Source organism: Pandoraea anhela, from assembly GCF_902459655.1.
Taxonomy (GTDB): Bacteria; Pseudomonadota; Gammaproteobacteria; order Burkholderiales; family Burkholderiaceae; genus Pandoraea; species Pandoraea anhela.
In genome coordinates this window covers 1-41,181 of sequence record NZ_CABPSB010000032.1, presented here as the reverse complement: position 1 = coordinate 41,181, position 41,181 = coordinate 1, and the positions used below count along the sequence as shown (strand labels likewise).

General features: G+C 61.8%; 33 protein-coding genes and 2 tRNA genes. 28 read left to right on the top strand and 7 right to left on the bottom strand.

Annotation, left to right across the window (positions count from 1 at the left end; all coding sequences use genetic code 11):
* The first annotated feature begins 129 nt into the window (after positions 1-129).
* A tRNA-Lys gene (locus PAN31108_RS25250) sits at positions 130-205 on the top strand.
* A gap of 286 nt (positions 206-491) precedes the next feature.
* Positions 492-680 (top strand): glycine zipper 2TM domain-containing protein, encoded by a 189-nt coding sequence (locus PAN31108_RS25245; RefSeq protein ID WP_150671502.1) that lies wholly within the window; start codon positions 492-494, stop codon positions 678-680.
* Positions 681-893: 213 nt separating this feature from the next.
* On the opposite strand, the gene PAN31108_RS25240 is transcribed toward PAN31108_RS25245, so the two are convergent.
* Positions 894-1,256 (bottom strand): hypothetical protein, encoded by a 363-nt coding sequence (locus PAN31108_RS25240; RefSeq protein WP_150671501.1) that lies wholly within the window; start codon positions 1,254-1,256, stop codon positions 894-896.
* 382 nt (positions 1,257-1,638) lie between these two features.
* On the opposite strand from PAN31108_RS25240, the gene PAN31108_RS25235 reads away from it, so the two are divergent.
* From PAN31108_RS25235 to pdxY, 5 genes are all read left to right on the top strand, one after another.
* Positions 1,639-1,908 (top strand): MoaD/ThiS family protein, encoded by a 270-nt coding sequence (locus tag PAN31108_RS25235; protein ID WP_150671500.1) that lies wholly within the window; start codon positions 1,639-1,641, stop codon positions 1,906-1,908.
* A 182-nt stretch (positions 1,909-2,090) separates the two neighbouring features.
* A complete protein-coding gene (locus PAN31108_RS25230) occupies positions 2,091-3,248 on the top strand; it encodes a VPS10 domain-containing protein (RefSeq protein ID WP_150671505.1) in 1,158 nt (385 codons plus the stop codon).
* 484 nt (positions 3,249-3,732) lie between these two features.
* A complete protein-coding gene (locus PAN31108_RS25225) occupies positions 3,733-5,376 on the top strand; it encodes a methyl-accepting chemotaxis protein (RefSeq protein ID WP_150671499.1) in 1,644 nt (547 codons plus the stop codon).
* A 247-nt stretch (positions 5,377-5,623) separates the two neighbouring features.
* Positions 5,624-7,720 carry an elongation factor G gene (gene fusA / locus PAN31108_RS25220; protein ID WP_150671498.1) on the top strand — a complete coding sequence of 699 codons (2,097 nt, stop codon included), beginning with the start codon at positions 5,624-5,626 and terminating at the stop codon, positions 7,718-7,720.
* 224 nt (positions 7,721-7,944) lie between these two features.
* Positions 7,945-8,802: a pyridoxal kinase PdxY gene (gene pdxY / locus PAN31108_RS25215; RefSeq protein ID WP_150671504.1), complete on the top strand. Its 858-nt coding sequence runs from the start codon at positions 7,945-7,947 to the stop codon at positions 8,800-8,802.
* A gap of 57 nt (positions 8,803-8,859) precedes the next feature.
* Here pdxY and fghA read toward each other — a convergent pair whose 3' ends face one another.
* Positions 8,860-9,714, bottom strand: coding sequence for an S-formylglutathione hydrolase (gene fghA / locus PAN31108_RS25210; protein WP_150671497.1), 855 nt, complete (start codon positions 9,712-9,714; stop codon positions 8,860-8,862).
* A gap of 321 nt (positions 9,715-10,035) precedes the next feature.
* Between fghA and PAN31108_RS25205 the strand changes: the two genes are divergently transcribed.
* The 8 genes from PAN31108_RS25205 (at position 10,036) to PAN31108_RS25170 (ending at position 16,722) form a co-directional block, all read left to right on the top strand.
* A complete protein-coding gene (locus PAN31108_RS25205; RefSeq protein ID WP_150671496.1) occupies positions 10,036-10,992 on the top strand; it encodes a winged helix-turn-helix domain-containing protein in 957 nt (318 codons plus the stop codon).
* Positions 10,993-11,079: 87 nt separating this feature from the next.
* Positions 11,080-12,744: a glycoside hydrolase family 18 protein gene (locus PAN31108_RS25200; RefSeq protein ID WP_246184146.1), complete on the top strand. Its 1,665-nt coding sequence runs from the start codon at positions 11,080-11,082 to the stop codon at positions 12,742-12,744.
* A 2-nt stretch (positions 12,745-12,746) separates the two neighbouring features.
* Entirely contained in the window at positions 12,747-12,947 is a 201-nt protein-coding gene (locus PAN31108_RS25195) for a hypothetical protein (RefSeq protein WP_150671495.1), read from the top strand.
* Between the two features lie 486 nt (positions 12,948-13,433).
* The gene (locus PAN31108_RS25190) at positions 13,434-13,640 is read left to right on the top strand and encodes a hypothetical protein (RefSeq protein WP_150671494.1); all 207 of its coding nucleotides are present in this window, start codon (positions 13,434-13,436) and stop codon (positions 13,638-13,640) included.
* 183 nt (positions 13,641-13,823) lie between these two features.
* Positions 13,824-14,012 carry a hypothetical protein gene (locus tag PAN31108_RS25185; RefSeq protein ID WP_150671493.1) on the top strand — a complete coding sequence of 63 codons (189 nt, stop codon included), beginning with the start codon at positions 13,824-13,826 and terminating at the stop codon, positions 14,010-14,012.
* A 432-nt stretch (positions 14,013-14,444) separates the two neighbouring features.
* Positions 14,445-14,765, top strand: a complete 321-nt coding sequence (locus tag PAN31108_RS25180) for a hypothetical protein (protein WP_150671492.1) — start codon at positions 14,445-14,447, stop codon at positions 14,763-14,765.
* A 161-nt stretch (positions 14,766-14,926) separates the two neighbouring features.
* Positions 14,927-15,652 (top strand): GntR family transcriptional regulator, encoded by a 726-nt coding sequence (locus PAN31108_RS25175; RefSeq protein ID WP_150671491.1) that lies wholly within the window; start codon positions 14,927-14,929, stop codon positions 15,650-15,652.
* Between the two features lie 122 nt (positions 15,653-15,774).
* Positions 15,775-16,722 (top strand): AEC family transporter, encoded by a 948-nt coding sequence (locus tag PAN31108_RS25170; protein ID WP_150671490.1) that lies wholly within the window; start codon positions 15,775-15,777, stop codon positions 16,720-16,722.
* Between the two features lie 119 nt (positions 16,723-16,841).
* On the opposite strand, the gene PAN31108_RS25165 is transcribed toward PAN31108_RS25170, so the two are convergent.
* Positions 16,842-17,924, bottom strand: coding sequence for a DUF484 family protein (locus PAN31108_RS25165; RefSeq protein WP_246184145.1), 1,083 nt, complete (start codon positions 17,922-17,924; stop codon positions 16,842-16,844).
* 1,578 nt (positions 17,925-19,502) lie between these two features.
* Between PAN31108_RS25165 and PAN31108_RS25160 the strand changes: the two genes are divergently transcribed.
* Positions 19,503-19,706 carry a cold-shock protein gene (locus tag PAN31108_RS25160; RefSeq protein WP_150671489.1) on the top strand — a complete coding sequence of 68 codons (204 nt, stop codon included), beginning with the start codon at positions 19,503-19,505 and terminating at the stop codon, positions 19,704-19,706.
* Between the two features lie 147 nt (positions 19,707-19,853).
* Here PAN31108_RS25160 and purT read toward each other — a convergent pair whose 3' ends face one another.
* Together purT and PAN31108_RS25150 are read right to left on the bottom strand one after the other, a co-directional pair.
* Positions 19,854-21,056 carry a formate-dependent phosphoribosylglycinamide formyltransferase gene (gene purT / locus PAN31108_RS25155; protein ID WP_150671488.1) on the bottom strand — a complete coding sequence of 401 codons (1,203 nt, stop codon included), beginning with the start codon at positions 21,054-21,056 and terminating at the stop codon, positions 19,854-19,856.
* Positions 21,057-21,209: 153 nt separating this feature from the next.
* A complete protein-coding gene (locus PAN31108_RS25150) occupies positions 21,210-21,899 on the bottom strand; it encodes a TetR/AcrR family transcriptional regulator (protein WP_150671487.1) in 690 nt (229 codons plus the stop codon).
* Between the two features lie 126 nt (positions 21,900-22,025).
* Between PAN31108_RS25150 and PAN31108_RS25145 the strand changes: the two genes are divergently transcribed.
* The 4 genes from PAN31108_RS25145 (at position 22,026) to PAN31108_RS25130 (ending at position 27,522) form a co-directional block, all read left to right on the top strand.
* Entirely contained in the window at positions 22,026-22,928 is a 903-nt protein-coding gene (locus PAN31108_RS25145) for an SDR family NAD(P)-dependent oxidoreductase (RefSeq protein WP_150671486.1), read from the top strand.
* 97 nt (positions 22,929-23,025) lie between these two features.
* Positions 23,026-24,603 carry a flavin-containing monooxygenase gene (locus PAN31108_RS25140; protein WP_150671485.1) on the top strand — a complete coding sequence of 526 codons (1,578 nt, stop codon included), beginning with the start codon at positions 23,026-23,028 and terminating at the stop codon, positions 24,601-24,603.
* Between the two features lie 35 nt (positions 24,604-24,638).
* Positions 24,639-25,658: an alpha/beta fold hydrolase gene (locus PAN31108_RS25135; protein WP_150671484.1), complete on the top strand. Its 1,020-nt coding sequence runs from the start codon at positions 24,639-24,641 to the stop codon at positions 25,656-25,658.
* Positions 25,659-25,872: 214 nt separating this feature from the next.
* Positions 25,873-27,522, top strand: a complete 1,650-nt coding sequence (locus tag PAN31108_RS25130) for an MBL fold metallo-hydrolase (RefSeq protein ID WP_246184144.1) — start codon at positions 25,873-25,875, stop codon at positions 27,520-27,522.
* A gap of 160 nt (positions 27,523-27,682) precedes the next feature.
* Here the strand turns inward: PAN31108_RS25130 and PAN31108_RS25125 are convergent, their stop codons facing one another.
* Positions 27,683-27,937, bottom strand: a complete 255-nt coding sequence (locus PAN31108_RS25125) for a DUF1488 family protein (protein ID WP_150671482.1) — start codon at positions 27,935-27,937, stop codon at positions 27,683-27,685.
* A gap of 730 nt (positions 27,938-28,667) precedes the next feature.
* Here PAN31108_RS25125 and PAN31108_RS25120 point away from each other — a divergent pair.
* A complete protein-coding gene (locus PAN31108_RS25120) occupies positions 28,668-30,458 on the top strand; it encodes a right-handed parallel beta-helix repeat-containing protein (protein ID WP_174995139.1) in 1,791 nt (596 codons plus the stop codon).
* Positions 30,459-30,661: 203 nt separating this feature from the next.
* A tRNA-His gene (locus PAN31108_RS25115) sits at positions 30,662-30,737 on the top strand.
* Positions 30,738-31,041: 304 nt separating this feature from the next.
* Here the strand turns inward: PAN31108_RS25115 and dusA are convergent.
* Positions 31,042-32,052, bottom strand: a complete 1,011-nt coding sequence (dusA, locus tag PAN31108_RS25110; protein ID WP_150671480.1) for a tRNA dihydrouridine(20/20a) synthase DusA — start codon at positions 32,050-32,052, stop codon at positions 31,042-31,044.
* A 142-nt stretch (positions 32,053-32,194) separates the two neighbouring features.
* Here dusA and PAN31108_RS25105 point away from each other — a divergent pair, with 142 nt between their 5' ends.
* The 6 genes from PAN31108_RS25105 (at position 32,195) to PAN31108_RS25080 (ending at position 40,986) form a co-directional block, all read left to right on the top strand.
* The gene (locus PAN31108_RS25105) at positions 32,195-33,295 is read left to right on the top strand and encodes a site-specific integrase (protein WP_150671479.1); all 1,101 of its coding nucleotides are present in this window, start codon (positions 32,195-32,197) and stop codon (positions 33,293-33,295) included.
* A 499-nt stretch (positions 33,296-33,794) separates the two neighbouring features.
* On the top strand, positions 33,795-36,587 hold the full coding sequence (locus PAN31108_RS25100; protein WP_150671478.1) for an NB-ARC domain-containing protein: 2,793 nt from the start codon (positions 33,795-33,797) through the stop codon (positions 36,585-36,587).
* 638 nt (positions 36,588-37,225) lie between these two features.
* Positions 37,226-37,465, top strand: a complete 240-nt coding sequence (locus tag PAN31108_RS25095) for a hypothetical protein (protein WP_150671477.1) — start codon at positions 37,226-37,228, stop codon at positions 37,463-37,465.
* 1,692 nt (positions 37,466-39,157) lie between these two features.
* Positions 39,158-39,379, top strand: a complete 222-nt coding sequence (locus PAN31108_RS25090; protein WP_150575723.1) for a hypothetical protein — start codon at positions 39,158-39,160, stop codon at positions 39,377-39,379.
* Positions 39,380-40,306: 927 nt separating this feature from the next.
* Complete coding sequence (locus tag PAN31108_RS25085) at positions 40,307-40,714, top strand: hypothetical protein (RefSeq protein ID WP_150671476.1); 408 nt, start codon at positions 40,307-40,309, stop codon at positions 40,712-40,714.
* An 11-nt stretch (positions 40,715-40,725) separates the two neighbouring features.
* The gene (locus tag PAN31108_RS25080) at positions 40,726-40,986 is read left to right on the top strand and encodes a pyocin activator PrtN family protein (RefSeq protein ID WP_150576891.1); all 261 of its coding nucleotides are present in this window, start codon (positions 40,726-40,728) and stop codon (positions 40,984-40,986) included.
* The last annotated feature ends 195 nt before the right edge of the window (positions 40,987-41,181 follow it).

Genomic DNA, 41,181 nt, shown 5'->3' with positions numbered 1-41,181 from the left:
GGGCGTTAGCTCAGTTGGTAGAGCAGCGGACTCTTAATCCGTAGGTCGAGTGTTCGAGTCACTCACGCCCCACCAAAGCATCACGAAAAGGCTGCGACGCTTGCAGCCTTTTTTGTTCCCGGTAGCACCGGGGCGTTAGCTCAGTTGGTAGAGCAGCGGACTCTTAATCCGTAGGTCGAGTGTTCGAGTCACTCACGCCCCACCAGATGCCTCGCAAGGGCCGCACAATGTGCGGCCCTTGTCGTTTCTGCGACCTCGTCGTGGCCATGCCACGTCACGCATCGGCACCGTGATGGGTGCATCACCGCGTCTATCCCAAGGCTTCAGGCCGCCCGTTGCCACGATCCGACAGCGCTGCGCCGCCACACTGTCGTCCGATTCCTACAGGCCTTTCAGCCGCAACCGATAGAGCGCCAGACAGCGGCGCGCTAAGCTGAAGTCATGCCGCTGCGCGGGCCGCAGCCGGCACTTGCTACAACAGGAGACGCATCATGAAAATGGCGAAGTCGATACTCGTTGTCATCACGGCACTTGCGATGGGTTCCTCCCTCCTCGGGTGCACGCTGGGTGGCGCAGCAGCGGGCGGCGTCATCGGTCACGAAGCCACCGGCGGCAGCACCGCCGGGACGATCGGCGGGGCCGTCGTCGGCGGTGTCATCGGTCACGAACTCGGCAAGTAAGCGCAGCGCATTTGGCGCGCATTCACGCGCGCTTCATCAGCTTCATCAGCTTCATCAGCTTTATCAGCTTTATCAGCTTTATCAGCATTTCGCACGCACTCCGCACCACTCCGGACGCAATGCCGACTCGCTGACTTGCCGATACTGCCCGGCGCTTCAAACCGAAGCACCGGGCAGCGACGCAGTACATTCCGCGCTCGCCACCACTCTCGGTCAACGCCCCACCACATATAGCGGACTGTTCGGCGCATAGCCGTACATGATCAACACGTCGCCGACCAATGCGTCGCCCGCCGCTCTCGCTGCCGCCACGCTATCGTAGCGCTTCGCCTGCGCAGTGCAGGTCGCATACTGACGACCGCCCCCTTTGGCCGGATCGTCGTGACGACCGATGAACGCCGCCTGCCGCACACTCCATACGAAATGCCCTTCACACTTCGCCAGTTCCGGCGGACGCTTTACCGCAGGATCGACCGTCTGCGACGCTTCCCCCGCCCGGTGCAACCGCCACTGACGCCTGATCGCGGCATCCGACCAACGCCCCATCCCGATATCCTTTCCCTTCAGTCTTGCCATCACTCCCTCCCGGAATTTCGCCTGCGGCACCTCGCGCGCGGGCACTCTGATAATGGTGACTAATAACGGGGTGAATGGGGTTGGGGAGTGTCCGATATGCGATGCCACACCCTACGATCACGCTTCACGCGCATCGAGACTCGTCGCGCGTCATGCAAAGGACACCAAACAGCGCCCTGCACGCAGCGCACGCACGCAACTTGCGTCTACCAAGCATGGTCGCTGCGTTATTTCCCGACATACATAGCGCGGCGCACGCACAACAGACCGACCACAATCTTGGGACATCTGCCGTGCAGATGATCCTCATTGTCTACACTGGAAGTCCGATCGACGCCGACCGACCGTCCGTACACCGAGACGGCGTTCGCCCCATGACGCTATGGCGACTGTCACCTTCGCACCCGCAATCCAACGTCACGTAAGCGTCGACGCGCAGCAGGTCGACGGCGTTAGCGTGCATGAAGCGCTGACGCAATGCGTATCGCGCATCCCCGAGCTTCGCGGTTATCTATTTAACGACCAAGGGCGTCTGCGCCCGCACGTCGCCGTCTTCGTGGACGGCCGATTGATTCGCGATCGCCTGGCGCTGGGCGACGGGCTGACGAGCGCGAGCAGCGTCTATGTCGCGCAAGCGCTCTCGGGGGGATGACGCAGGAAACCGGAACTGCCGCACCCGCCGGCCAACGACATCGGATGGCGTCGTCGCGATGCCGACGGGCACCGTGCGGCACGCACCTTCGCGGGCCATCGCGAATCACCGAGCAAGCTACGCGGGCAACGACAAGACGACACGCCCGGCGCCAGCCAAGGAGGCACAGCATGGAACACGTCATGGGTGCGACGCTACTGGTCGCAACGCGCAAGGGATTGTTCACTTGGCAACGGGACGGCAACACCTGGCGATTGACGTCGAGCACGCCCGATTTTCCGGGCGAGCCGGTCAGCATGGTGCTGCACGATGCCCGCGACGGCACGGACTACGCGGCGCTCAATCTCGGTCACTTCGGCGTCAAGCTGTGGTGCCGTGCGCGCGAAGCGAAAGACTGGACGGCTCTCCCGCCGCCGGCGTTTGCGCCGCAAGGCGAGACCTCACCATCGTCCGAATCGTCGGATACACCGAATGCACCTGATACGACAGATACGACTGATACGTCCGGCGATGCTGAACAAGCGCCGTCGGTCGATCTCCTCTGGTCGCTCGAAGCCGCGGGACCGGACGCGCCCGGCGTCCTCTGGGCGGGCACGATCCCGGGCGGCCTGTTCCGCTCTGACGATCACGGCCGCCGCTGGGAACTGGTGCAGAGTCTGTGGGATCGTCCGGAGCGCGCCGAATGGATGGGTGGCGGCTACGACCACGCCGGCATTCACTCGATATGCATCGACCCGCACGACAGCCGTCAGGTGATGGTCGCGGTATCGACGGGAGGCGTATGGCGAACGAGGGACGCGGGCGCCACGTGGGCGCTGGCGGCATCGGGTATGGAAGCCGATTACATGCCGCCCGAGCGCCGGTTCGATCCGAACGCGCAAGACGTGCACCGGCTCGTACAGTGCCGCGACGCCCCCAATGTGCTGTGGGCACAGCATCACAACGGCATCTTCCGCACACTCGACTACGGCGCGTCGTGGCGACGCATTCAGGCGGCGCCCTCGAGTTTCGGCTTCGCGGTCGCGGTTGACCCGCACGATCCCGACATCGCCTGGTTCGTGCCCGCGCAGCGCGACGCGTGCCGCATTCCCGTCGACGCGCGGCTGGTCGTCACGCGAACCCGCGACGGCGGTGAGTCCTTCACTGCGCTCTCGCAGGGGTTGCCGGAGACCCCCTCCTACGACCTCATCTACCGGCACGGCCTGGATATCGACGCCAGCGGCCGCACCCTCGCAATGGGCTCCACCACAGGCGCGCTCTGGCTGAGCGACAACGCCGGCGAACAATGGCAAAGCCTCTCGGCCCATTTGCCACCCGTCTATGCCGTGCGTTTTGTCTGATTCCTCTAAATCGAGACGCGAGCCGCCCACGGCGGCCCGCGTTCCCGAACCCATCGGCGTTCATCGCCTCACTCACCCTCCCTCATCCCCCCCCTCACCCCCCCCTCATCACCCCTTCATCACCCCTTCATCACCCCCTCATCACCCCCTCATCACCCCTTCATCACCCACTCATCGCCTTCACCTCCCCCGCCTCTCGTTGCTCATCTGCCTGTCGTTTACCCCGTTTCGTCACAGGAGACCTTCAGTTCTCGTATTTCTTGTCGTATACGAAGTGAGACGGACTGGCTTCATCGAATCCCCCCGTCACGCGTCGCCGGACATGTCACACGTGTCGAGACCGGCGCGTGAGCCAACGCCGCGTCGCGCCCCACCCCTGGTATCGACGCGCACTACGGCAGACCGGCGACCACTCCTCGAAACGCCCTCGGCCACACGCCATGCGTGTCGCCCGGCACCAAATCTCTAAAAGGAGTCATTCTCTATGCGCATCGCCGACCTCAAGATCCGAACCCGTTTGGCCATCGGTTTCGGCACGTTGCTCGTTCTGCTTCTCAGCATGCTGGTCATCGCGCTGGTGCGCTTCGTTGCCATCGAACGCGCCAACGAGGAACTGCTCACCAGCGCCTGGGCGAAGGCCGACGCCGCCCACACCATCGACGCGATGGTGCGCGGCAACGGACGGCGCTTGCTGGAATTCTTCACTACGACGAACCCGGCGCAACGCACCACCTACAACGAGCGCATCGACGTGAACCTCGCGCGCATGGGCGAAGCGCAGGCCTTGCTCGACAAGTACGTCACGTCGGAAAACGGCAAGCGGCTGATCACGAACATCCGCGATCAAAACGAGGCCTTCAAGAAAGCGCGCACGGCGATCACTGCCGAACTGGACGCCGATCAGCGCGAGACCGCGCTCGGTATCGTGCAACATCAGGCGCTGCCCGCGCTGGACGCCATGCAGACCGAAGCCGCCGAGCTGGTTACGCTCCAGAAGAAGATTCTCGACGAGACCGGCGCCGCCACGAGCGCCGACATCGCGTTTGCGAAGTGGCTGCTCGTGGTGCTGGGCGCGGTGGCCGCCGTGGTCGGCATTCTGGCAGCATGGTCGGTCACGCGCAGCATCACGCGCCCGCTTGCACACGCCGTGGAGGTAGCCGAACGCGTCGCCCAGGGCGACCTCACGAGCCGCATCGACGTGACGAGCCGCGACGAGACGGGTCAATTGATGGCGGCCCTCAAGCACATGAACGAAAGCCTCGACCAGATCGTGCGACGCGTACGCAGCGGCACGGCTGCCATCGCCTCGGCATCGGGGCAACTGCTCGCGGGCAACACCGACCTCTCTTCGCGCACCGAAGAGCAGGCCGCATCGCTCGAAGAGACGGCGTCGTCCATGGAACAACTGACGGCCACCGTCAAGCAGAACGCGGACAACGCCCGACAAGCCAGCCAGTTGGCATCGAACGCTTCGGAGATCGCCGACGAGGGCGGGCGCGTGGTCGAACGCGCCGTGACGTCGATGCAGGAAATCGCCGCCAGCTCGACCAAGATCAACGACATCATCGGTGTCATCGACGGCATCGCTTTCCAGACGAACATCCTCGCGCTGAACGCCGCCGTGGAAGCGGCGCGCGCCGGTGAACAGGGACGCGGCTTCGCCGTCGTCGCGGGCGAAGTCCGCACGCTCGCGCAACGCAGCGCGGCCGCCGCCAAGGAGATCAAGTCGCTCATCGAGACCTCCGTGGGCAAGGTCGAGGATGGCTCGTCGCAAGTGCGCGACGCCGGTCGCACGATGACGGAGATCGTGCAGGCCGTGCAGCGCGTGACGGACATCATGGGTGAAATCTCGGCGGCGTCGAGCGAGCAGTCGGGGGGCATCGAGCAGGTCAACACGGCCGTCATGCAGATGGATCAGGTCACGCAGCAAAATGCCGCCCTCGTCGAGCAGGCGACGGCCGCTGCCGGATCGCTCGAAGATCAGGCGCGCAATCTGCGCGACGCCGTCGCGGTCTTCCGTTTGCCCGGAGGAGATGTCGTGACGCCCGCGCACGACGATGCGGACACGACCGTCCACGGACCTCGCGGCGCCGTGCTGGCGTTCTCGCGTCAGCGGCAGGTCGCGTAACGCCCGCAAAGCGCTTTCGCGGCATTGTTCGATGCCTCGCGACACCCGACGCCCCGGCCCTTCGCCGGGGCGTCGTCTTTCGGCGATCCGCACGCCTCCGCACCCCGCGTCAGACAGTCGCACATCATCGAAAAGCCCCGTCAACGCTGGTCTTGCGGGCGATGTGGCGCTCAGCGCGGCAAGGCGACATTGGAGTATGATGGCGGCTTGCTAGGCATTTTCCCCACCGTCTGAGAAGAGGTGTACTGTGGCCCGAAAGACCCCTATCGAGCGCTACCGGAACATTGGCATCAGCGCGCATATCGACGCTGGCAAGACCACGACGACCGAGCGGATCCTGTTCTACACGGGCGTCAACCACAAGCTGGGCGAAGTCCACGAAGGCGCTGCCACCATGGACTGGATGGAGCAGGAACAGGAGCGCGGCATCACGATCACGTCGGCTGCGACGACCTGCTTCTGGCGCGGCATGGCCGGCAACTTCCCCGAACATCGCATCAACATCATCGACACGCCGGGACACGTCGACTTCACCATCGAAGTCGAGCGTTCGATGCGCGTGCTCGACGGCGCCTGCATGGTCTACGATTCGGTCGGCGGCGTGCAGCCGCAGTCGGAAACCGTCTGGCGTCAGGCCAACAAGTACAAGGTGCCGCGCATCGCGTTCGTCAACAAGATGGACCGTGTGGGCGCCGACTTCTTCCGCGTGCACAAGCAGATTCACGAGCGCCTGCGCGGCAATGCCGTGCCGATCCAGATCCCGATCGGCGCCGAGGACAACTTCCAGGGCGTCGTCGATCTGGTGAAGATGAAAGGCATCGTCTGGGACGAGGAATCGAAGGGCGTGAAGTTCGAGTACGTCGACATTCCCGAGTCCCTCAGGGAAACCGCGCAGGTGTGGCACGAGAAGATGATCGAAGCCGCCGCCGAAGCCAGCGAAGCGTTGCTGGAAAAGTATCTCGGCGGCGACACGCTCACCGAAGACGAAATCAAGGAGGGCCTGCGCAAACGCACGGTCGCCGGCGAAATCGTGCCGATGCTGTGCGGCACTGCGTTCAAGAACAAGGGCGTGCAGGCCATGCTCGACGCGGTGATCGAATACCTGCCCTCGCCGGTCGACGTGCCCGCCATCGCCGGTCACGACGAAGACGACAAGGAAATCGAGCGGCATCCGTCGGACGACGAACCGTTCTCCGCCCTCGCCTTCAAGATCATGACCGACCCGTTCGTCGGCCAGTTGATCTTCTTCCGCGTGTACTCCGGCGTGATCGAGTCGGGCGGCACCGTGCTGAACCCGCTCAAGGGCAAGAAGGAGCGTCTGGGCCGCATTTTGCAGATGCATGCAAATACGCGCCAGGAACTCAAGGAAGTGCGCGCCGGCGACATTGCGGCGGCCGTGGGACTCAAGGAAGCGACGACGGGCGACACGCTGTGCGACCCGAATCACGTCATCATCCTCGAGAAGATGGAATTCCCGGAACCGGTGATCTCTCAGGCCGTGGAGCCCAAGACCAAGGGCGATCAGGAAAAGATGGGCCTCGCGCTCAACCGCCTCGCGCAGGAAGATCCGTCGTTCCGCGTGCAGACCGACGAAGAGTCGGGGCAGACGATCATCTCGGGGATGGGCGAGCTGCACCTGGAGATTCTGGTCGATCGCATGCGCCGCGAGTTCGGCGTCGAGGCGACTGTCGGCAAGCCACAGGTCGCCTATCGCGAGACCGTACGCAAAAAAGTCGAAGACGTGCAGGGCAAGTTCGTCAAGCAATCGGGCGGGCGCGGCCAGTACGGCGACGTGGTCATCACGCTCGAACCGGATAAGGAAAAGCCGTACGAGTTCGTCGACGCGATCAAGGGCGGCGTGGTGCCCCGCGAGTACATCCCGGCCGTAGACAAGGGCATTCGCGAGACGCTCAACAACGGCGTGGTCGCCGGCTATCCGGTCGTCAACGTGAAGGTCACACTCACGTTCGGCTCTTACCACGACGTCGACTCGAACGAAAACGCGTTCCGCATGGCCGGTTCGATGGCCTTCAAGGAGGCGATGCGCAAGGCCGATCCCGTGTTGCTCGAACCGATGATGGCCGTTGAAGTCGAGACACCCGAAGAGTTCATGGGCAACGTGATGGGCGACCTCTCGGGGCGCCGCGGCATCATGCAGGGCATGGACGATATCGTGGGCGGCGGCAAGATCGTGCGCGCCGAGGTGCCGCTCTCGGAAATGTTCGGCTACTCGACGTCGCTGCGCTCGCTCACGCAAGGCCGCGCCACGTATACGATGGAGTTCAAGCATTACGCCGAGGCGCCGAAGAACGTAGCCGATGCCATCGTGACGTCGAAGAAGTGACAATGGCACGCTGAAGTCTACCTGCCGGTCAACGGGAACGGCGATGCGAATCACGCCGTTCCCTGCACTCTTTGCATTACCTGCATTACCTGAGTTCAGCCCGTTACCCCGCGTCTCCCGCCGTCAGCGCCCGCAGCACAAACGCCTTCGTCTTCGGATCGGGGACGTTACGCTCGCGGGCGTTGTCTTTTGGCGAACCGCCGCGCCTGCCCCGCCACATCATGATGAAAAACGTTCTCAGCATTCAGTCCCACGTCGTGTTCGGCCACGCGGGCAACAGCGCCGCCGAATTTCCGATGCGCCGTCTCGGCGTCAACGTGTGGCCGATCCACACGGTTCAGTTCTCGAATCACACGCAATACGGCAAGTGGACGGGGCAAGCGCTGCCGAGCGACGAGATCCTGCGGCTGGTCGACGGCATCGCCGACATCGGCGAACTGGCTAGCTGCGATGCGGTGCTCTCAGGCTATCTGGGCGCGCCCGAGCAGGCGAGCTTCGTGCGCGCGACGGTGCAACGCGTAAAGTCCGTCAACCCGGCGGCGATCTATCTGTGCGACCCCGTGATGGGGCATCCGGAGAAGGGGTGTCAGGTCAAGCCGGGCATCGAACAATATCTGGTCGAGCACATGCCCGAAGTCGCGGACATCATGGCGCCGAACCATCTCGAACTGGAAAAACTCTCGCAGCATCCGATCGATACGTTCGACGATGCCGTCTCGGCCTGCCGCGCGTTGCTCGCGCGCGGGCCGAAGATGGTACTCGTCAAACATCTGGAGTACGCCGGCAAGCCGCAAGATCGCTTCGACATGCTCGTCGTGACGAACGACGAGGCGTGGCACGGGTCGCGCCCGCTCTACCCGTTCTCGCGGCATCCGGTCGGCGTGGGCGATCTGACCTCAGGCGTATTTCTCGCGCGCCTGCTGCGCGGCGATACGGTTCGTGCGGCGTTCGAACATACGCTGGCCGCTGTCGATGCAGTGCTGCGTATCACGCATCTTGCGGGGCGCTACGAACTGGAGATCGTCCGCGCGCAGGACGAGATCGTCACACCGTCACGCCGTTACGTAGCGCGGGCGGTGTGACGTCGTCCAAGACGAAACGCAACCAAAGGAAACGATGCAAACGATGCAAGCGGCAGCTCAGTAAGCGCGCAGATGCTCCGCGTGATGAGACAAATGATCTGCCATGAACGTCTGGATGAAGTAGTAACCGTGATCGTAGCCGAGGTGACGGCGCAGATTGAGCGACTGGCCTGCCTCGCGGCAGGCGCGCTCGAAGATGTCCGGGTGCAGTTGCGCTTCGAGGAACTGATCGTTCAGCCCCTGATCGATCAGAATGCCGCCCGGGAACACGGCCTGCCCGGCTTTCGCGATCAGCTCGCTCGCGTCGTACTGACGCCATGTCTCCCGATCCGTGCCCAGATAGCCGGTGAACGCTTTCTCGCCCCAGGGGCAACGCATCGGCGCGGCAATCGGCGCGAAGGCCGACACGGAACGGAACTTGTCCGGGTTGCGCAACGCGAGCGTCAACGCCCCGTGCCCGCCCATCGAGTGACCGAAGATGCCGATACGCTCGGCGTCGATCGGCAACGACTGCGTCACCAGTCCGTATAGCTCATCGACGAGGTAGCTGTACATGCGGTAATGCGTGGACCACGGCGCCTGCGTCGCGTCGAGGTAGAAGCCCGCACCGACGCCGAAATCCCAGGCATCGGTCTCGCCCGGCACGCCTGCACCGCGCGGGCTGGTGTCGGGCGTGATCAGCGCCACACCGTGTTCTGCGGCGAGCCATTGCGCGCCGCCCTTGATCATGAACGTCTCCTCCGTACACGTGAGGCCCGCAAGGTAAAACAACGCGGGAACGGCGCGACCGTCGCGCGCTTGCGGCGGCACGAAGACCGAAAAGCGCATCGGCAGGCCGATGGCGGACGATGCGTGACGATAAAAGCGCTGCGCGCCACCGAAACAACGATGTTCGGCAATGAGTTCGAGCATGACGGGATCCGGGAGTGTTCGGAAAGTCGGCCACGGGAACGCCCGGGTCGCGCGGCACCTCACGTGCCTGGCACGACCGGCAGCGCCCGGCGAGATATGGCCGTTATCTTACCTCGCGATGCGACGCGTGACATTGCCTAGGCACTCGATGAGCGCATGGTCAGGCCGCCGCTCCCCCAAAGCATCTCCGATGACGAGCGCTTTCTCTCGTTTTGGCGGGCTGTGGCTTGTTATGCCGGGCTTGGGGTCGGTTGATGTCTTGTGACAGGTGAATACGCGTCGCTACGGTTGGCGTCCCTTCCCCGTCTCCAGGAGCGACCCATGCCGATGTCACCTTTCGATCTCGACGACGTCACCAATCTCGTGCAGCGCGACGGCGTCGCTGCGCGTCTGTCGGAACAGGAAAAGCGTTTGTTGGTGCTGCTCGCCGCGCGCGCGGGCAACGCATTCGAGAAGCACGCATTGATGCAAGCCCTTTGGGGTCGGCGCGCGCAGTGGATGGAAGACGCCGCGCTCGTGCAACTCGTCTCACGCCTGCGACGCTCGCTCGCGCCGCTCGGTCTGCAACGCGCTATCGTCACCGTCGCGCGCGTAGGTTATCGCTTCGACTTGCCGCCCTCGCCCGCTGCGCTGACTGCGCACACGTCAATGACGAAGGGCATCGCCGGGCGTGGTGAGCGCGATGATCGGGAGCATCTCGATGGACGTGATAACCGAGAAGGCCATGGCTGCGCCACCCTCGACGGTCTCATCATCGGCGACGCGACGGCCCCCACCTCGCTTGCATCGCCGCTCCAGCATGGCGTCGCCCGCGACGGTCATGGCGAGGTGAGACGTCATGGCGTGATCGTGCGAATTCCGCAGATCGAGTATCGACTGTTGTGCGCGCTGCGGTCCCCCGCCAATGTCGTCCATGACAAACGTACGCTGATCGCGACGCTCTGGCCGACGCGTCCCGACCAGGACGACACGAATCTGATGCAGGTCGTCTCCCGGCTGCGTCGCCAGCTCATTCCGCTCGGCTTGCACCGGCATATCGTGACAGTGCCTCGCATCGGTTATCGCTTCGAGCCTTGCGACAACACCCCCACAACGGCGCAGGATGCGACGCAGGCGACAGCCACGCCCTCTTGCCGCCCCGCCACACCCGCCACCCTCTCCACCGTTCCCACCTCGCCATGCCGCCGCGGGGCAGGCCCGGGGATGCTGCATCGCGCACTACGCAGCCTTCGCAGGCTCGGCGCCCTGACACGTCGTTTGCGCTGGCGAGCCCGCTGAGCGAACGCGACGCTGATCACGCCGATGCCGCAGCGGCCAGGGCCGCCCGGCAACGGCGCCTGTCCTTTCACTCTCAGGAGCCACAGCATGTCCGATACCCCGATGACAGCCCATTCCCTTCATTCCCCTCACGCCTATCAAGCCTCCCATGCCGCCCCCGCCGTCAATACGTCCGCGCCAAGCGCCGGGACGGCGGCCACGGGCACGATGGACGCGACGACCGAGACGGCGGCGTATCAAAGCGAACTCGTCTATCCCACGGATCCGCTCGCGGGGGCGACGGAGACAACCTACGCGCAAAACGGCTTCGATCCCGCGACCAGCACCACGCAGTTGTCGTACACATCGGCCCGGGTCGCCCGACGCGTCTATAACCGCTACGCCAGGAACGCGTTCGAGGTCTCCGGCTACTACACCGACTGGTCACAATACGACGGCCGCCTCGACGGCGATTTCAGCAACGAAGCCGCCGGGCGCGGCGTCGATCTGATGTTGCTCGATCCGTTTGCCTACGACCGCCTGATCGTCGGCTTTGCCGGCATCGTCGGCGATCAGGGCGAGAAAGCGCAGACGATTGCCCGTGCGGCCACCGACTTCGCTCGCAAGCCGGATCAGGCGACGTTCGTCGACAGTTGGGGCGACGTGCTCGCCTATCGCAACTGCGGCTTTCCCGGCTGGGTGAGCAACGATGTCATGCCGATGTTCCAACAGTCGCGCGCACAAGGGGTGCTGGGCGGGTTGCGCCTGCCGCATGCGAAGAATCCGGCGTTGAAACTCGCTCTCGCCATCGGTGGCTGGACGATGAGTCAGGCGTTTCATGGCGTGGCCGGCAACAGCGCGCGACGCAAGACGTTCTGCGCGGGCGTCGTCGATTTGCTCCGGCGTTTCCCGATGTTCACGGAGATCAATCTCGACTGGGAATACCCCGGCGCCCCCGGCAACGTCGGCAATTCGTACGACGACACGGATGGTCCGAACTACGCTGCGCTCGTCAGCGACCTGAAAAAGGCGCTCTTGGCAGCGGGCCGCAAGGATGTCGAAATCTCGATTGCGGCCTCCGCCAATGTAGCCGACATGCGTCGCGCCAATCTGCCCGGGTTGATCGCCGCCGGCGTCTCGCGCCTTAACCTGATGACGTACGACTTCTTCGGCACACCATGGGCGCCGACGCTTGCACATCACACCAATCTGCACGACACGAACCCCGCCGACGCCGCCGGCTTCTCGGTCGACCGCGCAGTGAACTGGCTGCGGCAGGCCGGCGTGCCGCTCGCCAAGGTGCATATCGGTTACGCCGCCTACTCGCGTAACGCGCGTCAGGCGCAGATCACGCAGGTCAGCGGGCTGCGCGGCAGCTATTCGCCGGGCGACGACATGACCGTCGGCACGTTCGAATCGGGTACCACGGAGTACTACGACGTGCTGCGCAACTACCTCGATCTGGAAAACGGCACGGCACGCCATGGCTTCACGCTTTATACCGATCCGGTGGCCGATGCGGATTTTCTCTACCAGCCGTCGAGCGGTCTGTTCATGTCGCTCGACACGCCACGTACGGTGCGCGCCAAGGGCGACTACGTCAAACGCAACGGTCTGGGCGGTCTCTTCACGTGGACCATCGATCAGGACAACGGGGTGCTCGCCAACGCCGCGCACGAGGGGCTCGGGCAAAAAACGACTGTCTCGCACATCGACATGACCCCGTTTTACTTCAGCGGGAAAACGTCGCTCGACGACTCGACGGAGGTATGACGATGCGCTTTCTCTTGTCTCGGCTGATGGAACCGTCGACATGGGCGGGGCTGACGGGGCTTTCGGTTGCGCTCGGCATGTCACCCGACGTCATGCATGAGCTGGCGCAGGCGGGGGCCGCCGTGGCGTCGCTTGCGGCCATGGCGTTACCCGAGAACGCGGCACGCCGCCGTCTGACCGACGAGGTGTCTGGTCAGCCCTAAATCACGTCGATGCGCACGTAGATGCGCACGTCGATGCGCACGTTAATTTGCACGTCGATGTGCACATCGATCCTTCACATCAGGCTTTGCGCATGGGCCGCCGGCGAACCGATATCGAGCTGGCGGCTCATGTATGCAAATAATCGTCACAACGGCTCAACTTTTCGCGACACACGTCGCTATACGTTAGAAGATGGGGCGCGCCTCGTTACAGCGCGCCGTCGGGAGGTTTTGGGAAGCTCAGGAAAGCTGTCATCCAGATCCGCTATGATCGCGCCGATGCAAATAGCAATGAGACGCCCAGAGCCCCAGCAAGTAAGTCAGGCAGTTGCGGCAACGAAGTCCCTCAGCATGCATGACAGATGCGTCGCAGGACGCTCGCCGGCACGGTGCCTTCGCAGGGCCGGTCAGGACGAGCCCGGCGGCGCCCCCAAGATCACCACGATCGACGACGACCAGACTTACCAGAGATTCACCGGGGGCCTTATGAAGCTGATCTTGCTGGCGCTAGCAGCCTCGCTGCTGACGCTTTTCATGATGGTGCAGGCACGCAGCGATGCGAGCGACGTCACCATCTCCACGGCCCAGGCGCAACCGGCCGGCATGAACGTGAGCGAGCGTGCGCGTACGCGCAAGGACATGGCGATGTGGAACGCCCGCCGCAAAATGCACGTGGTCCGGCAGGAGGACTGAGCGTCCGTGCTTCGACGTTGCCGCCATTTTTCGGCGGCTTTCGGCGGCTTTCGGTGTTTGTCGGGCGCAGGTCCGGCCGTTTGCCGGCATCCAACGGCAGCGACATGCTGCGCCGCACCAAATTTGGGCATCCTCGAACAGCGTCCTATAGTGGAAAGGCACATAGGAGAGGAGACAAAAACGATGCCCACCTTCCACTTCAATCTCTACGACCTGACCTTGTTCCTGCCGATGGCAGTGGCAGGCGCCCTGCTCGTTGGCGGTATCCCGGTCGCCACCCGAACGACGCGCTACAGCTTGCGTGCCGTCGGCGCCGTGGTCGGTGCGCTCGTCGCCCTGCTTGTGGTGGAGGCGCTGCCGGTGCTCGTGTAAGCCGGCTCGCGCTTCAGCCCGCATCGAACGAGGAAGGTCTTGCGCGTGCCCCGCGCGCGGTGCGCGGCTTTTCCTCGACATTTCGAACACCTGTACCGCGTGCGTAGTTGGCACGCGACATGGCATCGCATGCGCGTTCGCGACCCACCGCCGCGATGCCGTCACGACGCTGTCATCGCCGCCGCCTAAGCTCATGCAAGGCAACTTCGGTTGCGCTGTCACCCTCTCTGTTGCGCCGCCGACCCGCTCGGCGGCTTTTTTTATGCAGGACACCGGCGAACATACCCGACGATTTCAACGTCGGTGCTTGCCCTGTGTTGTCCTGCCATGCGGTGCGCCATCGCCTACAATCACCGGAAGTGCAACGCCATGCGCGTGTTTTCGAAGGGATGTCCCGGGGAATTGCGCCATGCCGACAGAGGAGGTCTTCGCATGTCCGACGCGTTCTCCCGCGCCTTCGCCGTCGTCGTCAATCAGTACCGTTCACCGCGTCAGTACACTGTCTCGGTCGAGCGGGCCAGCGAGATGATCGCCAAAAACGTCGGCCTGTTCTCCGACGGTTTCGCCGCCGAACCGCACCTGATCGTGGGACTGTTCGAAACCGAAGCCGAAGCGTGGGCGCTCGCCCGGCGCCTCCAACGCACCCGCACCACCATGCAGGCGCTGCTTCAGACGCCGGCGCGTGCGGCATCCCCCTCATCCCCCACCCCCGTTTCCGTTTGGCCGCCGGAACTCGATCCAAGCGATGGATGATCGATCGGCGATCGACGGATCGCCGTTGTGAATTCGGCCTCACGATTTGGCCTCACGGCACGGTCCGTGAAAAAAGACGGGCCGACATCCGATGTCCAGCGTAGAATTCGGAATTCCAGATATCACGGATCGTTGGCTAACGCCGACACGCCAAAACCGTCATGCCGTCCTCTGCCGCCCCCGAAGCTTCGCTCGCGCCATTGTCCCCCCTCGCGAGTTCGCCGGTCCTCATCGATCAGGTCTACTCGCGTCTGCGCGACGCCATCGCCGATCTCACGCTGGCGCCGGGCGAACGCATCCGGCAGGCGGAACTCGCGGACTCGCTCGGGGTATCGCGTCAGCCGGTCAGCCATGCCCTGCAATTGTTAAAGCGCGACGGATTGGTGTGCGACAGCGGGCGCCAGGGTCTGGAAGTCGCGCCGATCGACACCGACCGTCTGCGTCAGCTGTATCAAGTGCGCACCGCGCTCGACGGACTCGCCGCCCGGCTCGCCGCCTGCCGGGTCGTTGACGGCACGCTGCGCGCGCCTGAGCTGCGTCGGTTGCAGGATGCCGTCGCCGCCGGGATGGCCATGACGCGCGGCACGCCGGTGGCGCGTCAGGTGCGCGTCGAAGTGGCGTTCCACACGGCGCTGCACGACGCGTCGGGCAATCCGCTGATCGCTCAGACCGTCGCGCCGCAATGGCCGCACATCATGCGCGCGATGGCCGCAACGCTAGACGCATTGCCGATGCAGGAAGTCGTCTGGCACGAGCACGGCGACATCGTGGCGCGCATCGCGGCCGGCGACGCCGATGGCGCCGAATCCGCCGCACGCGAGCACACGGAAATGGACGGCGGCAACGCCCGTCGCGAGTGGCTCGCCCGCCTGAAGCAATCGAACTGAAGCAAGCCAACTGAAGCAAGCGAACGGAAACAGGCGATCCGTTACCGCACCGCGCGGGGCGCGCCCGACCCGACTGACTCAACCTGATGCCCCGGCGCCGAGGCATCGAACCGACTGCCTTCATGCAAGCCGTCATCTCCGCCGCGTTTCCCGTCTTCGGACTGATTTTTTTGGGGTATCTGTGCGCGCGCCGCGCCTGGCTGGGCAGCGCCGCGCTCGACGCGCTCAATCGCTTCGTGGTCTACCTTGCCCTGCCCGCCGTACTGTTCCAGTCGACGGCGCAAATCACGTGGGCGGAACTCATCAATCCGGGGTTTCTCGGCGCCTTCGGTGGCGGCATGGCCGCCACCTTCGCACTGTCGTTTGTGCTCGACCGCACGGTCCGCGGGCGACTGACCGACGCGAGCATCGAAGGCATGGGCGCCGCGTATCCGAACGCCGGCTTCATGGGCTTTCCGCTTTGCCTCGTGGCGTTCGGCCCGGCCAGTATGCCGGCCGTCGTCGTCGCCATGCTGCTCACGGCGACGGTGCTCTTCGCGATCTCCATCGCGATCATCGAGACGGATCTGCAAACGACACCGGATTGGCGGCGTACCGCCGGGTTCGTCGCTCGCGCCCTGATCCGCAATCCGCTGGTCGTCTCGCCGTTCGTCGGCATGGCATTCGCCGCGATCGGCATTGCGCTGCCGGCCCCCGTACTGCGCTTCACGACGCTGCTCGGCGGTGCTGCCAGCCCGTGCGCGCTAGTGGCTATCGGCATGTTTCTCGCGCAAAGCGCCGGCGCGGCGAAGGAACCGCGAATGGCTCACGCGGTGGGACGCCTTGTCGGACTGAAGCTGGTGTTCCAACCGGCGATCACCGCCTTTCTGGCGTTTCGCGTCTTCGATCTGCCGGCGATCTGGGCACACAGTGCACTTCTGCTCTCGGCGCTGCCCATCGGCACCGGACCGTTCATGCTGGCGCAATTGTATGGACGCGAAGCCGCCGTCGCCTCCCGCGCCATTCTGATTTCGACGGTTCTTTCGGTGGTCACGGTATCGCTGCTGATCGGCTGGTTCAGCGTTCGGTAAGCCAACGATCGCCAACCGCCATCGACAGGTCAGCCGATGCGACGTAAGCGAGGTAAGCAAACGCATGCGGCGCGTCTGACAACGCATACGGCAACATATATTCGGCCGCGCTGCGCCCCCTAGCGCAAACTCGCCGCCGGCGCGACCACGACGCGATCGCGCCCCGAGCGCTTCGCGGTGTATAGCGCGGCATCGGCCGCGCCGAGCAACCGCATCGGCAGCGTGTCCGGATCGGCGATATCGCGCGGATCGACACTCGCCAGCCCGATGGAAATCGTCAGCGGCACGAGCGCGCCGTCGTCGTCGGGCACTTCGAGTCGCGCAACCGCACGACGTACACGCTCGGCCACCGTGCCCGCCCAGTTCTGCTCGGTCTGCACGAGCAACGCGGCAAACTCCTCACCGCCATAGCGCGCCAGCGTATCCGTCACCCGAAGCTGGGCGCGCATGCACACACTTGCCGCGCGCAGGGCGCGATCGCCGGTCGCGTGTCCGTGACTGTCGTTCACTCGCTTGAAGTGGTCGATGTCGATAAGCAGACACGCCAACGGCGCACCGTAACGTGCGCCCCGAATGACCTCCTCTCTGAGACGCTGATCGAAATAGCGGCGGTTCGACAAACCCGTCAGTGGGTCCGTCAGTCCGATGCGCTTGAGACGCTCGCGATTCCACATGTTCTCGAGGCACACCGCGACGACCGCACCGAAACGTTCGAGGAAGTCGGTCGCCATTTCGGGCGCGAAGCGACGCGCGTCGCGACTCCCCAACGCGATTACGCCGATGTAGCGTCCGTTGCGCGCGAGCGGCATGACGACGGCGCTCGCGGGAGGACGTGCCCCGAACAACGACGCATGGCGTTCGCGCGGCGCACCGATCCAGAGTTGGCCGTTGCCGCACACGGCGGCGAAGGTACTGGCGTCCTGCGCGATGCACAGGCCCGCGTCGAGCGCGCGGATGCCTTCGGCGGTGTCGATGAGATCTCGCAAGGTGTCGTCGACTTCCGCGAGCATCAGCCGCACGCCGGAGAGATCGAAGTCATGACGCAGGCGGTTGAGCACCACTTCGAGGAATTGACAGAAGTCCGGCGCCCCCATGAGCGCCAGTTCGATGTCCTGGAAACGTTTTAGCGAACGCTCATTGCGCTGGACGGTTTCCAGCAGCGATTGCAAAGTGTCGAGCGTCGGTGCCTGATTGGTTGCCACGTAAGGTCTCGAGAGACACGCGGCACTGCGCGGCCGCCTAGCGTGCTTGCCTCACCATGATGACGTCATGTCAACGCTTGTTGCAATGCCATCGTGAAGCGATCAAGAGGTCATCATGAGGCCATTAACGGCACCGCCCTCTCAAATTTGAGGGTGATGCGCATCTATTTTGCAGCCGCCAAATCGAGCCATGACGTGCGCCGCCAGCGTTCCTAGGGAAAATACTTATCCCAAAGGACAGCGATGCGGCAGCGCACAAAAATCGCCCATTTTGGTGCATGACGGCGTTTGGGCGGTCGGCCGGCCATCGCACCATCTCGACAAGGCATTTTTGCGGCCCTACAATCGCGCCCGCTCGTCAGTGCGCGCTCAGCGATATATGTCATCGCATCCAGTGACGAACGGGCTGCCCGTCACGACGCCACCCCCGAATCCGCAACCCCGTTCGCGCCCGATTCGGCGCACGCCATCATTCCCACGGAGGCACCGTTGTCCAAGCTCTACCCGCGCGCCCTGCGCAATGCGTACGTCGCGCTCTCGCTCGCCCTTGCCGCCACGCTCACCACGTCGGCGTTCGCCGCCTCGCACGTCTCCGCTTCGCACACTGCATCCGGTCGGCATGCGAAGTCGCATACGAAAACAAATATTAAGGCGAATGCGAAAGTGCATACGCCGAAGGCCAGGCGAGGCGTAACGAAAGCGTCGGCCAAACCGGCGCCTCGGCATCACGTGAAGACATCGTCGTCAACGTCGGCACACCTATCAAAATCTTCAGGTACGCATCGCGCTGACGATCATCGAAAGTCCGGCCACACAAATCGCATGTCGAAGGATCGCAAGCCGGTGAAGACGCGCCATACGCTGGCGCCGAAGACAACGCATCGGGCGCATCCGACCCTCGCGAGCAAGCACCGCACGCGCTCGCGTGCCTGATGTTCGCTGAGGCTGGCTGAGGCTGATTCATGCCGGTTAGCGCGGCATGGGGCGGCTTGGGGTCGCCCCATGCCAGGGGGCACAACGTCTGTCACGCCGAGCGCATATCGCAATGACGCACGCGTGAAACGCCGGCGCGTCGCCGCACGCGTTGTGCCGGTACCACAAGGGATTGTCGACGCGTCGTGTCGCTTCGAATTTTTCGTCGAATGCTTTTGAGCAACGTGTCACTCGGATGTCTCACTTCGGCGACGAGACTTCTCGGCAACCGGGAAACACCGAAGGGAAATGACACAAGTCGCATACGCGCCCTGAGTCGCGATGACGTATGCACAACGATGCCGAGCGCGACGCGTGGCGCGAGATGGCGAAATCGGTTCGACCGGCCGTCCGGCAATCTCGAATGCATGTCGCATCGCAGCGAAAAACGGCTGGAAACTGGCGTGGATCAACAATCCCACAGTTTCCCTGCTTGACACCTTCCCACCTTTCCCGTAAAAAAACGGGTGCATGAACGTTGTATGGCGAGTCTTGTGTCATCTAATGTCGCCCTCTGCGTCAACTCGGTTGTACCTGATCAGCTTTAATGTCATGCGCTCGCTGAGCATCTCGCTCGCTCATTTGAAAACTTTAAGGATTTAAGAAATGGCAACTGGTACCGTCAAGTGGTTCAACGACGCCAAGGGTTTTGGTTTTATTACGCCGGACGAAGGCGGTGAAGATCTCTTCGCCCACTTCTCGGAAATTCAAGCGAAGGGCTTCAAGTCGCTGCAAGAAAACCAGAAGGTCACCTTCGAAGTGAAGATGGGACCGAAGGGCCGTCAAGCCAGCAACATCCAGCCGGTCTAAGGCCTGGTGATTCGCTGAGCGGTCGCTAACGCGACCGACGCGCCTCGGGCAGTGCGCTGACCCTAGCCACTGCCCGAACGAAAAAACCCCGCTCAGGCGGGGTTTTTTCGTTGCAGCCCGGGATGTCGGACCTGCGCCGAACCGTCGTCAGACAGCGCGCGGCTTCACGCGACCGGCCGCTTCCACCGCATGGCTGCGCGCCACGTCCAGATCGTTGTCGTACGCGAGTGCCACACCCATGCGGCGCTTGACGAAACTCTCCGGCTTGCCGAACAGACGAATGTCCGTCTGCGGCACTTGCAGCGCCTGATCCACGCCGTCGAACACGATGCCCTTCGCGTCCACACCGCCATAGATGACAGCGCTCGCGCCCGGCGTCTTGAGCGTGGTGTTGACCGGCAGACCGAGAATCGCGCGCGCGTGCAGTTCGAACTCGTTCTGCCACTGCGTGATCATCGTCACCATACCGGTGTCGTGCGGACGCGGACTCACTTCGCTGAACCATACGTCGTCGCCCTTCACGAACAGTTCGACACCGAAGATGCCCTGCCCGCCGAGGTTGTTCGTCACGTCGCGCGCGATCACGCGAGCGCGTTCGAGTGCGACGGACGACATCGGATGCGGCTGCCAGCTCTCGACGTAATCGCCGCTGACCTGCTTGTGCCCGATCGGCGCACAGAAGTGCGTCTCGATCTGCGCATCGGCGCCGCGCGCACGCACGGTCAGCAAGGTGATCTCGTAGTCGAAATCGATGAAGCCTTCGACGATGATGCGGCCATGGCTCACGCGCCCGCCCGCCATCGCATAGTCCCACGCGGCCTGAACGTCGGCCGCGCTGTCGATCTTGCTCTGCCCTTTACCCGAACTGCTCATGACCGGCTTGACGATGCACGGATACCCGATGCCGCCGTCGATGGCGGCCTGCAACTGCTCCAGCGAGTCGCAGAACTGGTACGGACTCGTGGGCAGCCCCAGCGTCTCGGCCGCCAGACGGCGAATGCCCTCGCGGTCCATCGTGAGCCGCGCCGCCCGTGCGGTCGGGATCACCCGCACCACGCCATCGGCTTCCAGCGCTTCGAGCATCGGTGTGGCAATCGCTTCGATCTCGGGCACGACGAGATCCGGCTTCTCGGCCTCGATCAGCGCCTTGAGTTGCTCGGGATCCGTCATCGCGATCGTGCGCGCATAATGCGCCACCTGCTGCCCCGGCGCGTTCTCGTAACGATCCACCGCAATCGTCTCGACACCGAGACGCTGCAACGCGATCAGCACTTCACGGCCGAGTTCGCCGGCGCCCAACAACATGACCTTCGTCGCGCTCGGCGACAGCGGAGTTCCGATAGTGGTCATTTGCGACCTTTGGAGAGTGAGGAATTAGGAAGGACGACGGGAACGGCGAGCGCAAGCGCCTCTCGCGTCATGCGCGTCGTACGGGAAAAACGTATTGTAGCGAGCCTGCCCGGCGCTGCGGCGGTCTCCGCTCGTCGATGTCGCGATGCGGGATCAGACCAGTGCCCCACGCAACACGCGGCGGCAGCTTGCGACCATGCACGCCTGCGTGTCCTCATAGCCGGTGAGCACCCACGCCGTGCCGGCGTTCGTCATCGCGCCGACGAGCGCCAGACCGACAATACGCGCCTGCGCCTGGGCGTCGTCGTCGTCGGGTGCCGGCGTCGCCGCCATGCCGAGAATCAGCTTCGCGAATTCGAAGATGTAGCGCTGATAGGTCTGGTCCGTCTCCGCACTCACCCCCATGACTTCGAGCAGCAACACGCGCGCCGCATGCGGATCGCGCAAGAACGAGAAGAAAGCGTGCAGGCCGGCGTCGAGGCGTGCGTCGAGCGTCGGCGCGCTCGCGGCGATCGCCACCTGCAACCGTTCCAGTAATGTCTGCGCGTGATGCGCGTACGTCGCCCGCAACAGATGTTCCATGTTGTCGAACGCCGCATAGAAATACCGGTCGTTGAGTTTCGCCGCCCCGCACACCGCGCGCACGGTCGCCCGACGAAAGCCGACGGTGCCGAACACCTCCGTCGCGGCGTCGATCAGCGCGGCACGACGCGCCTGCTCCCGCTGCGCCTGCCCGACGCCGCCATAGCGCCGCCCGCCGCTCACCGTCTTTGTCAACGTCTTCGCCACCGCCATCGCCGCGTCCTTCGATTCGAGTGCCTGTTCCATTTCGCTATTTGACATCACCCAGACGGAAAACTAAAGTGGTGACAAACATCACCAAATTCACATGACCTCATGGCAGCCCGCGCGGGCACCCGCACACGACGAGGCAGACGACATCGACGCCGCATCGAAGGAGACAGTGCAATGAAGACATTCACGGACAAGGTCGCCGCCATCACCGGGGCCGGTTCCGGCATGGGTCGCTCGCTCGCGTGCGAACTGGCGCGTCGTGGCGCGCATCTCGCGCTGTCCGATATCGACGAAGCGAGCGTCGCCGACACCGCCGCCGCTTGCCGCGCGCTCGGCGTGCGCGTCACGTCGCAGCGACTCGACGTGGCCGACCGCGAGGCCGTGTTCGCCTGGGCGCGCGACACGGCGGCAACGCACGGCAAGGTCAATCTCGTCTTCAACAATGCCGGCGTCTCGCTATCGGTGCCGGTCGCAACCGCACGCCAGGAAGACTTCGCGTGGCTGATGAATATCAATTTCTGGGGCGTCGTGCACGGCACGCAAGCGTTCCTGCCCTACCTGAACGACGCCGGCGAGGGGCACATCGTCAACACGTCGAGTCTGTTCGGGATCATCGCAATGCCGACCCAATCGGCATACAACGCCAGCAAGTTCGCCGTGCGCGGCTTTACCGAAGCCTTGCGTATGGAACTCGACCTGATGCGCTCGCCAGTGTCTTGCACCTGCGTGCACCCGGGGGGCGTGGCGACCAACATCGTGACGACCTCGCGTATCGACGAGAGCATGACCGCCTTCACCGGCATCGACACGCAGACGCACCGCCGCCGTGCCAACAAGCTCATCGACGTCACCAGTGCGGACGCCGCCGCGCGGCAAATTCTCGCGGGTGTCGAGCGCAATGCCCGACGTGTGCTCGTGGGCCCCGACGCCCGACGCGTGGACAAACTCGTCCGCCTGCTCGGCGCACGCTATCAGGCGATGGTCGTCTGGTGCTATCGCCGCGCCGCCATGTCGCGCAAACGCGCCTGCGCCGCCACCGGCGCACGTTCGGCCGCGACCGAATCGTCCACACACTGACGTGTTCCCCCTGAAGGACGCCCCCGCAGTAATCGCGCTGATGTACTCACCCTTGATGTACTCACCCTGATGTAAGCACCCTGCCGAGGACCCTGTCATGACGCCCCACGCCACAGCAACCGATATCGCGAACGCCAGCGCGAGCGGCATGCATCTCGATGTCGTCATCGTCGGCGCCGGGCTGTCCGGTATCGCGGCGGCCCACTATCTGCGCGAGCGATGCCCGCACACGCGCTTCGCCATGCTCGAAGCACGTCAGTCGCTCGGCGGCACATGGGATCTGTTCCGTTACCCCGGCGTGCGCTCCGACTCGGATATGTTCACGCTCGGCTTCAGCTTCCGCCCATGGACAAGCGATCGGGCCATCGCCGAGGGCGGCGAGATCCTCGACTATCTGAAGGAGACGGCCCGCGCCGAAGGCCTCGACGGCCTGATCCGCTATGGCCACAAGGTGCTCGAAGCTCGCTGGGATTCGAGCGTGGCGCGCTGGACGCTCGATGTCGAACAGACCCATGCCGACGGCCGTCGCGAGACACGATCGCTCACCTGCCGCTTCCTGTTCATGTGCAGCGGCTACTACGCCTACGACGCGGGTCACGCGCCCACGTGGCCCGGCATGGCGTCGTTTACCGGGACCGTGGTACATCCCCAGCACTGGCCCGCCGAGCTCGACTATCGCGACAAGCGGGTCGTGATCATCGGCAGTGGCGCCACGGCGGTGACGCTGCTGCCGAACCTGGCCATGCGCGCAGCGCACGTCACCATGTTGCAGCGCTCGCCCAGCTACATTCTGTCGATGCCCCAGCGCGACGGCATGGCCGAGCGCCTGCGTGCATGGCTGCCGGCGGGTGCGGCGCACCGGATCGTGCGCATGAAGAACGTGCTGATCACGCTCGGCTTCTACAACGCCTCGCGACGCTGGCCGCGTGCCGTCCGACGCGTACTGATCCGGCGCGCCGCACGACAAGCGCAAGGCCACGCCGACGTCGAGCGCGACCTTACGCCGCGCTACAACCCCTGGGATCAACGCCTTTGTCTGGCGCCCAACGGCGACATCTTCAAAGCGTTGCGAAGCGCACGCGCCGACATCGTGACTGACGAAATCGTCAGCTTTACGCCGCACGGTCTTTCGCTCAAAAGCGGCAAAACGCTCGACGCGGACATCGTCGTGACCGCCACCGGCCTGCGCGTGCAACTCATGGGCGGCGCGCGACTGATCGTCGACGGCCAACCCGTGGTGCTGGCCGACACCGTCGCGTACAAAGGCATGATGTACAGCGGCGTGCCGAATCTGGCATCGATCTTCGGCTATACGAATGCGTCGTGGACACTGAAGGCGGAGCTCATCGCGCAATACGTCTGTCGTCTGATCCGTCACATGGATGCGCATGGTGCCGACACGTGCGTGCCGCAGTTGCGCGACGCAGAGCAAGGCGAGTTGCCGGCGATCGGACTGACCTCGGGGTACATCCAGCGGGCGGCGGGCGTGCTGCCCAAACAAGGCGCACGCAAGCCGTGGGTGTTCTATCAAAGCTATCTGCGCGACTTGCGCCTGATGCGCTGGGGCAGCGTCGACGACGGCGTCATGCGGTTCGAGCGGCGCGCCACCCGGCAATGCGACGCAGCGTCGCATCGCGAAGCAGCGCCACACCTTGCTACGATGCGTTCCGAGTGACGTCTTTTCCTCATCCCGCGCTACGACACGACACCATGCTCATTGCCTACCTGCTCGCCTGCCTCGTCATCGCCCTCGCCGCAGCGGTATTCGTGCTGATGCGCTTCACGCGTCGCGTGGCACGCCGGGCTGAGGCCGCCGTGCCGCCGGACGGCCAGTTTCTCGACATCGACGCGGAGCGCCTGCACTACGTCGACTTCGGGCATGGCCCGGCCATCGTGTTCGTTCACGGGCTGTGCGGTCAGTTGCGCAACTTTGCCTACCTGCCGCTCGCGGCGCTCGCCCGCACGCACCGCATCGTGCTCATCGACCGACCGGGCTCGGGGTACTCCTCACGCGCGGCGACTCGCGACGGCGCCATCGATTGGCAAGCGAGCGTCGTCGCGCAGGTCATCGACCGGCTCGCACTGGACCGTCCGCTCGTGGTGGGGCATTCGCTCGGCGGCGCGGTAGCGCTCATGCTCGCACTCGACCATGCCGAGCGTGTCGGGGCGCTCGCGCTGATCGCGCCGCTCACGCAGCCGGTGTCCGACGTGCCCGCCCCGTTCCGCGGGCTCGCGATTCGCAGCGCGTGGTGGCGTCGCTGGGTTGCACGCACGCTGGCCGTGCCCATCGGCATGATGACGGGACGCACGACGCTCAGCTACGTCTTCGGGCCGGAAGATGCGCCTAAAGACTTCCTCATACGTGGCGGCGGCGTGCTGGGCTTTCGTCCGGGCAACTTCGAAGCGGGCAGCGTCGATATCCTCGCGGCCGAGCGCGACATCGCCGGGCTCGCCGCACGCTACGCCGAATTGACCGTGCCCGTCGACATTCTGTACGGACGCGGCGACCGCATTCTCGACTACCGCGTGCACGGCGAGCGTATGCCGACGGCCCACCCGGGGGTGCGTCTGGCACTCGTCGATGGCGGCCACATGCTGCCCGTGACACAACCCGAAGCGACGATGCAATGGCTACACGACGTTGCCGCACGCATGCCCTCGACGCCCAACTACCGCCCGCGCAACGACGTAATGACCGTGCCTGCGCAAGCCGCCAACGACGCGGCCTGAGCCGTCGCCCATCAGGGGTCCCCCCGCCTGCGGCCACCGCTTTCCGGTGGCACACTAGGGACTTTCAGAATTCGCGCGGCTTGCGTGCACACGTCCCATGGCAGATCGCCCCGATCGTACCGATCGTACCGACAGGCCGGCGTCAGCGTCCGCCGACGCCGCCTACACATCGCAAACACCGCACGTGCCGCACATGCCTCAGACGGCTTCGCGTATGGCTGCGAGTCTCGTCGTGCTGCGCGAGCGAGCCAGCGGCATGGAAGTGCTGCTGTTAAGACGCGCGGTTCGCGCCAACGACTTCAGTTCCGACGCCTATGTCTTTCCCGGCGGCGTGGTCGACGCCGGCGACCGCCGCGCACATGGGGTCTGCGACGATCTCGACGACGCGACGGCAAGCGCACGTCTCCGGATTCCCGAAGGCGGTCTCGATTATTACGTTGCCGCTATTCGGGAATGCTTCGAAGAAACCGGTGTGCTTTTCGCGCAAGACGTCGCCGGCACCGCACTCGATCCGCAACGCCTCGACGCCCTGCGCGCGCAACGCGAAGCGCTGCATGACGGAACGATCGACATCGCGTCGCTCTGCCAGTCGTCGAACGTGCGACTCGCACCTCGGCATCTGCACTACCTGAGTCACTGGGTCACACCGCTCGCGCTCCCCAAGCGATTCGACACACGCTTCTTTCTCGCCATGCTGCCGTCGGACCAGCCGGTCGACGTAGATCGTATCGAGACGGCGGCGCATCGTTGGATGCGTCCGCAATATGCGCTCACGCATGCGGATCAGTTGCGTCTACTGCCACCGACGCGCAAGCTGCTGGCGTGGCTGGACGGCATGGACAGCGCCGCGCAGGCGATAGCGACCGCGAGTGCATTGCGTGAGATCCCGCGCATTCAACCTCGTCTCGCCCAGGGGAAGCGAGGACGATGGCCGATCACGCCGGACGAACCGGCGTGGGCCGAACTCTCGCTGGTCGATCCGGCCGAGCAAGGCACCGGCAGCTACGACATCGAGCCGGGCCGTATCGTCACGCTCATGCCGGGCGTGCTGCGTGTGAGCGCGTCGAACCCGGGCATGATGACCGGCCCCGGCACCAACACATACCTGATTGGCGGCGGCCCCCAGAACGCCTGGGCTGTCATCGACCCGGGTCCCGACGACGCCGCGCACATCGACGCGATCCTGCGGGCGGCGACCGGCGCCGTCCGGCAAATTTTCGTCACGCATACCCATCGTGATCACTCGCCCGGCGCGAGGTTGCTAAAGGAAAAAACGGGGGCGACCACTTACGGCATGGCCGCCCTGCACGACGAAGGGCAGGACACGAGCTTCGTGCCGGACGTCACACTTGCCGACGGCGACGAGGTGACATTACCGGACGGCCGCCGCCTGCGTGCGATCCATACGCCCGGGCATGCCGCGAATCACCTGTGCTACGGGCTGAACGAGGCGAGCCTCGTTTTCACCGGCGATCATGTCATGCAAGGGTCGACGGTGGTCATCAACCCGCCGGATGGGCACATGGCGACGTATTTGGCGTCGCTGGAAAAGCTCGCGGCGCTCGATGCGCGGTGGCTTGCGCCGGGGCATGGGTTCGTGATGGATCGTCCGGCGCAGCGGATTGCAAGGCTCATCGCCCATCGGCTTGCACGCGAGGCGAGTACGCTGGCGGCACTCCGGCAGGTCGGCCCGGCGAGCATCGAGACGCTGACGCCGGTCGTCTACGCCGATGTGCCGGCCGCGCGCCATGCGGTGGCGAAGCGCTCGCTGCGCGCCCACCTCGAGAAACTCGCGGAAGATGGCCGCGCCGCAGTGTCGTCGGATGGACGGTGGCGCTCGCTCGAAGCGACCGACGCGGCCTGATGGCGTCGTCCAACGATACCCATGCACGGTGGGCGGGCGCTTCGTGGACAAAAACCGGATAAACAACCGGATAAGAAATCGGATAAAAAATCGGATAAGAAAGCGTGCAAAAGCGAGGGCAAAGCCGGAGGCAAAGGCCGCGCGATGGGCCCCGAGGCACTCAGGGTGCAGTGACGTCGATCGGCTCCGTATCGGCGCCGTTCGCGATGGCCCTGGCGGCGAACTCGACGATGTCGTCCTCGAACTCGACGAACTGATCGAAAAGGGCTTCACCGCGGGCATCGACGCCCGACAGGCGATTGAGCGAAGCGCGATCGATCTGACAGGTCCGGACCCGACCGTCGACGCTGACATTGAAGCGCACGGCCTCGCCTTCGTTCCAAAGAACGAGGCCGCCGTGCAAAAAAGTGCTCATGACTGTCTCTCCGATGGCGTAAACGTCGAAAAACGCATTGCCCTGCCGAAAATCCTAGCACGTTCGAATTCCATGAGTGACGTTGCGGGGACATGCCAAGTGCACAAAAGCCATCTCGCGGACGAAAAAAAACCCACCTGAGGGAGGTGGGCTTCAAAACCGGGAGGCATGGGGCACCATGATCTACCCGGGAAGACAGGGTCATGAAAACATGACGAAACCATTATGGACGTGCCTGCCCGGCCCGACGTTCTGCGTCGAACAACGATTTAGACGTAGATCAAACTTTGTGATCGCCCCACGGGCAGCCAGCGCCGCCCGGCCTAACCCGTTCGGATGAGATTGGGACTCGACTGATGCGGTGGGGCGACCTCCCCGGCCCCAGGCGAACGCCTCGCCAGTCAGACGAGCCGACAGCGATTTCACCCAAATGCCTGTCGAGCCGCCAGTTCAAGCGTTGCTCAGTCTTACCGCGCGCAGCCCCCTCCCGATCAGAACCTTTTTTCGAAAACATTACGTCAGCGAAGTTTTCGCCACGATTGCGAAGCGATGCACACCACTCGCTTGCCTGCGGCCCGGGCCGGTCTCTAGACTGCCTCGGGCTCGTATCGAATGCAGAGGCACGGCCGCGCTGCACGATACGGCGCTTCGCGGTGCTGTCGTCTTGATGGGGTCCGATGACGGCGCAGCGTTTCCAACAGCGTTACCCATCGGAGCATCCCGAATCATCATGAAAACGATCACGTCAACGACGGTGCTCTCAGCCGCAGCGCTCGCGGCGAACTGCCTGTTTTTCACACTGGCTCACGCAAGCGGTGCGCAGACCGCCGGCGCCAGTACACCATTCGTCACCGTCGAGGCCGAATCCGGACACCTCGATGGCGGCGCCACGCTTCGCGCACTGCCGCCTGGCGCACCGGTGCCGAAAGTCGCGACGCTGGAGCTTGAAGCGTCGGGCGGCGCCTTCGTCGAACTCACGCACACCGGGCAATCGGTGTCGATCGTCAATCCGGTCGCCAATGCCAATACTGTCGTGATTCGCGCGTCGATTCCCACGACAGCCGATACGACCGGCCAGTTGGCCACGATTAATCTTTACGTCAACGGCGTCTTCCGTCAGGCCGTCACGCTCAGTTCGAAACAGTCGTGGCAGTACCACGACGCGCGCACCCATCCGCGCGACCCGAACGCTGGCGGTGTGCCTTTCCACTTCTACGAAGAAAACCGCGCGTTTATTACCGGGGCGCCGATTCCGGCGGGCAGTGTGATCACGCTCAAGAAGGACGCGGGCAATCTCGCCGAGGTCTATGGCATCGACAGCGTCGATTTCGAAAGCGTCGCCGCGCCTCGCACACAACCGGCCAACTCGTTATCCGTTACGGACTATGGCGCCGACCCCACGTTCGGCACCGACTCGACGGCCGCCATTCAGCGCTGCATCAACGACGCCCGCGCCCGGTCGATGTCCGTGTGGATTCCACCGGGCAAATACCGGGTAAGCAGCCTTGCGTCGGGGGGCTTGGACATGACCGGCGTGACCGTGAACGGCGCGGGTATGTGGTACTCGACGATCTATCGAAATGTGCCGTTGCCGCCACCGTCGAAGCCGTGGCGGTCCAACATCAAACTGGGGACGAATTCGGTGATTCGCAACGTTTCGATCGATTCGAATGCGATCTATCGTGGAATCGGCGGCGATGGTGGCGACGATTACGGTCTGCTCTCACAAGGCAATAACTGGCTGATCGAGCGTGTGTGGATTCAGCATTGCGACGCGCAGTGGCTGAGTGGCAGCAATGGCACGATTCGCGACAGCCGCGTAGCCGACAGTTGGGGCGACGGCATCAATCTGAACAACGGCAATACGCTCGATCCGCAGAAGCTTGGCGTGAATCTCACCGCGCAAAACAACTTCGTTCGCGGCACTGGTGACGATGGCATCGCGACCTATTCCGACGCCGGCGCTGCCGGGACCAACAGTCAGATGGACGGCACGAAGATCATCAACAACACGTCGGTCGCGCCTTATTGGGCGAATGGGTTGCGTATCGCGGGCGGCAAGCATGTGCTGGTGCAGGGCAATCGGGTTCAGGATCCGTCGTCGGGCAATGGCATGGACGTGAGCATCTTCGGCGCGACGGGGCAACCGCTGGAGTCGGGCACGATTACCGGCAACCTCGTGTTGCGCGGCGGGGGATGGGATGGCACGGATCGGCACGGCATGCACGTCGGCTCATCGAACACGAAAGCGGCGCCCACCAATGTCGAGATCAGCAACAACGTGATTCAGGATTCGCGTCGGGCTGGGCTCAAGATCGGTACGGTGACGAACATCCTCGACGTCCATGGCAACACCATCGTGCATCCGGCAACGCAAGGCGTCTGGATTGCAAAAGGCGTGTCTGGCTCAGGCAATTTCGTGGCGAATACCGTGACGAATCCGAATGCGGGACAGACGGTGTTTCAGAACGACTCGCCCGCGACATTCGGCGTGACGCAAAGCGGAAATTCGTGGGATTGAGCATTGGCATAGATGGCTCACTCGTCGACGCGCGGTAAGTTGACGGTGAGCGTTTGCCGCGTGCGACGACCCTGCGGCGCATCGATCACGCACGCGGGAGAAGAAATATTTCGAAGAAGTGAAAAAAGTGTTGGCAACGCGATAAAAATGTCGCTATACTCTTGTTTCTGTTCAGCGAGCAAGTCAAGGCGCTGATCACGGCGGTGGCCGTAGCTCAGTTGGTAGAGTCCTGGATTGTGATTCCAGTCGTCGTGGGTTCGAGTCCCATCGGTCACCCCAAAATTCCCTTGCAGTGCAAAGCGTAGTACTCCCCTTCCCGAATCGGGAAAATCTCCCAAGACAGCCAAAAGCTTAGATAGTCGATAGCGTTACGTGCGCGGACATTTGCAACGTGCTTCCGTTTCCGCTATGCGTCCTCGCCTCCTCACGTCACCGTGAATTTGCGCGTCAGGCGTCGGTGAACGCTTCGCGATTGCCGGCGACAATCATGGCACGCTCGGCACGCCGCCCGCTTTGCGTGCGGCTTCATGCTCATACGCAACAGGAGGGACGTCGCGATAATACGTCGCGCGCAGGCAGTGCCTCATGCCGCCGCCGACACCGCATCGTCACGTTCGGAAAATGCGCCCGCGCGTAATTGTGCGCGCGCTTCCTCGAACGCACCGACACCGGCTTTCAGACGCTTCGGATCGGACAACACACGACGCCAGCCACGCGCGCCCGGCACACCGCGGTACAACCCCAGCGCGTGACGCGTAATCGCCCCCAGATATTGTCCCTTATCGACTTGCGAGGCCGCGTACTCGATGAGCGCGTCCTCGACGGCTTCACGCGACTTTATCGGCGACGTGTCGCCATAAAAACGTGCGTCCACGCCTGCGAGCACATAGGGATTGTGATAGGCCTCACGCCCCAACATCACGCCGTCGACGTGACGCAGGTGTTGCTCGACTTCGTCGAGCGTCTTTACACCGCCGTTGATCAGGATTTCAAGGTGCGGGAAAACTTGCTTCAGACGGTAGGCATAGTCGTACTTCAGTGGCGGAATCTCGCGGTTCTCCTTCGGGCTGAGTCCCTTGAGAATTGCGTTGCGCGCGTGCACGATGAATGTCGTGCAGCCGGCGTCGGCAATCTTGCCCACGAAGTCCTCGACGAAAGCGAACGATTCGACGTCGTCGATACCGATACGATGCTTGACGGTGACGGGCACCTGCACCACGTCGCGCATCGCCTTAACGCAATCCGCGACCAGCGTCGGCTCGGCCATCAGACAAGCGCCGAACGCACCGCGCTGCACACGTTCCGACGGGCATCCACAGTTCAGATTGATCTCGTCGTACCCCCACTGCTCGCCTAATTTCGCTGCGCGTGCCAGATCCTGCGGCTCGCTGCCGCCGAGTTGCAACGCCACGGGATGCTCCACCGCGTCGAAGTCGAGATGGCGAGCGACATCCCCATGCAACAACGCACCGGTCGTGACCATCTCGGTATAAAGCCATGTGTGACGCGAGAGCTGACGATGGAAAACGCGACAGTGCGTGTCCGTCCAATCCATCATCGGTGCGACGCTAACGCGGCGGGAGGGTAAATTCATTGAAAATCTCTTACAAAACAGTCGATTACAGCGAAAAACGTAGTGCCCGATTTCCCAATTTTGGACGCCATTTAGGCTCGTTTTAGCACCCAAGTGCTACGGTGTAGCACCGAAAAAAGCCGTGTAGCACCGACGAAAACCTATGGGAACAATCTCAGTACGGGAACGAAAGGACAAAAGTATAGGGTATACGGCACAGATCCGCCTGAAGCGGGACGGGCGCGTGGCCTACACCGAGGCGAAGACGTTTGACCGTAGGCAGGCTGCGGCGGCGTGGATCGTCAAGAGGGAGAAGGAGCTGGCGCGGCCGGGGGCCATCGAAGCCGCAGCGGTGGTCGACCCTCTATTTAGTGAGGTGATCAGGAAATACGTCGACGAATCGATCAAGAAGATCGGGCGGACGAAGGCACAAGTACTGAATGCTGTTGCACGAGCGCCTATCGGGGAGAAGCGTTGCAGTCAGTTGGGAAGTACCGATTACGTTGATTTCGCGAAGAGCCTCGACGTCCTGCCCCAAACCGCGAGTAACTATATGTCTCACATCGGGGCGGTCGTCAACGTCGCGCGACCGGCTTGGGGATATCCGTTGTCGGAGCAAGCCTTGAAGGATGCGCGACGAGTGCTATCCCACCTCGGTCATACGGCCAAGTCTGCCAAGCGGGAGAGGCGCGCAAGTTTTGCTGAGCTGGATCTACTGCTCGAACACTTCGTGGGAATTCGCAAACGACATCCGAAAAGCGCACCGATGCAGTACATCGTGCCGTTCGCAATATTTTCGACGCGACGCCAGGAGGAAATCGTGACGATCAAATGGTCGAACTTGGATAGAGAAGGCTCACGGATACTCGTTCGTGACATGAAGCACCCAGGACAAAAAATCGGCAACGACGTCTGGTGCGACCTTCCCCCGGAAGCCATGCGCATTCTGTCTGCGATACCGCGACACGAAGGCGAAGACCGAATCTTCCCCCACACCACCGATGCCGTCGGAGCAGCATTCACGCGCGCATGCCAGTTTCTGCAAATTCAGGATCTGAGATTTCACGACCTGCGCCATGAGGGGACCAGTTGGCTGTTCGAGCAAGGCCTGTCGATACCTCGCGTGGCTGCCGTAACAGGACATCGAAGTTGGGCGAGCCTTAAGAGATATACGCATATCCGCGAGACCGGCAACCGATTCGCCACTTGGCCGTGGCTTGCGAAACTGACTCCGGCACTGGATACATGGTCCAGCAAGCCCTAGAAGACGCCAGAGGACCGCGTCGAGATTTGAACCGCAGGGCTTTTAATCCAATGGGCTGGGTCGGCAACGAGCTTCGAGACGGGCGACAAATATTTTGGAGTGTTGCATGGAGACGGTAAGCCATTGATTCTCAAGGAACGATATTTTCGGCGCGAGTAAGAACCGTGATGGACAGTCAAGTCGCTCAGGACCGCTTTGCAAGACCGATTGGCAACGCTTTACGCGTCTATGGCGCAACGTTTAGAGCTGCCGCCCAGCCTTGAGCCTCGGAACACTCAGAGGCTGAAATTCCCCCCGAGCGAATTCAAGTTGAGTGTCAATTGTGTTGTTAATAGGGGCGAGCGGCCCCGAGCAGCGCCCCCCCCCCAACTCGGTAATAATTGTCTAATCGCACCGGACTCGCGTATATTACCCAACACTAGACCAGCCTTCCCGCCGGGGTAAAAAATCGGTTAGGCATGCAAAACTAAAATTCTTGTGCCGATATGCGTCAAAAAATATGAGAAAGAATCCTACCAAGACGTTAATTTCAAAAGCTCTGGCTCGGGCATATGCATCGGAGGGCAACGATCATCGCCCGAGCGAACCTCACATCGTTGAAATCTTGTCAGCGTTACATCAACCCTCGACAATCGTTGACAACGATAAGATCGAAAATTTGACTACCGTCAGCGCGGGCTGGAATATCGATAGTGTCAAGAAATCAATTTCCGAGTTTTCTCGACAAGGCCGTCTATCTAGAGATGTTTTGGATGTCATCTGTCGAGACGGCATATGTGCACCAATCGAGTTCGAACTACTTGACTACAAGGAAATGTTCGACACGTCCCCGTATGGAAAAGGAAAACTCATACTGCGAGTCGTAAGTTTATACAACTCCTTTGGTGGTTATTTAATTTTTGGTGTTTGCGAAACTGAATCTGAAATTCGATTTGACGTCGTCGGAATCGATGCAAAGTCATTGGATATTGAAGCACTAAAAGCATCAATCAAGGAGTTCACAGGCGAGCGCGTTCAAATTACCGCAATGCCTGTCGACACAAAAAAAGCAGATGGAACGGCTGCAACCCTATTGCTCTTGCATATTCCCCAGCGCCCCTCAGGTGTACCTCCATTGCACTTTCTTAAAGATGGCCCGGGAAATGAGAAAAAGAAGCCTCTTTTCTTAAAAGATTCAGTCTATTGCCGCCGAGCCGATGAGTGCATCGAAGCGAAAGGACCGAGAATCTTGGAGCTCAACGGAGATCGCCCAAACCCGTATTTACGGGTTGACCCTCCCCCACTGACAGGCTTGTTCCGCGTAAATAGGATCCCCCACAATCTTCCGGATCGCAACTTCATATGCCCCCGCTTTATCGGACGAGATCGAATCGTCAATGCACTGTGGCGATGGCTAGGAGATGACCTGTCTCACGTAAAAGTTCTGGCAGGCGAAGGCGGGCTAGGAAAATCTAGCATCGCGTATGAATTTGCAGAGCGCGTCTCTGAAACGCCTGACGCTCCGTTTGAGCAAGTAATGTGGCTCACAGCAAAAGAGCGGCAATTCAAAGCCTTTGACGATCAGTACGTCAAGATGCCAGAGCGGCACTACACATCGTATGCCGAATTGCTCGTAGCAATTTGTGGACGATTGCCCTTCACGACTGCGGAACTTGATGGCGCGACATCAGTGGAGCTGCGAAGAATGGTTAAGCAGGGGCTCTCCAGTACCACGTCACTTGTTGTTATTGATGATGTTGATTCGCTTAGCGGCGAAGAGCAAAGGCAAGTTTTGGAGTTGGGGATGATGCTTGGTGGAAGCTCATCGCGGCTCCTTCTAACAACGCGATTCAATCAGAGCTTTTCAAACGATAACGTAATAAAAATTTCCGGCCTCACACTGGCTGATGAATTCCCCCTGTATTTGGAAGCCCTTCGTGATAGGCTTGCCTTTCCAAAGCTCACTACCCAGGAAATAGAGAAGATTCACCAGACCAGCGACGGAAGTCCTCTTTTTTCCGAATCACTTCTCAGGCTATTGAGATGGTATAGCGTTAATGAGGCTATCGCTCAATGGAAGGGCGAGCGTGGCGCGTCAGTGCGCGCCGCAGCGCTCAAACGTGAAATCGAATTACTGTCACCAGAAGCTCAGAGAATATTGCTGGCCGTGGCGTTACTCGGTGAAGCATCAACCGTGGAGCTCTGTGAAGTTCTAGGTTACCCGTCTGAGCTAATCGAAGGCGGGCTCGGCGAACTGCAGTCCTTGTTTCTTGTCGCTGCGCCGGCATTGGCTTCGGTGGCGCGTTTCAGAGTCCCTGACAATACTCGACGATTGGTAGTTGACCCGACAACCACACTTGTGACGGACCGGGGCCGTCTGGAAAAAGATATTGCGGCCTTCAGAAAAAGGGATGAACGTACGCCGACGCGAGACAGTCGAGTGGCTGCTGCGATCTCACAAGCTGCAGCCTTAGTCCGAATTGGTGATATTCCTCTGGCCTTGGCCACGATTAAGGACGCACGAAAGCGGACGCAAGACCACTTCGATCTTCTAAGTTATCAGGCAGCACTACATCTTAAAGAGGTTCCGCCGCAAATCGACCACGCAAGAACGCTAGCAAGAAAAGCATTTACGGCCGGCTGCAAAAAGCCAGAAGTGTTCGAATGCTGGTTCGAAGCTGAGTGGACGGCCGAGAACTACGTCGGCGCACTGGAAGCAGCTGAGGCAGCCCTAGCCAATAGGTCACCAGGATCTCAGGATTGGGCTGTACGAAAGTCTGCGGCGCTTGCCAGCAAGGCCTCGGATCAAGCGAAAGCTGGCTCGTTGTATGGCGCTATTTCGGCAATGTTCGAGGCGAGCGAAGCGCTCAGAGTGGCTATAACTCAATATCGGGGCGATGATGCAGCGGACCTGGAAAACCGGCGCGCCGACATGCATGATCAAATGTGGCTATGGACCGGCATCCACGAAGAAGGCTTGGGACGAACTTCTGCTCAGCTTGACACCTTGGAATTGCTGTCGAAGCTAGGCGATGCTCGCATTACGAACGCTCGTCGCGTGCTTTCTGCGATCGAAGCCATGGCGATCACGATTGACCGGAAGCTACATGACCTGGCCAGCACCCAGAAAGATCTTTGTGGCCGTCTAATGTCCCGCGCGGAAGAACTCCTAACATCTGGACGCCGAAAGTTCGCCAACGATAAGCGGTTCAGGGCAATCGAGCAATCCTGGGAAACTCTGCGGAACAGGGTAGATGAAGCGATTTCCCGGCGGGAGTCCAACAAAGAGAATCTCCCTCTTGTCGACTATTGACCCGCGAGGCATTCTGCACGGAACTTGTGGCGGGTCGACTCACTTACGTCGAATCGTGGAAGTGCATAGTCGATTGACCAGCATGCATGTCACGCCGCGCAATCTTCGGTCGCCCCCCCGGCCGGAGATTGTCATTGGGGTGCTTCAAATAGACGGTCTAGGAAAGTCTCCAGACCGCGCCGAATGATCTAGGCAAGCTCAACTGACATTGCGCTGCGGCCAAGACAGCTCATGTATGTCGAACTTGGCGCGAATGTCTTTCTGTTCCCGCTTTATGGCTGACTTCTTGCGGTTCGTCGCGCGCGCTGGTGTTTCGGGTTACGCCCCCTCTGTGTCAACACGCAACGGCACGAGAAATCGAATGACCTGCTCCCCCTGATTAGCTCTCCGGGCAACCGAGTTTGCCAACGTTGGCGCGTGTTTGAATGTCTACCCTGTGTCTAAAGTGGTCCTTCAAGAACGACTACAAACGGCCATAAGCGGGCTGTAAAAAATTGCTTGTTGAGTCAAAAAAATGACAGTTCGCTTTTAGTCTGAATTTGAATCTTTGAACATCGTGATTTTCTGGTTGAATCGGAATTCCTCGAATAGGAAGAGGCTACCCGGCTTCCGAAAGAATCAACGGTTTAGGAAAATTTATGAAGCCCGCTATTCGCCTCGAATATCTGCATCACCAGTGTCTAAACCTCATCTACAAAGACGAGTCCGGGATTGTCGAGGGCGTGGTCGAATATGGCGTGGACGGCGGACTGTTACTTTGGGAAAATGATTTTCAATGTTCGACAGAACGCCGCGCACGCCTCATAGCAGAGACTGAGGAATACATGGCAGCCCGAGGAGGGCGATGCACGGTCCTCTGGGGCAAGTCGCGCATCTGAGCGAATTGACGGCAGCTTCCAACTTCCGCTTCGGGTCGCGCAAATAGCCTTTCAGGAGTGGTCGTAGTCGGCCAACTTCGGCCGTTGGCAAGCGACGGTTCTCGACCCGTCGGTGACGATAGATACACGCGAGATCAACGGCAACGTTCCGAGCTAACGCACAGCCGCGCTCCTCAATTGAGGCATTGCCCGTCAAGGTTCACCGCTCTCCAAAGCGGTGCTACGAGGGGCCGAAGACCGATTTCGTACCCGTTCGTATACGAAATTCCCAAACTTCCTCGGCTTGCAGGCTTTCGTTCCCGTGCGGGAACGAAAGCGTATCGCGGTATCGTCTGTTTGGGCGGACTCTTATATCTGCCCTCGCCAATACCCTCTGAGCCTCTCGGCAACCGCAAGCGGGATAGGCAAAGAAGCGATTGTCCACGTTGGATACGCCCCTCAGCCATCGACTCAACGCTAGATTGCTGACGTACAATCCGCGCCCATATCAACCGGGAGATACCGGCAAGTCCGCAGGAGAAGTTTTGATACACGACGAGGAACACTCATTTGTCTCCCGCAACTAAATGGGTACTGCTTGAAGCGTTGCTGCCACTCTTCGGAGCGAGCTTGATTTATGGATTCTTTGGCGTAGCAAGATGGCTAGTGACGCCAGCAACCAAGCGGGTGGCATGAGCTTGGGGCGAAGCGTTCGACTCGATGGGCTGGTTGTATGGGGGAGTTATTCTTGCCGTTCAAGCGGGAATTCGAGGTTACGCGGTCGCCGACACAGGACCACATCTCGTCGTTGTTTGGATTTGCTTTATCGCGGCAATCGCATGCGGCATCCTCTTGTCCGCAGCCATGATGGCACGCGGGGAGGATCACGAGTGGAAGCCGCCAGCAGTCATGCTAGTATCCACATGCTTCTTGATGATCGTGATTGTGGCTGCTGCGCACACGGTCCAAGAGGTGACATTAGCCAATGGAGTATTTGATGTCAGCCACACCGACGCGGAAAAGACTTGCAGCTAGCGCATCGAAGGCGCGTTCCATCAAGAAGATGCGTCTTGCGCACGGCCGAACCATTCCCGCGAATTCGCATCGTTCACAAGCTGCTAGCGGGATGATCAAGTTCGCATCCACTCTCAGCGGTGGGACTGCAGTCGGCCTTGCTGTGGCGCTTCTCACGCCCAGCGTCATCGTTACGATAGGCGCAATGATCGCGGGTCTCATTGGTAGCGGACTGCTGGTAAAGCGGTACGGATAAAGTCGCCTGCGCGCACAAGTCAACGGAGCCTTTCGGCTCCGTTTTCGTTTCTGGGTACTCATCACGTCCGGGTCGACCAAGGAGATTCCCTATTGAGGTATCGGAATGCTCTGAATCTCAACGAGTGACCTAGAATGCGACTCCGAACGCGTGGTGCCCTCGAAGTCGGACCGGTAATCTGGTTCCCGTCGCGCCCCAAACGCGACCGGGTTTAGCGACCCGAATGATGAATACCAGGGCACACGGCCGCAGAACATTGCGGCTTTCGTGTGCGATTTGCCACGCACATCCTTTCTATGGGTGGGCCTGGATTGGGACACCTTCGGGTGTGCCGCTTTAGCCTGGTACATCAGCGGTTCGCTAACCTAGTCCAGTGCCCGCCCACCCCTGCGCAATGCAGCGGGTGGCGGGAATCTCAGATTGGCTAGTTAGAGGTGCCCCGCATGACGCTTCATCTCCCCGCAGCTTCCTTAGTCCACGCTTCCGTCGACAGACTCAATACCCTCTCAGAACGCATCCTCGCGCTGACGATGTGCACCAACACAGACGCTGGCAAGGAAATACCCCACCGGTTCCTGCTCGCGATCTTCGAAGAGCTTGGCGAAATGACCGTCGAACTCGTCTGTGAATGCCACAAGTTGAAGGCCGATTGTCTCGACGCATAGTCTTCCCTGACGCAACTCATCCAACTCTGCCAACGGCATGGCCCCCCCGCATGTTTCGGCCGCCTCTACAGCATCGCGCCACCCTCATGCGCGCGATCTGTGTCAATTTCACGCCAAGCCTTTCGCCATGCACGCCATCACTCCCCTCCCCGTCGCTGCAATCGGAATTTCCCCATATACGGTGCGTTCACGCGCTGCTTTAATAGCCCCACATTCGCGCCACGCTTCCATACGTGGCTTCCGATTGTGTTCAGTGCATAGCATCACCACTTCCGGCTACAGATGCTGGAAGTCAATTCGCGCTCAAGGGCGTTTGCTGGGGCATTTATACGAGAGCTCGGCCAAGATCCCATCGTGGGCAGTGTCCATCGTCGTACTGCGGCCATCATCCAAAAAATTTCCTTTCTCACCCAGCAGGTAAGACCGTCGTAACCCAACCTAATCCGTTGGTTCGTTCGTTGACGTTTGTACTTCCGTAGGCCGGTCGTCTTTCAGGACGTCTAGCGTCGGGAGTGTCAGCGCCGTACCCGGAGAGAGGGTTGCGTATGCGTGCCTTGCGGAGTCCGGGCGGTTGTCGCGCGGCTCAGCGCGGCTTGCGTGACCGAGCAGCGGGTATTACCTCCTGCGTCCGCCATCACCTCATACCTTTGCATTCTGGCCTTCATGCCAAACCTTTCGGTCGTCCACGGCGCGCTATCGCTCGCCGTGTTCGTGAAAGGTTACGGACAACAGCTAGGAAGCACTGCGAGCGCCCGCCGCCCGCAGGGTCGAGGACGGCGGGCGCACGAAGTGCGCCCATAGACTTGTATCACTAGCATTTAACGATAAGTCCTCGGAATCGCACGCTAGACAAGGCACGACAGGAACACTTACTCCCCAAGCCATCCGCGCAAGGGGACCCCTGATCAACGTGATTGAGGCAAAGCGATGAATGACACGAACGTATTGAACTACTCCCCTTACCGAGTGCTGCGGACGCTGTGGTTGCGCGTCGTCGGCGAAGACAACGGCAATGTCGACGTTCGAAATCCGAATCGCGAAGTGGGTCTGCGCCACAAGATCGCTTCCTACATCGGCAAATACATCGTCAAGAACTTTGACGAGCATCAGTTGAACGAGAAGCGCTATTGGGCGAGTCGCGGCATCACGATCCCTGAATCGGAGACCGTCAAACACTTCCTCGCGGATTGCGCCGCCGAAGCGATTGTCGCTGCGTACGATTCAGCACTGGAGACCGGCGCGACGCTGGATGACCACGCGTGGTATTGGAGTCAAGACAACGGCTACTTTTGGATGGCGACAAAAGAGCGACCAACCGATTCTGGCAAAGCGTGAGGAGGTGGCCAATGAACACCACTTTTCTACTTATGGCTCAGTACGGTGCTGTCGCGGTAGTCCCTATCGACCTAGTGTGCCGCGATTACTTCTCTCACCTGAGCGCCGAGAAGCTGACGCGAAAGATTGGCGCAGGCGATATCGCGCTTCCATTAGTTCGCATGGAAGGCTCTCAGAAGAGCGCAAAGGGAGTGCATGTGGAGGATCTTGCGAAGTACATCGACGACCGTCGGGCAGCGGCCGTAAAGGAGTGCCAGCAACTCTGCCATTGAGTCGTACAGGTCAACCGGAATAGCTTTAAGTTCGACATGTAAGCGCCGCCCTGAGGGTTCCTCGGGGCGGATTTGAGGTTGATCGAGGCACGGCAAACCGCACGACGAAGTGCTCCGTTGTATTGACCCAGTGAAAACCTGCTCAAGTCATAATCGAGGAAAAGACGATGAGCAAGGCGATGGAAGAAGACATCA

What these genes read in the sequence shown, in the direction of transcription:
- PAN31108_RS25245 (WP_150671502.1), top strand. Translation starts at nt 492, where the DNA reads ATGAAAATGGCGAAGTCGATACTCGTTGTCATCACGGCACTTGCGATG.
- PAN31108_RS25240 (WP_150671501.1), bottom strand. Translation starts at nt 1,256, where the DNA reads ATGGCAAGACTGAAGGGAAAGGATATCGGGATGGGGCGTTGGTCGGAT.
- PAN31108_RS25235 (WP_150671500.1), top strand. Translation starts at nt 1,639, where the DNA reads ATGGCGACTGTCACCTTCGCACCCGCAATCCAACGTCACGTAAGCGTC.
- PAN31108_RS25230 (WP_150671505.1), top strand. Translation starts at nt 2,091, where the DNA reads ATGGGTGCGACGCTACTGGTCGCAACGCGCAAGGGATTGTTCACTTGG.
- PAN31108_RS25225 (WP_150671499.1), top strand. Translation starts at nt 3,733, where the DNA reads ATGCGCATCGCCGACCTCAAGATCCGAACCCGTTTGGCCATCGGTTTC.
- pdxY (WP_150671504.1), top strand. Translation starts at nt 7,945, where the DNA reads ATGAAAAACGTTCTCAGCATTCAGTCCCACGTCGTGTTCGGCCACGCG.
- fghA (WP_150671497.1), bottom strand. Translation starts at nt 9,714, where the DNA reads ATGCTCGAACTCATTGCCGAACATCGTTGTTTCGGTGGCGCGCAGCGC.
- PAN31108_RS25205 (WP_150671496.1), top strand. Translation starts at nt 10,036, where the DNA reads ATGCCGATGTCACCTTTCGATCTCGACGACGTCACCAATCTCGTGCAG.
- PAN31108_RS25200 (WP_246184146.1), top strand. Translation starts at nt 11,080, where the DNA reads ATGTCCGATACCCCGATGACAGCCCATTCCCTTCATTCCCCTCACGCC.
- PAN31108_RS25195 (WP_150671495.1), top strand. Translation starts at nt 12,747, where the DNA reads ATGCGCTTTCTCTTGTCTCGGCTGATGGAACCGTCGACATGGGCGGGG.
- PAN31108_RS25190 (WP_150671494.1), top strand. Translation starts at nt 13,434, where the DNA reads ATGAAGCTGATCTTGCTGGCGCTAGCAGCCTCGCTGCTGACGCTTTTC.
- PAN31108_RS25185 (WP_150671493.1), top strand. Translation starts at nt 13,824, where the DNA reads ATGCCCACCTTCCACTTCAATCTCTACGACCTGACCTTGTTCCTGCCG.
- PAN31108_RS25180 (WP_150671492.1), top strand. Translation starts at nt 14,445, where the DNA reads ATGTCCGACGCGTTCTCCCGCGCCTTCGCCGTCGTCGTCAATCAGTAC.
- PAN31108_RS25175 (WP_150671491.1), top strand. Translation starts at nt 14,927, where the DNA reads ATGCCGTCCTCTGCCGCCCCCGAAGCTTCGCTCGCGCCATTGTCCCCC.
- PAN31108_RS25170 (WP_150671490.1), top strand. Translation starts at nt 15,775, where the DNA reads ATGCAAGCCGTCATCTCCGCCGCGTTTCCCGTCTTCGGACTGATTTTT.
- PAN31108_RS25160 (WP_150671489.1), top strand. Translation starts at nt 19,503, where the DNA reads ATGGCAACTGGTACCGTCAAGTGGTTCAACGACGCCAAGGGTTTTGGT.
- purT (WP_150671488.1), bottom strand. Translation starts at nt 21,056, where the DNA reads ATGACCACTATCGGAACTCCGCTGTCGCCGAGCGCGACGAAGGTCATG.
- PAN31108_RS25150 (WP_150671487.1), bottom strand. Translation starts at nt 21,899, where the DNA reads ATGTCAAATAGCGAAATGGAACAGGCACTCGAATCGAAGGACGCGGCG.
- PAN31108_RS25145 (WP_150671486.1), top strand. Translation starts at nt 22,026, where the DNA reads ATGAAGACATTCACGGACAAGGTCGCCGCCATCACCGGGGCCGGTTCC.
- PAN31108_RS25140 (WP_150671485.1), top strand. Translation starts at nt 23,026, where the DNA reads ATGACGCCCCACGCCACAGCAACCGATATCGCGAACGCCAGCGCGAGC.
- PAN31108_RS25135 (WP_150671484.1), top strand. Translation starts at nt 24,639, where the DNA reads ATGCTCATTGCCTACCTGCTCGCCTGCCTCGTCATCGCCCTCGCCGCA.
- PAN31108_RS25130 (WP_246184144.1), top strand. Translation starts at nt 25,873, where the DNA reads ATGGCTGCGAGTCTCGTCGTGCTGCGCGAGCGAGCCAGCGGCATGGAA.
- PAN31108_RS25125 (WP_150671482.1), bottom strand. Translation starts at nt 27,937, where the DNA reads ATGAGCACTTTTTTGCACGGCGGCCTCGTTCTTTGGAACGAAGGCGAG.
- PAN31108_RS25120 (WP_174995139.1), top strand. Translation starts at nt 28,668, where the DNA reads ATGAAAACGATCACGTCAACGACGGTGCTCTCAGCCGCAGCGCTCGCG.
- dusA (WP_150671480.1), bottom strand. Translation starts at nt 32,052, where the DNA reads ATGAATTTACCCTCCCGCCGCGTTAGCGTCGCACCGATGATGGATTGG.
- PAN31108_RS25105 (WP_150671479.1), top strand. Translation starts at nt 32,195, where the DNA reads ATGGGAACAATCTCAGTACGGGAACGAAAGGACAAAAGTATAGGGTAT.
- PAN31108_RS25100 (WP_150671478.1), top strand. Translation starts at nt 33,795, where the DNA reads ATGAGAAAGAATCCTACCAAGACGTTAATTTCAAAAGCTCTGGCTCGG.
- PAN31108_RS25095 (WP_150671477.1), top strand. Translation starts at nt 37,226, where the DNA reads ATGAAGCCCGCTATTCGCCTCGAATATCTGCATCACCAGTGTCTAAAC.
- PAN31108_RS25090 (WP_150575723.1), top strand. Translation starts at nt 39,158, where the DNA reads ATGACGCTTCATCTCCCCGCAGCTTCCTTAGTCCACGCTTCCGTCGAC.
- PAN31108_RS25085 (WP_150671476.1), top strand. Translation starts at nt 40,307, where the DNA reads ATGAATGACACGAACGTATTGAACTACTCCCCTTACCGAGTGCTGCGG.
- PAN31108_RS25080 (WP_150576891.1), top strand. Translation starts at nt 40,726, where the DNA reads ATGAACACCACTTTTCTACTTATGGCTCAGTACGGTGCTGTCGCGGTA.